At 63.2% G+C, this 57,671-nt stretch carries 46 protein-coding genes (1 of these 46 running past the window's edge); 36 read left to right on the top strand and 10 right to left on the bottom strand.

What is annotated here, in order from left to right; translation table 11 throughout:
* From sdhC to lpdA, 12 genes are all read left to right on the top strand, one after another.
* A protein-coding gene (gene sdhC, locus AC6A67_RS03910) for a succinate dehydrogenase, cytochrome b556 subunit (protein WP_498035248.1) crosses the window boundary here: on the top strand, nucleotides 1-260 show its 3' portion. 160 nt of this gene lie to the left of the window's left edge; the window shows 260 of its 420 coding nt (coding positions 161-420); the start codon falls outside the window, past its left edge; its stop codon occupies nucleotides 258-260.
* A gap of 11 nt (nucleotides 261-271) precedes the next feature.
* Complete coding sequence (gene sdhD, locus AC6A67_RS03905; protein WP_498035247.1) at nucleotides 272-673, top strand: succinate dehydrogenase, hydrophobic membrane anchor protein; 402 nt, start codon at nucleotides 272-274, stop codon at nucleotides 671-673.
* A 106-nt stretch (nucleotides 674-779) separates the two neighbouring features.
* Complete coding sequence (gene sdhA, locus AC6A67_RS03900; protein WP_498035246.1) at nucleotides 780-2,600, top strand: succinate dehydrogenase flavoprotein subunit; 1,821 nt, start codon at nucleotides 780-782, stop codon at nucleotides 2,598-2,600.
* 89 nt (nucleotides 2,601-2,689) lie between these two features.
* Nucleotides 2,690-3,475, top strand: a complete 786-nt coding sequence (locus AC6A67_RS03895; RefSeq protein WP_498035245.1) for a succinate dehydrogenase iron-sulfur subunit — start codon at nucleotides 2,690-2,692, stop codon at nucleotides 3,473-3,475.
* Nucleotides 3,476-3,823: 348 nt separating this feature from the next.
* Complete coding sequence (locus AC6A67_RS03890; protein ID WP_498035244.1) at nucleotides 3,824-4,285, top strand: AprI/Inh family metalloprotease inhibitor; 462 nt, start codon at nucleotides 3,824-3,826, stop codon at nucleotides 4,283-4,285.
* 125 nt (nucleotides 4,286-4,410) lie between these two features.
* On the top strand, nucleotides 4,411-5,607 hold the full coding sequence (gene zapE, locus AC6A67_RS03885) for a cell division protein ZapE (RefSeq protein WP_498035243.1): 1,197 nt from the start codon (nucleotides 4,411-4,413) through the stop codon (nucleotides 5,605-5,607).
* On the top strand, nucleotides 5,604-6,224 hold the full coding sequence (locus AC6A67_RS03880; protein ID WP_498035242.1) for a TetR/AcrR family transcriptional regulator: 621 nt from the start codon (nucleotides 5,604-5,606) through the stop codon (nucleotides 6,222-6,224). Before zapE ends, AC6A67_RS03880 begins: the two co-directional genes overlap by 4 nt.
* 878 nt (nucleotides 6,225-7,102) lie before the next feature.
* A complete protein-coding gene (sucC, locus tag AC6A67_RS03875) occupies nucleotides 7,103-8,302 on the top strand; it encodes an ADP-forming succinate--CoA ligase subunit beta (protein WP_498035241.1) in 1,200 nt (399 codons plus the stop codon).
* Complete coding sequence (gene sucD / locus AC6A67_RS03870) at nucleotides 8,302-9,186, top strand: succinate--CoA ligase subunit alpha (protein ID WP_498035240.1); 885 nt, start codon at nucleotides 8,302-8,304, stop codon at nucleotides 9,184-9,186. The genes sucC and sucD overlap by 1 nt, the downstream gene beginning before the upstream one ends.
* 218 nt (nucleotides 9,187-9,404) lie before the next feature.
* Entirely contained in the window at nucleotides 9,405-12,365 is a 2,961-nt protein-coding gene (locus AC6A67_RS03865) for a 2-oxoglutarate dehydrogenase E1 component (protein WP_498035239.1), read from the top strand.
* A gap of 220 nt (nucleotides 12,366-12,585) precedes the next feature.
* Nucleotides 12,586-13,800, top strand: coding sequence for a 2-oxoglutarate dehydrogenase complex dihydrolipoyllysine-residue succinyltransferase (gene odhB, locus AC6A67_RS03860; RefSeq protein WP_498035238.1), 1,215 nt, complete (start codon nucleotides 12,586-12,588; stop codon nucleotides 13,798-13,800).
* Nucleotides 13,801-13,875: 75 nt separating this feature from the next.
* On the top strand, nucleotides 13,876-15,276 hold the full coding sequence (gene lpdA / locus AC6A67_RS03855; RefSeq protein ID WP_498035237.1) for a dihydrolipoyl dehydrogenase: 1,401 nt from the start codon (nucleotides 13,876-13,878) through the stop codon (nucleotides 15,274-15,276).
* A gap of 59 nt (nucleotides 15,277-15,335) precedes the next feature.
* On the opposite strand, the gene AC6A67_RS03850 is transcribed toward lpdA, so the two are convergent.
* The gene (locus AC6A67_RS03850) at nucleotides 15,336-16,277 is read right to left on the bottom strand and encodes a tyrosine recombinase XerC (RefSeq protein WP_498035236.1); all 942 of its coding nucleotides are present in this window, start codon (nucleotides 16,275-16,277) and stop codon (nucleotides 15,336-15,338) included.
* Nucleotides 16,278-16,663: 386 nt separating this feature from the next.
* Here AC6A67_RS03850 and AC6A67_RS03845 point away from each other — a divergent pair, with 386 nt between their 5' ends.
* The 10 genes from AC6A67_RS03845 (at nucleotide 16,664) to AC6A67_RS03800 (ending at nucleotide 27,491) form a co-directional block, all read left to right on the top strand.
* Nucleotides 16,664-18,847, top strand: a complete 2,184-nt coding sequence (locus AC6A67_RS03845; protein WP_498035263.1) for a primosomal protein N' — start codon at nucleotides 16,664-16,666, stop codon at nucleotides 18,845-18,847.
* A gap of 437 nt (nucleotides 18,848-19,284) precedes the next feature.
* Nucleotides 19,285-19,860: a F0F1 ATP synthase subunit delta gene (locus tag AC6A67_RS03840; RefSeq protein WP_498035235.1), complete on the top strand. Its 576-nt coding sequence runs from the start codon at nucleotides 19,285-19,287 to the stop codon at nucleotides 19,858-19,860.
* The gene (gene atpA, locus AC6A67_RS03835; RefSeq protein WP_498035234.1) at nucleotides 19,860-21,389 is read left to right on the top strand and encodes a F0F1 ATP synthase subunit alpha; all 1,530 of its coding nucleotides are present in this window, start codon (nucleotides 19,860-19,862) and stop codon (nucleotides 21,387-21,389) included. The genes AC6A67_RS03840 and atpA overlap by 1 nt, the downstream gene beginning before the upstream one ends.
* Nucleotides 21,390-21,405: 16 nt before the next feature.
* Nucleotides 21,406-22,287, top strand: coding sequence for a F0F1 ATP synthase subunit gamma (locus AC6A67_RS03830; protein WP_498035233.1), 882 nt, complete (start codon nucleotides 21,406-21,408; stop codon nucleotides 22,285-22,287).
* 144 nt (nucleotides 22,288-22,431) lie between these two features.
* A complete protein-coding gene (atpD, locus tag AC6A67_RS03825) occupies nucleotides 22,432-23,871 on the top strand; it encodes a F0F1 ATP synthase subunit beta (RefSeq protein WP_498035232.1) in 1,440 nt (479 codons plus the stop codon).
* Between the two features lie 122 nt (nucleotides 23,872-23,993).
* On the top strand, nucleotides 23,994-24,395 hold the full coding sequence (locus tag AC6A67_RS03820) for a F0F1 ATP synthase subunit epsilon (RefSeq protein ID WP_498035231.1): 402 nt from the start codon (nucleotides 23,994-23,996) through the stop codon (nucleotides 24,393-24,395).
* Between the two features lie 168 nt (nucleotides 24,396-24,563).
* On the top strand, nucleotides 24,564-25,319 hold the full coding sequence (locus tag AC6A67_RS03815) for a heme ABC transporter permease (RefSeq protein WP_498035230.1): 756 nt from the start codon (nucleotides 24,564-24,566) through the stop codon (nucleotides 25,317-25,319).
* Complete coding sequence (gene ccmD / locus AC6A67_RS03810) at nucleotides 25,319-25,498, top strand: heme exporter protein CcmD (RefSeq protein ID WP_498035229.1); 180 nt, start codon at nucleotides 25,319-25,321, stop codon at nucleotides 25,496-25,498. Before AC6A67_RS03815 ends, ccmD begins: the two co-directional genes overlap by 1 nt.
* Nucleotides 25,488-26,078 (top strand): DsbE family thiol:disulfide interchange protein, encoded by a 591-nt coding sequence (locus AC6A67_RS03805; RefSeq protein ID WP_498035228.1) that lies wholly within the window; start codon nucleotides 25,488-25,490, stop codon nucleotides 26,076-26,078. Before ccmD ends, AC6A67_RS03805 begins: the two co-directional genes overlap by 11 nt.
* A 105-nt stretch (nucleotides 26,079-26,183) precedes the next feature.
* Nucleotides 26,184-27,491, top strand: a complete 1,308-nt coding sequence (locus AC6A67_RS03800) for an adenylate/guanylate cyclase domain-containing protein (protein ID WP_498035227.1) — start codon at nucleotides 26,184-26,186, stop codon at nucleotides 27,489-27,491.
* A 12-nt stretch (nucleotides 27,492-27,503) separates the two neighbouring features.
* On the opposite strand, the gene AC6A67_RS03795 is transcribed toward AC6A67_RS03800, so the two are convergent.
* Both AC6A67_RS03795 and AC6A67_RS03790 read right to left on the bottom strand, forming a co-directional pair.
* Complete coding sequence (locus AC6A67_RS03795; protein ID WP_498035226.1) at nucleotides 27,504-28,196, bottom strand: septation protein A; 693 nt, start codon at nucleotides 28,194-28,196, stop codon at nucleotides 27,504-27,506.
* Nucleotides 28,197-28,367: 171 nt separating this feature from the next.
* A complete protein-coding gene (locus AC6A67_RS03790) occupies nucleotides 28,368-28,604 on the bottom strand; it encodes a DUF1674 domain-containing protein (RefSeq protein ID WP_498035225.1) in 237 nt (78 codons plus the stop codon).
* Between the two features lie 262 nt (nucleotides 28,605-28,866).
* On the opposite strand from AC6A67_RS03790, the gene htpX reads away from it, so the two are divergent.
* The 7 genes from htpX (at nucleotide 28,867) to AC6A67_RS03755 (ending at nucleotide 37,746) form a co-directional block, all read left to right on the top strand.
* Nucleotides 28,867-29,808, top strand: a complete 942-nt coding sequence (htpX, locus tag AC6A67_RS03785) for a zinc metalloprotease HtpX (RefSeq protein WP_498035224.1) — start codon at nucleotides 28,867-28,869, stop codon at nucleotides 29,806-29,808.
* A complete protein-coding gene (gene rsmB / locus AC6A67_RS03780) occupies nucleotides 29,805-31,241 on the top strand; it encodes a 16S rRNA (cytosine(967)-C(5))-methyltransferase RsmB (protein WP_498035262.1) in 1,437 nt (478 codons plus the stop codon). Before htpX ends, rsmB begins: the two co-directional genes overlap by 4 nt.
* A 383-nt stretch (nucleotides 31,242-31,624) precedes the next feature.
* The gene (locus AC6A67_RS03775) at nucleotides 31,625-33,361 is read left to right on the top strand and encodes a heparinase II/III family protein (protein WP_498035261.1); all 1,737 of its coding nucleotides are present in this window, start codon (nucleotides 31,625-31,627) and stop codon (nucleotides 33,359-33,361) included.
* Between the two features lie 323 nt (nucleotides 33,362-33,684).
* A complete protein-coding gene (gene purH, locus AC6A67_RS03770) occupies nucleotides 33,685-35,277 on the top strand; it encodes a bifunctional phosphoribosylaminoimidazolecarboxamide formyltransferase/IMP cyclohydrolase (RefSeq protein ID WP_498035223.1) in 1,593 nt (530 codons plus the stop codon).
* Entirely contained in the window at nucleotides 35,277-35,837 is a 561-nt protein-coding gene (gene cobU, locus AC6A67_RS03765; RefSeq protein WP_498035222.1) for a bifunctional adenosylcobinamide kinase/adenosylcobinamide-phosphate guanylyltransferase, read from the top strand. The genes purH and cobU overlap by 1 nt, the downstream gene beginning before the upstream one ends.
* A gap of 317 nt (nucleotides 35,838-36,154) precedes the next feature.
* The gene (locus tag AC6A67_RS03760) at nucleotides 36,155-36,715 is read left to right on the top strand and encodes a peroxidase-related enzyme (protein WP_498035260.1); all 561 of its coding nucleotides are present in this window, start codon (nucleotides 36,155-36,157) and stop codon (nucleotides 36,713-36,715) included.
* Nucleotides 36,716-36,927: 212 nt separating this feature from the next.
* Nucleotides 36,928-37,746 (top strand): helix-turn-helix domain-containing protein, encoded by an 819-nt coding sequence (locus tag AC6A67_RS03755; protein WP_498035221.1) that lies wholly within the window; start codon nucleotides 36,928-36,930, stop codon nucleotides 37,744-37,746.
* A gap of 200 nt (nucleotides 37,747-37,946) precedes the next feature.
* Here AC6A67_RS03755 and htpG read toward each other — a convergent pair whose 3' ends face one another.
* The 5 genes from htpG to AC6A67_RS03730 all read right to left on the bottom strand — a co-directional run bounded on the left by htpG (nucleotide 37,947) and on the right by AC6A67_RS03730 (nucleotide 43,167).
* Nucleotides 37,947-39,908, bottom strand: a complete 1,962-nt coding sequence (gene htpG / locus AC6A67_RS03750; protein WP_498035220.1) for a molecular chaperone HtpG — start codon at nucleotides 39,906-39,908, stop codon at nucleotides 37,947-37,949.
* 386 nt (nucleotides 39,909-40,294) lie between these two features.
* The gene (locus tag AC6A67_RS03745; RefSeq protein WP_498035219.1) at nucleotides 40,295-40,846 is read right to left on the bottom strand and encodes an invasion associated locus B family protein; all 552 of its coding nucleotides are present in this window, start codon (nucleotides 40,844-40,846) and stop codon (nucleotides 40,295-40,297) included.
* Between the two features lie 151 nt (nucleotides 40,847-40,997).
* A complete protein-coding gene (locus tag AC6A67_RS03740; protein ID WP_498035218.1) occupies nucleotides 40,998-41,522 on the bottom strand; it encodes a YkvA family protein in 525 nt (174 codons plus the stop codon).
* Nucleotides 41,523-41,638: 116 nt separating this feature from the next.
* Nucleotides 41,639-42,217 (bottom strand): RNA 2',3'-cyclic phosphodiesterase, encoded by a 579-nt coding sequence (thpR, locus tag AC6A67_RS03735; protein WP_498035259.1) that lies wholly within the window; start codon nucleotides 42,215-42,217, stop codon nucleotides 41,639-41,641.
* Nucleotides 42,218-42,396: 179 nt separating this feature from the next.
* Nucleotides 42,397-43,167: an arylesterase gene (locus AC6A67_RS03730; protein ID WP_498035217.1), complete on the bottom strand. Its 771-nt coding sequence runs from the start codon at nucleotides 43,165-43,167 to the stop codon at nucleotides 42,397-42,399.
* A 183-nt stretch (nucleotides 43,168-43,350) separates the two neighbouring features.
* Here AC6A67_RS03730 and AC6A67_RS03725 point away from each other — a divergent pair, with 183 nt between their 5' ends.
* The 3 genes from AC6A67_RS03725 (at nucleotide 43,351) to AC6A67_RS03715 (ending at nucleotide 47,610) form a co-directional block, all read left to right on the top strand.
* A complete protein-coding gene (locus AC6A67_RS03725) occupies nucleotides 43,351-44,106 on the top strand; it encodes an ABC transporter ATP-binding protein (RefSeq protein ID WP_498035216.1) in 756 nt (251 codons plus the stop codon).
* Complete coding sequence (locus AC6A67_RS03720) at nucleotides 44,103-46,682, top strand: ABC transporter permease (protein WP_498035215.1); 2,580 nt, start codon at nucleotides 44,103-44,105, stop codon at nucleotides 46,680-46,682. Before AC6A67_RS03725 ends, AC6A67_RS03720 begins: the two co-directional genes overlap by 4 nt.
* Before the next feature lie 145 nt (nucleotides 46,683-46,827).
* On the top strand, nucleotides 46,828-47,610 hold the full coding sequence (locus AC6A67_RS03715; protein ID WP_498035214.1) for a Bax inhibitor-1/YccA family protein: 783 nt from the start codon (nucleotides 46,828-46,830) through the stop codon (nucleotides 47,608-47,610).
* A gap of 438 nt (nucleotides 47,611-48,048) precedes the next feature.
* Here the strand turns inward: AC6A67_RS03715 and AC6A67_RS03710 are convergent, their stop codons facing one another.
* Nucleotides 48,049-50,073: a protein meaA gene (locus AC6A67_RS03710; protein WP_498035213.1), complete on the bottom strand. Its 2,025-nt coding sequence runs from the start codon at nucleotides 50,071-50,073 to the stop codon at nucleotides 48,049-48,051.
* Nucleotides 50,074-50,381: 308 nt separating this feature from the next.
* Between AC6A67_RS03710 and ccrA the strand changes: the two genes are divergently transcribed.
* Nucleotides 50,382-51,659: a crotonyl-CoA carboxylase/reductase gene (gene ccrA / locus AC6A67_RS03705; RefSeq protein ID WP_498035212.1), complete on the top strand. Its 1,278-nt coding sequence runs from the start codon at nucleotides 50,382-50,384 to the stop codon at nucleotides 51,657-51,659.
* 70 nt (nucleotides 51,660-51,729) lie between these two features.
* On the opposite strand, the gene AC6A67_RS03700 is transcribed toward ccrA, so the two are convergent.
* Nucleotides 51,730-52,530: a YihY/virulence factor BrkB family protein gene (locus AC6A67_RS03700; protein ID WP_498035258.1), complete on the bottom strand. Its 801-nt coding sequence runs from the start codon at nucleotides 52,528-52,530 to the stop codon at nucleotides 51,730-51,732.
* 222 nt (nucleotides 52,531-52,752) lie between these two features.
* Here AC6A67_RS03700 and AC6A67_RS03695 point away from each other — a divergent pair, with 222 nt between their 5' ends.
* The 3 genes from AC6A67_RS03695 to leuB all read left to right on the top strand — a co-directional run bounded on the left by AC6A67_RS03695 (nucleotide 52,753) and on the right by leuB (nucleotide 57,438).
* Nucleotides 52,753-53,865, top strand: a complete 1,113-nt coding sequence (locus AC6A67_RS03695; protein ID WP_498035211.1) for a DMT family transporter — start codon at nucleotides 52,753-52,755, stop codon at nucleotides 53,863-53,865.
* Nucleotides 53,866-54,249: 384 nt separating this feature from the next.
* A complete protein-coding gene (locus tag AC6A67_RS03690; RefSeq protein WP_498035210.1) occupies nucleotides 54,250-55,944 on the top strand; it encodes an acyl-CoA dehydrogenase family protein in 1,695 nt (564 codons plus the stop codon).
* Nucleotides 55,945-56,328: 384 nt separating this feature from the next.
* A complete protein-coding gene (gene leuB / locus AC6A67_RS03685; RefSeq protein ID WP_498035209.1) occupies nucleotides 56,329-57,438 on the top strand; it encodes a 3-isopropylmalate dehydrogenase in 1,110 nt (369 codons plus the stop codon).
* The last annotated feature ends 233 nt before the right edge of the window (nucleotides 57,439-57,671 follow it).

Raw genomic sequence — 57,671 nt, 5'->3', positions numbered from 1 at the left:
GCTGGCTTGCCGCCCTCGCGGCGGGCCCAGGCCCCTATGAGTGCGCCCGCTGGTTGATGACATCAATCTTCGGCAAGCTCGTGCTGATCGCCTACACGTGGGCGCTCTTCCATCACATGCTTGGCGGCGTTCGTCACTTCATCTGGGACACCGGTGCGGGCTTCGAGCGCAATGCACGCATGACGCTGGCGAAGCTTACCCTGGTTGGCTCCGTTGTGCTCACCGTCGCCTTCTGGGCGATCGTCGCATTCGCGCGCTGAGAGGGACTGGGATGTCTTCTGAAAACCGCTCATTCCGTACGCCGCGCGCCAGCGTCACCGGCCTTGGCGCAGCCCACCATGGCACCGAGCATTTCTGGCGCCAGCGCCTCACGGCGATCGCCAATCTGCTGCTGATCGTTCCGTTCCTGATCGTACTGGCGCTGGCCTATGGCCAGGATTACGCATCCGCCGCAGCGGTGGTTTCGCACCCGGTCTCGGCAATCGTGCTGCTGTTGCTGGTGATCTCGGTGTCGATCCACATGCGCCTGGGCATGTCCATCGTCATTGAGGACTATTTGCCAGCCGCCGGCCAACGGGTCGCAGCTGTCATCGCCAACACCTTCTTTGCCGCTGCGATCGGCATTGTCGGCGTCTTTGCCATACTGAAGCTTGCGGTTGGTCGGCTGATCTGACGCAACCGGCGGTTCAGCCGCCAAGAGCCTCATTATATTGGATTTTTGCGTTTTCTGGTGTGTTGGACGTAGCGTTCCGCCCAGGATCTGCTCAACGGGGTGATCGATGTCAGCCTCTGCTACTTATACCATCAACGGCCGGGCCTACCCGATCACCGACCATACCTTCGACGTGGTGATTGTCGGTGGTGGCGGCGCTGGTTTGCGCGCAACGGTCGGTTGCTCCGAGGCAGGTCTTCGCACAGCCTGCATCACCAAGGTATTCCCCACGCGGTCGCACACCGTGGCTGCGCAGGGCGGCGTCGCCGCTTCGCTCGGCAATATGGGTGAGGACAACTGGAAGTGGCACATGTACGACACCGTGAAGGGGTCGGACTGGCTGGGCGACCAGGATTCTATCGAATATCTGGTGCGTAACGCGCCAGCAGCCGTCTACGAGCTGGAGCACTGGGGCGTCCCGTTCTCCCGTACGGAAGATGGCAAGATCTATCAGCGCCCGTTCGGCGGCATGACCACTGACTTCGGCAATGGCCCGCCAGCCCAGCGTACCTGCGCTGCGGCCGACCGTACCGGTCACGCCATGCTGCATACGCTGTATGGCCAGGCGCTGCGCAACTCGACCGAGTTCTTCATCGAGTATTTCGCCATTGATCTGATCATGGATAACGGCGCCTGCCGTGGCGTTATCGCGATCAAGATGGATGACGGCACCATTCACCGTTTCCGCTCGCATCTGACCATGCTGGCGACGGGTGGCTACGGTCGCGCCTACTTCTCCGCCACGTCGGCCCACACCTGCACAGGTGATGGCGGCGGCATGGTGCTGCGCGCCGGCCTGCCCCTGCAGGACATGGAGTTCGTTCAGTTCCACCCGACCGGCATTTATGGCGCAGGTTGCCTGATCACCGAAGGCGCGCGTGGTGAGGGCGGTTACCTGACCAACTCCGAAGGCGAGCGCTTCATGGAGCGTTACGCGCCGTCCGCCAAGGACCTCGCGTCGCGCGACGTGGTCTCCCGGTCGATGACGGTCGAGATCCGTGAAGGTCGCGGCGTCGGCAAGAACAAGGATCACATCTATCTGCATCTGGATCACCTTGATCCGGCGATCCTTCATGAGCGCCTGCCAGGCATCTCGGAGAGCGCCAAGATTTTCGCAGGCGTCGATGTAACCCGCGAGCCGATCCCGGTGTTGCCCACCGTCCACTACAACATGGGCGGCATCCCGACGAACTATCATGGCGAAGTGCTGACCAAGGTTGGCGGCGATCCGGATTCGGTCGTGCCGGGCCTGATGGCCATTGGCGAAGCAGCGTGCGTTTCGGTGCACGGCGCTAACCGCCTGGGCTCAAACTCGCTCATCGACCTGGTGGTGTTCGGCCGCGCCGCCGGCCTGCGCGCGGCTGAGCTGGTCAAGCCTGGCCAGAAGCATGCAGAGCTGCCGGCAGATTCGGCTGATCTGGCTCTCTCGCGGCTCGACAAGTTCCGCTACGCCAACGGCGGTACGCCAACCGCCGAACTGCGCCTCAACATGCAGAAGACCATGCAGTCCAACTGCGCGGTGTTCCGCACCGGCGAAGTGCTGGAAGAGGGCAAGAAGCTGATCCACGACGTGTGGCGGGCCGCAGCGGACGTGCGGGTCACCGACCGGTCGCTGGTCTGGAACTCGGACCTGCTTGAGACGCTCGAATTCGACAACCTCATCACCCAGGCTGTGGTGACCATGGAAGGCGCGGTCAACCGTAAGGAATCCCGCGGCGCCCATGCACGTGAAGACTTCCCCGATCGCAACGACGACGAGTGGATGAAGCACACGCTGACGTGGGTGGACGATCATGCCCGCACGGTCACGATCGACTACCGGCCCGTGCATACCTACACGATGACCGACGACATCGAGTACATCAAGCCGAAGGCGCGCGTGTACTGAGCATCCCTGTCCGGAGCCCGGACGTACGTTGAAACGGCCCTGGCGGCTTCGTCCGCCGGGCCTGTCACGAGATTGAGGCTGGACGCGAGATGGCCGAATTTTCCCTGCCCAAAAACTCCCGGATTTCCGAGGGTAAGACCTGGCCGAAGCCTGCATCGGCCGCCCGCACGACCACGTTCCGCGTTTACCGGTGGAATCCCGACGACGGCAAGAACCCGGTGATCGACACCTATTACGTGGATCGGGATGATTGCGGTCCGATGGTTTTGGACGCACTGTTGTGGATCAAGAACAATATTGATCCGACCCTGACTTTGCGTCGCTCCTGCCGCGAGGGTATCTGCGGATCGTGCTCGATGAACATCAATGGCGCCAATACGCTGGCGTGCACCATTGGCATCGACGAGTGCGCAGACAAGGGCGTGGTGCGCATTTATCCGCTGCCGCATATGCCAGTGGTCAAGGATCTGGTTCCCGATCTGAGCACCTTCTACGCGCAGCACGCGGCCATCGAGCCTTATCTCAAGACGGTGACCCCGGCTCCTGAGAAGGAGTGGCGGCAGTCGCCGGAAGACCGGCTGAAGCTGGATGGTCTGTACGAGTGCATCCTGTGCGCCTGCTGCAGCACCTCCTGCCCGAGCTATTGGTGGAACGGCCAGCGCTACATGGGCCCGGCGGCGCTCCTGCAGGCTTACCGCTGGCTGATTGACAGCCGCGACGAGGATACAGGCGGCCGGCTCGACAAGCTGGAGGATCCCTTCCGTCTGTACCGCTGCCACACCATCATGAACTGCGCCAACGTTTGCCCCAAGCATCTCAATCCGGCCAAGGCGATTGCCGAGATCAAGAAGATGATGGTGGTCCGCCAGGTCTGAGGCGCAGCACGGTCAAGCTTTACGCGGCGTCGGGCCTTGGTCCGGCGCCGTCTTGTTTTGGCGCCACAGTTACGTGATTATCCATTTGCGGCGTTTCGGGCGCGCTTTGTCCGGGATATTGATTGCGTTGCGTCCTCAGACTGGGGCGATCAAGAAGGTTCAGGAACGCAGATGCGGCTCATTTCGATTCGAACCACCGACACGCATCGCCTGATGCGGATTGGCGCGGCGCTTGTGCTGGCGGGGTCGCTGGCAGCGTGTCAGTCCAGCCGGTTTGACGGTGGCGGCGGCTATAGCAGGCCAGCGCCGCAACGTCCCGCGCCCGTGGACTCGGATATAGAGCCGGGATTGGGTGGCTCACAGCTGGGCCGGATCGAGAGCAGCCCGCTGCCGCCGGCGCCAGGCGCCGTTGTGGCTCCGGATCCAAACCTGCAAGGTGGGCTCACTCCTGGCGGAACCGAGGTTGCTGCTCTGCCTCCGGTCGGCGGCGCTCCGTCGACGGTCGCTCCGGCGCCGCCTGCGCCGCCTCCAGCTGCCTCGCGCTCCAGCGCAGTGGGGCGTTGGACAGCCAAGGAAGCCGCCGGCGCCTGCTCCGTCAATTTGTCCTCGACGCCGTCTCTGGATCTGTATCGCGCCAGCACGTCTGGTTGCGCCAACAAGGACCTGCAGAGCGTCAACGCGTGGGAATTTCGTGACGGTGAGGTCTATCTCTACGCGCGCGGCGGAGTGGTCGCGCGACTGCGGGATGGCGGCGGGCAGTTTAATGGTGTGATCGCCAAATCCGGCGCGCCACTGACGCTTAGTAAGTAGCGTGCGGGTATTTATGTACTGTTTCGGGAGCGGCGCCTGCGGGCGCCGTTTCATTGTGGGCGGCGCGGAGGCTGCAGGCGTCGCGGACGACAAGCCCGGCTTGGCGCCGGGGCGCAAGGTAGAAGATGGTGATCCCAGTGCAGGGTAAGGTCGCTGCCCGTTATAACGAACTCGTCCGCTCTGGGCAGATTGAGCGGGACCCGGCGCAGCAGGCTCTGGTGGCGCGCTTTGACCAGCTTGCGGGGGAACTTGAGCAGGGTGCGCGGCGAGGGGGCGGGGGGCTGCTGCGCAGTCTATTTAGGCGCAAGGATGCGCCTGCAGCGAGCAAGGGCCTGTACATTTGGGGGTTCGTCGGGCGCGGCAAGACGATGCTGATGGACCTGTTCTTCGAGGAAGTAGCCGTCAGCGCCAAACGGCGCGCCCATTTCCACGAATTCATGGCCGATGCGCATGAGCGCATCTTCGCCTTCCGGCAACTTGTCCGTGAGGGGAAAACCCGCGACGTTGATCCGATACCAGTTGTTGCGGCTGAGCTGGCGCGAGAGGCGCGTCTGTTGTGCTTTGACGAGTTCACCGTGACGGATATCGCAGACGCCATGATCCTGGGGCGGCTGTTTCGCGCGCTGCTCGACGAAGGGGTGGTGGTGGTCGCAACATCGAATGTTGAACCCCGGCGACTCTATGAGAATGGCCTGAATCGGGCGCTGTTTTTGCCTTTCATCGACATCATCGTCGCGCACATGGAGGTTGTACAGCTCGACTCACGCACGGATTTCAGACTCGAAAAGCTCGCAGGAGCCAGGGTATTCCACGTGCCCGCTGATGAGAACGCGCGAGCAGCATTGCGTGACGCCTTCCAGCGTCTGTCAGGGATGCAGCAAGGCAGACAGGCGACGCTTGTCGTGAAGGGGCATCGTGTTGAGGTGCCCGAGGCCGGGCCGGGCGTCGCCCGTTTCAGCTTCCGGGACCTGTGCGCCCGCGCCTATGGGGCGTCGGATTACCGCGCCGTAGCCGAGAATTTTCATACGGTCATCATCGAAGACATACCAGTGATGGAACTCGAACAGCGCAATGAGGCGAAGCGGTTTATCACGCTGATCGACACGCTGTATGAGCACCACGTCAAGTTGCTTGCCTCAGCTGAAGCCCTACCGGAACGGCTCTACCGCGCGTCCAGTGGTCGGGAGGCATTCGAGTTTGATCGCACAGTGTCGCGGCTTATCGAGATGCAATCCGAACCCTATCTGGCGTCGCCCTACGGCCGGCCCACAGACGCTGTGCCATTGGGTGAAGGCGAGGCCACGGTGGCGCAGGGACAATGACCTCGAACCGGCAGGCCCGCTCGCAATCCGGTGATCCGAAGGGCCGCCTGCTGGCTATCGCGGCGGAACATCTGAGGCGCGCGGGTCGGAACCGGGTTCGGCTGGTTGCCGTGGCGGAAGATGCTGGCATGACGCATGCCAATGTCTACCGGTATTTCGCATCACGTGAGGAGCTGCTTGATGGCGTCGTCGCGATCGCCCTGAGACCAGTGGAGCGCCACATTGGCGATATCTCCGGCGCGCCCGATCCTGCTGACGACAAGCTGGAACGCATGGTCTACGCCCTTGCACGCGGCTATCGGGATTTGCTCGATCGTGACCCTGAGGTGTTCCATCTCTTCTCGGACGCTGTCAGCCTGAATAGACCATTGGCGCGCCGTCATCTCGGGCGCATCCGCCGGGCCTTCGTCGACGCCATCGACGACGGTATCAGTGAAGAGCTGTTCACTGTGACCGATCGGGATGCTGCGCTAGCCTTTTTGATCGACGCCTTGCACCGGTTTACGCACCCCGTGTCGGTCGCGGCGGATGCGCAACGTCTGCGAAGCATGATCGAACACCGGCTCAATGTGTCCGTCGGAGTGGTAATGAGAGCGCTTCGCGCCGGCCTTGTGTGACGAATTACAAAAAATGAAACTTGTAGCAAGCGCTGTACTGTGAAGACTGCGGTCGTCGCCGTCTCCGCTGAACACAAATTTTACTTGTATTATCAATGCGTTGGGAAATTTTTGCCGCGTTGGATGAGCGGTCGCTTTCCGCCTCGGCCAGCCAGTAGGCTCTTGCGATTCCTTCGGAAACGGCCGAAACGCCCTGAACGCGACAATGTGATTTTGGAGCGGGCCGGCGCTGGGGCAGCGTCCACGCGTTTGACAGCCAGAGCGGGTAGTCGCGGGAGGTGCCGGTTTTGATAGCCGTCAGCCTCAGTTGGCGAATTCGTCCGCGCAATGAGGTCGGGAAATTGTTGTCGGCGATGACACGGTCCACGTCCTGCGCTATTCGAGCCGGGTCGGCGGGGGGCGGGCCAGTCGGTCTTTACCGGACCGAGCTGGACGGCAGCGGCCTCGCCCGACGATTTTGCGGCGCACGCGTCGCTGTGACGGAACGTGTACGACAGGGCTGGTGACGGCTCTGCGGGGCACGTGATCGTGGAACTTCTGGACCAGACCGTTCGGTCCGGGCCAGAGTTGCGCAGCAGTTCTCGGCGCTGTCTGCCATGACGATGTCGGCGCACAGGCGTCCGGCTGTCGGCAAGGCAGACGCTGTAACGAGAGGGCGTTTAACCGGACCGTTCCGGAAACGCGTTCACGGTTACAGATTGAATGCTGGCGCCCTGCTTTTGCAGGCACACAGTGAATTGTGTTGCGTGGATGGCTGTCAGCAGCTGTCCAGACCAGAACGGCGCCCTGCTGGGGCCTCATATATCGGACGACTGGCGCACGCACATCGCCAGTTCGATAGCAACTGAAGCCCCATCGGGCATAGAGGGACGCTTCGAATGAATATTCACGAGTACCAGGCCAAGGCCGTCATCAAGGAGTTCGGCGCGCCGGTCTCCCGCGGCAAGGCTATTTTTTCGGCTGACGAGGCCGAGGCCGCTGCGCGCGAGCTTGGCGGCCCGCTCTGGGTGGTGAAAAGCCAGATCCACGCGGGCGGCCGCGGCAAGGGCAAGTTCAAGGAAGCTTCGGCTGGCGAGAAGGGCGGCGTGCGCCTGGCCAAGTCGGTCGAGGAAGTCCGTGAATTCGCGCAGCAGATGCTTGGCGCGACCCTCGTGACCATCCAGACCGGCGAGGCTGGCAAGCAGGTCAACCGTCTTTACATCGAGGACGGCTCGGACATCGAGAAGGAATTCTACCTGTCGATGCTCGTGGACCGCGAGACTGGCCGCATCGCTTTCGTCGTCTCGACGGAAGGCGGCATGGACATCGAGCAGGTGGCCCACGACAGCCCCGAGAAGATCGTGTCGTTCTCGGTCGATCCGGCTACCGGCGTCATGCCACACCACGGTCGCGCTGTCGCCAAGGCTCTCGGCCTGACCGGTGACCTTGCCAAGCAGGCTGAGAAGCTCACCGCCATTCTCTATGCTGCCTTCGTCGGCAAGGACATGGAGATGCTGGAGATCAACCCGCTGATCGTCACGACCCAGGGCCAGCTCAAGTGCCTTGACGCCAAGATCAGCTTCGATGGCAACTCGCTCTACCGTCATCCCGACATCGTGGAGCTGCGCGACATCACCGAGGAAGATTCGAAGGAAATCGAAGCTTCAAAGCATGATCTCGCTTACATCGCGCTCGACGGCACCATTGGCTGCATGGTCAACGGCGCGGGTCTGGCGATGGCGACCCTCGACATCATCAAGCTGTATGGCGAAGAGCCGGCCAACTTCCTCGACGTCGGCGGCGGCGCCAGCGAAGAGAAGGTCACTGCGGCGTTCGAGATCATCACCTCTGATCCGAATGTGAAGGGCATCCTCGTCAACATTTTCGGCGGCATCATGAAGTGCGACGTCATCGCACGTGGCGTCATCGCCGCTGTGAAGACCGTTGGCCTCAAGGTTCCGCTGGTTGTCCGTCTCGAGGGCACCAATGTCGAAGAGGGCAAGCAGATCATTCGTGACTCGGGTCTCAACGTGATTCCCGCCGACGATCTCGATGACGCGGCCCAGAAAATCGTCAAGGCCGTGAAGGAGCAGGGCTGATGTCCATTCTGATTGACAAGAACACCCGGATCATCACCCAGGGCTTTACCGGCAAGACCGGGACCTTCCACTCCGAGCAGGCGATCGCTTATGGCGCGACTCTGGTTGGCGGCACCTCGCCAGGCAAGGGCGGTTCGACCCACCTCGGCCTGCCGGTGTTCGACACCGTGGCTGAAGCTGCCGAGCGCACTGGCGCCAACGCGACCGTGGTCTACGTGCCGCCGCCGGGCGCCGCTGACGCCATCTGCGAAGCCATCGATGCGGAAATCCCGCTGATCGTCTGCATCACCGAGGGCATTCCGGTGCTCGACATGGTGCGCGTCAAGCGTTCGCTGCAGGGTTCAAAATCGCGCCTCATCGGGCCGAACTGCCCGGGCGTCGTCACGGCTGGCGAATCGAAGATCGGCATTATGCCGGCCAACATCTTCAAGCCCGGTAATGTCGGCATCGTCTCGCGCTCCGGCACGCTGACCTATGAAGCCGTGTTCCAGACCACGAACGAAGGCCTCGGTCAGACCACCGCAGTCGGCATCGGCGGTGATCCGGTCAAGGGCACCGAGTTCATCGACATGCTCGAGATGTTCCTCGCGGACCCGAAGACCGAATCGATCGTCATGATCGGTGAGATCGGCGGCTCGGCCGAGGAAGACGCCGCCCAGTTCATCAAGGATGAGGCCAAGCGTGGCCGCAAGAAGCCGATGGTTGGCTTCATCGCTGGCCGCACCGCTCCCCCCGGTCGTCGTATGGGCCACGCTGGCGCCATCATCTCGGGCGGCAAGGGCGGCGCTGAGGACAAGATCGCGGCGATGGAAGCGGCTGGCATTCGCGTGTCGCCTTCGCCAGCTCGCCTTGGCAAGACCCTGGTCGAAGTTCTCAAGGGCTGAGCTGCGGCTGGATAAGTCTGGCGACGGTCACCATATCGTCGCCAGCTTTGGGGTTCAGTAACCTCCAGCAGACACTATCAATTTGGCGAACCGACCATCGAACGGCCGGTTCGCGTCTCCCCTTTCGCACCGGAGGAAGGGGGACTGGGGCCGCAAGGCCATGTGTGGCGCGCCACAAGGATGATGGCCGCAAACGCGTTCCGGCAGGGACAACAGTTATGGCGCGACAGGACGACAACGCTCTTTTTGCCGACACCGCATTCCTCTACGGGGGGAACGCCGCCTACCTTGAGCAGCTCCAGGCCAGGTTTGAGAATAACCCGGCTTCTGTCGACGCTGAATGGCGGGATTTCTTCGGCGGACTGAACGACGACGCGTCTTTGGTACGCAAGAATGCGGAAGGCGCATCCTGGCGCCGTGCGAACTGGCCCGTTCACGCCAATGGAGAACTGGTGTCGGCGATGGACGGCGACTGGCCAGCGGAGAAGGTCGTCGGCGACAAGCTGCGCAAGAAGGCGCAGGAGAAGGGCGTCGACCTGTCCGAGAGCGCTGTCGCCCAGGCGACCCGCGACAGCGTGCGCGCCATCATGATGATCCGCGCCTACCGCATGCGCGGTCATCTGCATGCCGATCTGGACCCGTTGCGCCTTGAGTCGCGTGGTGACCACATCGAGCTGCATCCGTCGTCCTACGGCTTCGAGGAAGCCGACTACGACCGGAAGATTTTCATCGACAACGTTCTGGGACTTGAGTTCGCCACCTTGCGCGAGATGCTCGAGATCCTGCGGCGCACCTATTGCCAGACCATCGGCTTCGAGTTCATGCACATCTCGGACCCGGTGGAGAAGGCCTGGATCCAGGAGCGCATTGAAGGTCCGGACAAGGAAGTAACCTTCACGCCGGAGGGCAAGCGCGCCATCCTCAACAAGCTGATCGAGGCTGAAGGCTTCGAGAAGTTTATTGATCTTAAGTACACCGGCACCAAGCGCTTTGGTCTGGATGGCGGCGAATCGATCATTCCCGCCCTTGAGCAGATCATCAAGCGTGGCGGCGCCCTTGGCGTGCGCGACATCTCATTGGGTATGGCCCACCGGGGCCGTCTGAACGTGCTGGCCCAGGTGATGGGCAAGCCGCACCGCGCAATCTTCAATGAGTTCAAGGGCGGCTCGTTCAAGCCGGACGACGTCGAAGGCTCGGGTGACGTCAAGTACCACCTCGGCGCTTCGTCAGACCGCGCCTTTGACAACAATCAGGTGCACCTGTCGCTCGCGGCCAATCCCTCGCACCTTGAGATTGTCGATCCCGTGGTGCTCGGCAAGGTTCGCGCCAAGCAGGATCAGCTGGACGATCGCATTGAGCGTTCGAAGGCGATGCCGCTGCTCATCCACGGCGACGCCGCCTTCGCTGGCCAGGGCGTGGTGGCTGAATGCTTCGGTCTCTCCGGTCTGAAGGGCCACCGGACCGGCGGTTCGCTGCATTTCATCATCAACAATCAGATTGGTTTCACCACCAATCCGCGCTTCTCGCGCTCGTCGCCTTATCCATCGGATGTGGCGAAGATGGTCGAGGCGCCTGTCTTCCACTGCAACGGCGACGATCCGGAAGCCGTGGTGTTCGCCGCCAAAGTGGCGACAGAGTTCCGCCAGCGTTTCCACAAGCCTGTCGTCATCGACATGTTCTGTTATCGCCGCTTTGGTCACAACGAGGGCGATGAGCCGGCGTTCACCCAGCCACTGATGTACAAGACCATCCGCAAGCATCTGACCACGCTGGACATCTACGCCAGCAAGCTGATCGCTGAGGGCGTCGTGACCCAGGCGCAGGTTGACGAGCGCAAGGCGGAGTGGCGGGCGCATCTCGACGCAGAGTTCGAGGCGGCGCAGACCTACAAGCCGAACAAGGCTGACTGGCTCGACGGTCGCTGGTCGGGCATGAAGGCCGTGCGCGAAGACGGTGACGACCCGCGTCGCGGTCACACGGGCGTGCCCATGGACCAGCTGAAGCAGATTGGCGCGCGCCTCACCGAGCTGCCCAAGGACTTCACCGCTCACCGCACCATCGCCCGTTTCATGGATACGCGGCGCAAGGCGATCGAAAGCGGCGAGGGCATCGACTGGGCGACCGCCGAAGCGCTGGCGTTCGGTTCGCTGCTGCTCGAAGGGCATCCGATCCGCCTGTCGGGCCAGGACGTCGAGCGTGGCACGTTCTCGCAGCGTCACTCGGTGGTGCACGATCAGGAGACGGATCGCCGCTACAAGCCCCTCAATCACCTTGCTGACGGCCAGGCCCGCTACGAGGTGGTCAACTCCATGCTGTCTGAGGAAGCTGTGCTCGGCTTTGAGTATGGCTTCTCGCTGGCCGAGCCCAACGCCCTGACGATGTGGGAAGCGCAGTTCGGCGACTTCGCCAACGGCGCACAGGTCGTGGTCGACCAGTTCATCTCGTCGGGCGAGCGCAAGTGGTTGCGCATGTCTGGCCTGGTCATGCTGCTGCCGCACGGATATGAAGGGCAGGGTCCGGAGCACTCCTCGGCGCGCCTTGAGCGCTATCTGCAGGCCTGCGCCGAAGACAACATGCAGGTGGCGAACTGCTCGACGCCCGCCAGCTACTTCCACATCCTGCGTCGTCAGCTGAAGCGCGACTTCCGTAAGCCGCTGGTGTTGATGACGCCGAAGTCGCTGCTGCGTCACAAGCGTTGCGTGTCGTCGCTGGCGGAGCTGGCGGAAGGTTCGACCTTCCATCGTATCCTGCACGACGACGCCGAGCGTTATCCGGAGACCAGCGCCATCAAGCTGGCCAAGGACGACCGTATCCGCAGGGTCATTCTCTGCACTGGCAAGGTCTATTATGACCTCCTCGAGGAACGCGAGAAGCGTGGCGTCGATGACGTCTATCTGCTCCGGGCCGAGCAGCTCTATCCGTTCCCGGTGAAGTCGCTGACCAATGTGATGAGCCGTTTCCCGAACGCCGACCTCGTGTGGTGTCAGGAAGAGCCGAAGAACATGGGCGCATGGACGTTCGTCCAGCCCTATCTGGAATGGGTGCTGGAGCACAGCAACGCCCAGGCTACGCGGCCGCGCTATGCAGGTCGCCCAGCCGCTGCCTCTCCTGCCGTTGGACAGATGTCGAAGCATCTGGCGCAGTTGCAGGCATTCCTCGACGACGCCTTCGCGGCCTGATCACAACCGGCTGCCCCGGCCTGTCGCCGGGGCAGTGCAAATTGTTTAATGATGTCAGCGGCGCCGTTGCGGGACCCGCTCTCTACAGGTGAATGTGACGGGCGAGCACATGACGGCGGCCCGTTCTCGCCTGATCTGTAATCTGACGTGCAGCATGCGCCTGTCGCCCACACGCAGGCCAGACTGCAAGCCCGTCACTGAAGGAAAGACCGACATAATCATGGCGACCGAAATTCGCGTTCCAACCCTTGGTGAATCGGTGACCGAAGCGACCGTCGGCCGCTGGTTCAAGAAGCCGGGCGACGCCGTGAAAGCGGACGAGGCGCTTTGCGAACTCGAAACCGACAAGGTCACGCTTGAAGTGAACGCGCCGGCGTCGGGCGTGCTGTCCGAGATCACCGCCCAGGAAGGCGAGACCGTCGGCGCCGGTGCGCTGCTCGGGTCCATCGCCGAAGGCGCAGCAGGCGCCGCGGCTCCAGCGCCACGCAAGGAGGAGCCGCAGGCCGCACAGCCGGCCTCGAGCCCCGCGGTGGCGAAGGCTGCCGACAACGGTCCGGCTGTGGCGCGCATCGCTGCAGAGAGCGGGGTCAATCCGGCCTCAGTCGCTGGGACCGGCAAGGACGGCCGCGTGACCAAGGGCGACATGCTGGGCGCCGTGGGTCGGCTCGCCAATGCGCCCGCCGTGCAGCCGGCAGAGCCAGTTTCGGTGCGCGCCCCCTCCGCTCCCGATGACGCCTCGCGTGAAGAGCGGGTGCGGATGACGCGTCTGCGCCAGACCATCGCGCGCCGTCTCAAGGACGCCCAGCAAACGGCTGCGATGCTGACCACGTTCAACGACGTGGATATGACCGCGGTGATGGAGCTGCGCGCCCAGTACAAGGATGCATTTGAAAAGAAGCATGGGGCCAAGCTCGGCTTTATGGGCTTCTTCGCCAAGGCTGCCGTGCAGGCGCTGAAGGACGTGCCCTCCGTCAACGCGGAGATCGATGGCGCTGATATCGTCTACAAGAACTATTATCACATTGGCGTCGCCGTCGGCACCGAGAAGGGTCTCGTGGTCCCTGTCGTGCGCGATGCAGACACGCTGTCGATCGCTGACATCGAGAAGCAGATTTCCGATTACGGCCGCAAGGCGCGTGACGGTCAGCTGAAGATCGAGGACATGCAGGGCGGCACCTTCACGATCTCCAATGGCGGCATTTACGGTTCGCTGATGTCGACGCCGATCCTGAACGCACCGCAGTCGGCGATTCTTGGCATGCACCGCATTGAGCAGCGCCCTGTCGTTTACAAGGGGCAGATTGTCGCCCGGCCGATGATGTATCTGGCGGTCAGCTACGATCACCGCATCATTGACGGGAAGGAAGCGGTCACCTTCCTCGTGCGCATCAAGGAAAATCTCGAGGATCCGACCCGCCTGGTCCTCGACCTCTGATCACGTCGAAAGCCCGCGCTCCGGCCGTTTAGGGTTTGGGGCGCCCCACATCCATGTGGTCCTGAGAGATATATTATGAGCTACGATCTCGTCGTCATCGGTTCCGGCCCAGCCGGCTACGTCTGCGCCATCCGGGCTGCCCAACTTGGGCTCAAGACGGCGGTGGTTGAGAAGCGCAAGACGTTTGGCGGCACGTGCCTGAACGTTGGTTGCATTCCGTCCAAAGCCCTGCTGCATGCCTCGGAGATGTTCGAAGAGGCAGGCCATGGGTTCAAGGCGCTCGGCATTGGCGTCGGTACGCCAGAGCTCGACCTTGCGGCCATGATGACGCACAAGACGGACACGGTGTCCGCAAACGTCAATGGCGTGTCTTTCCTGTTCAAGAAGAACAAGATTGACAGCTACATAGGCGCCGGCAAGGTTCTTGGAGCCGGCACGGTTGAGGTGACCGCTGAAGACGGCGCCAGCCAGGTTCTGGAAACCCGCAACATTGTCATCGCCACGGGTTCCGATGTGATGCCGCTGAAGGGCGTCGAGATTGACGAGACGCACATCGTTTCCTCGACTGGCGCGCTTGAGCTTGCACAGGTCCCTGGCAAGCTTGTGGTGATCGGCGCGGGCGTTATCGGCCTCGAGCTTGGTTCGGTCTGGCGTCGCCTTGGCGCGCAGGTTGAGGTGATCGAGTTCCTCGATCGCATCCTGCCTGGCATGGACGATGAAGTGGCCAGGCAGGCGCAGCGCCTGTTCCAAAAGCAGGGCATCTCATTCCGGCTTGGCGCAAAGGTTACGGGGGCAACGGCCTCGGACGCTGGCGTGTCGCTCACCGTAGAGCCGGCGGCAGGTGGCGAGGCAGAGACCGTCAGCGCCGATGTCGTGCTGGTCGCCATTGGTCGCAAGCCTTACACCGATGGCCTCGGCTTGCAGGAGGCGAGTGTGGCGTTGGATGAGCGTGGCCGCGTCGCCATCGATTCCCACTACCAGACAAATGTGCCGGGCATCTTTGCGGTCGGTGATGTGGTTGTCGGACCGATGCTGGCGCACAAGGGTGAAGATGAGGGCATCGCCGTTGCAGAGCTGATCGCTGGCAAGGCTGGCCACGTCAATTACGATGTCATCCCGGCAGTCGTTTACACCCAGCCGGAGATCGCCACGGTCGGCAAGACCGAGGAGGAGCTCAAGGCCGCTGGGGTCGCCTACAGCGTCGGCAAGTTCCCCTTCACCGCCAATGGCCGTGCGCGCGCTAACCGCGCCACCGATGGTTTTGTCAAAGTGCTCGCCGATAAGGCGACCGACAAGGTGCTGGGCGTGCATATCGTTGGCGCCAATGCCGGTGAAATGATCCACGAGGCGGTCGTCCTCATGGAGTTTGGCGGATCGGCGGAAGATCTGGCGCGTTCGACGCACGCGCATCCGACGATGTCAGAGGCGGTGCGGGAAGCGGCGCTGGCCGTTGATAAGCGCGCCATCCATATCTGAGCGGGACATTCCCGACGAGGGCAAAGATGAGGGCGGGCGGCCGGTAGGGCCGTCCGCCTTTATTGCTTGATTTCCGCTCGCGGATGCGCGGTCTGGTAGGCGTCGAGCAACCGGACGGAATCGATTTTTGTATAGCCTTGGGTCGTGGACAGAGATGCGTGCCCGAGCAGCTCCTGGATGCTGCGCAAATCGGCGCCGCCTCCGAGCAGATGCGTGGCGAACGAGTGGCGTAAGGCATGGGGTGTAGCGCTGTCGGGCAGGTTAAGCGCGCCCCGCAGCTGTTGCATCGCCAACTGGATGATACGCGGCGACAGTTTGCCGCCGCGTACACCGACAAACAGTGGGCCATCTGGCGGCAACGGCCAGGGGCATTGAGCGATATAGTCTGCGATCAGAGCAGCCACCTGTGGTAGGACAGGCGTCGACCTGGTTTTTCCGCCCTTGCCGACGACGGTGATTGAGTCAGTCCCTGGCAAGGGGGCATCCTGGCGCGTAATGGCAAGCGCTTCACTGATCCGCAGGCCACTTCCATAGAGCAGCGCCAGCACGGCGGCGTCCCTCGCCAGCACCCAGGCGGGCCTGTCGTCGCCCGCGCGTGTCGTTGCGTCAGTTACGGCGACCGCGGCGCTCGCCAGCAGCGGGCGTGGCAGATTGCGCGTCAATTTCGGGCCACGAACCGCTGCGATGGCGCTGAGGCTTGCCAATCCCTGACGCTCGGCAAATTTCGCGAAGGACCGCAGCGCCGCCAGCTGGCGCATGAGCGTACGGTTATCGACGCCGTCACGCCGTCTCTCGGACAGGAATGCCCTCAGATCGATGGGTCGAAGGTTGGCAAGCCCGTCCATGCTGGGACAGGCCCCAAGCCGGATTGTGAGAAAACCAAAGAACTGCCGCAGGTCGCGTCCATAGGCCTCCAACGTCAGCGGCGACAGGCGACGCACGCTTGCGAGGTGTTCGAGCCAACTCTGGAATACGTCATGAACGTCCGCCGTCATGATCATTCCGCGCACCTCTCGTTCACACCTTGTTCGCGAGACCGGCGATAGTCGACGGCCTCCTCGCTCTGTTTCATATCCTGCCCGCCCATCATGCTTGCAAATCGCGCATGGGCGGCGTGAACTGAGGGCAATGTTCGCCGGCAACGAGACCCACACTGACATTCCGCGCATCCCGGAACAGTGAGAATGTGTGCGCCGCGAGTCTGTGGTGGGCCTCCGGTTCAAAACAATCGCATGGTGGTCCTAACATCCAGTTGCGTTGCGGGGTGCTCATCGCGCGCCGCACGCTGCCCATCGCACCAGCCGCCGAATCGGTGCTATCTCGGCCCATGAGCCGCGCCAATCGAACGCCATTTACTCTGCCGCTGGCGGATGATCCTGAACATGCCATGGCTGTCGTCGACGTGCTGGCTCCGCTGGCGCTTGACGCCACCTGGTCCTATGCCGCGCCGGCCAGTCTGCAACTGCGCGCCGGCGATATCGTTCGTGTGCCGTTCGGGAATCGGGAGACCTTTGGTGTGGTGTGGCGCGTCTGGCCGTCCGACGCACCTCTCCCCGAGCGTAAGTTGAAGGCGGTGCTTGAGAGGGTGGAGGCGCCCGTCATCCCTGACGGCTTGCGAGCCCTGCTCGACTGGGTGGCGCGTTACACCCTTGCGACGCGCGGTCAGGTGCTCAAGCTCGCGCTCAGGCCGCCCAACAAGCTGCCGCCAGAGCCGCCACGGCTCTTATTGGCTGCTACCGGAAAGCAGCCAACGCGCATGACTGACGCAAGGCGTAAGGTTCTCGAGGCGCTTGCCGGCGGCGCTGTGCTCGGGCGCAAAGAGCTCATGGAGGCCGCAGGAGTGGGCGCGACCGTGCTCAACGGTCTGATCGACGATGGTTGCCTCGAGGTCCGCGTCGATCTCCCGCAGCCGGTTCCGGCGCCAGACCCCAGCTATTCGCCCTCCCAATTGTCTGATGCACAAAGTGAGGCGGCGACGGCGCTCGGACGCAGCGTCGCAGATGGCGGCTTCGGCGTCACCCTGCTGGAGGGGGTCACCGGTTCAGGCAAGACGGAGGTCTATTTCGAAGCCGTCGCAGAGGCGCTACGGCAGGGCCGCCAGGCCTTGGTGATGATGCCGGAGATTGCGCTCACGGCACAGTTTCTCGACCGTTTCGCCGCGCGCTTTGGCGTGCGACCGGCCCAATGGCATTCGGGCGTCAGCCCCAGGCAGCGTGAGCGAACGCTGGAGGGGGTCGCCAGCGGGGAGGTGCGGGTGGTGACTGGCGCCCGCTCCGCGCTGTTTCTGCCCTATTGCGACCTCGGCCTGATCATCGTCGATGAGGAGCACGAGACCGCGTACAAGCAGGAAGATGGCGTGCATTACCACGCCAGGGATATGGCGGTGGTGCGGGGCCAGATCGAAGGGTTTCCGGTGATACTCGCCTCAGCGACGCCGTCGCTCGAAAGTCGCGTCAATGCCGGGAGGGGACGTTACAGGCATGTGCGCCTGCCCGAGCGCTTCGGGCGCCGCCAGATGCCAGCGCTAGCGACGATTGATCTGCGCAAGCACCCGCCCGAACGAGGGCGCTGGCTATCGGCGCCGCTCGTCGAAACGGCCCACGAGACCCTGACGCGTGGTGAGCAGGTATTGTTCTACCTGAACCGTCGTGGCTATGCGCCGGTCACCATCTGTCGGTCCTGCGGCCACCGTGCGGCGTGCCCGAATTGCTCGACGACCCTCGTTGAACACCGTTTTCGTCGGGCCCTGGTTTGCCACCACTGCGGTCACACCGAGCGTCGCCCAGATGCGTGCCCTGCCTGTGGCGAGGTGGGGTCGCTTACGGCCGCAGGCCCCGGGGTGGAGCGCCTCGCCGAGGAGGTCGCAACCCATTTCCCGGAGGCGCGCTGCGTCACGCTCTCCAGTGATCTGGCGGGGGGGGCTGAGCGAATCCGACAGGAACTGGATGCTGTGGCCGCAGGCGACGTTGATATCATCATTGGAACCCAGCTCATCTCGAAAGGGCACAACTTTCCGAAACTCACGCTCGTAGGGGTGGTGGATGCTGACGTCGGCCTGTCTTCTGGCGATCCCCGCGGTTCTGAGCGGACCTTCCAGATGCTCCAGCAGGTGACGGGCCGCGCGGGACGCGGCGACAAGCCTGGCCGCGCGCTAATGCAAACCCATCAACCTGACCACCCGGTCATGCAGGCGCTGGTTTCTGGCGACACAGAGCGTTTCTATCGAGAGGAGATCGCCGCCCGCGAGGCGGCGGGCCTCGCTCCGTTCGGTCGCCTGGCGGCGATCATTGTTGCCGCGCCCGATCGCGACGAAGCCGAGCGCCACGCCCGCGCGCTGGCAGCCGCGGCCCATGGGGTTGCAAACACGCCTGGCGCGCCCGATGTCCTCGTTCTGGGTCCCGCGGAGGCACCGCTGGCCGTCATCCGCGGTCAGCACCGCTTTCGCCTGCTGTTCAAATCAAACAGGAATGTCGACGTGCAGGCCTATCTGCGTCAGGTAATCGCTTTGAGCCCGAGACCAGCCACGCGAGTCCGGGTAGTTGTCGACATCGATCCACAGTCCTTCCATTAAGCCGGCCCTGCGACGGCGCGCTTCCGCACAGGCGTCAACGTGAAGCAGGTTGCGCCAGACCAGCCAACTGCTCGCCATTGTTGGGCGGTCAGCCTGTCTCGTCAGGTCCGCGTCAACGGGAGAATCAGCCGAATTCAGAGCGGGGTGATGCAGTGTGGGTCATGGAAGCTGGCGGCGAGCGCTCTCCACAGCGTAATGTGCCGCTGCGTCCTGACGGCGTCGAAGGTCGCAACCCGTGCGATATGGGCGCAAACAAGCCTATCGTGCGACGTGGAAGTGTCCGCAAGCGGTTGCACGTCAATAATCACCATGATAGGGGACCTGCCAACGGGTCGCTGAAAAGGCCGCCCGCTCCCTGTCCATGTGCTCGCGCGACGGTGCGCGTCATGCCAATGACGCAGTGTGCACGAACGTGAGCCTGAAAGTGAGACGCCGACGTGGCCGAACAGCCTTCATTGACAGGTCCGATTTCAGGGGTCGCCGCCCGCTACGCTTCTGCATTGCTGGAAACGGCAGCTGAGGCAGGCGCCGCCGCGATTGATCAGGTTGAAAATGACCTCAACCGGTTCGACGCCCTGGTGAAGGAGAGCGCCGACCTGCAGCGCCTCGTCCGGAGTCCGGTATTTTCGGCGGATGAGCAATTTGCGGCTGTCACCGCGATCCTCGATCGGTCCGGAATTAGCGGCCTCGCCGCAAACTTTCTGAAACTCGTCGCATCCCGTCGCCGACTGTTCGCAGTTCAGCAGATGATTGCGGCGTACAAAGCGCTGGTGGCTGCCCGAAAGGGCGTGGTCCGCGCTGATGTGACGCTTGCAAGCCAGCCGTCCGATCAGGTCGTCGCCGACCTGAAGCAGGCGCTGCGTGATGTCGCCGGTGGCGATGTCGACCTGCACGTGAAAATCGACCCGTCGATCATCGGCGGCGTCATCGTCAAGCTGGGCAGTCGGATGCTCGACGCCAGCCTGCGAAATAAACTCAATTCGATCCGTCTCGCGATGAAAGAGGTCGGCTGATGGACATTCGGGCCGCAGAAATTTCCGCCATTTTGAAAGAGCAGATCAAGAACTTCGGCCAGGAGGCTGAGGTCTCCGAAGTCGGCCAGGTTCTTTCCGTCGGTGACGGTATTGCTCGTTGCTACGGTCTGGACAAGGTCCAGGCCGGCGAGATGGTCGAGTTTGAATCAGGTGTGCGCGGCATGGCGCTCAACCTGGAAAACGACAACGTCGGCGTGGTGGTGTTCGGTTCCGACCGCGACATCGCTGAAGGCCAGACCGTCAAGCGCACTGGCGACATCGTCAGCGTGCCGGTTGGCAAGGGCCTGCTCGGCCGCGTAGTCGACGCGCTGGGCAATCCGATCGACGGCAAGGGTCCCATCCAGGCGACCGAATTCCGTCAGGTCGACGTCAAGGCGCCGGGCATCATTCCGCGCAAGTCGGTGCATGAGCCGATGGCGACTGGTCTGAAGGCGATTGACGCCCTGATCCCGGTTGGTCGTGGCCAGCGCGAGCTGATCATTGGCGACCGTCAGACTGGCAAGACGGCTATCGCCCTCGACACCATTCTGAACCAGAAGCCGCTGAACCAGGGCAATGACGAATCGCAGAAGCTGTACTGCGTGTATGTCGCCGTGGGCCAGAAGCGCTCCACGGTCGCCCAGTTCGTGAAGGTGCTGGAAGAAAACGGCGCGCTCGAGTACTCGATCGTCGTCGCCGCCACCGCCTCTGATCCGGCGCCGATGCAGTTCCTTGCGCCCTTCGCCGGCTGCGCCATGGGCGAGTTCTTCCGTGATAACGGCATGCACGCCGTGATCACCTATGACGACCTGTCCAAGCAGGCCGTCGCCTACCGTCAGATGTCGCTCCTGCTTCGTCGTCCTCCGGGTCGTGAAGCCTATCCTGGCGACGTGTTCTATCTGCACTCCCGTCTGCTTGAGCGCGCCGCCAAGATGAACGAGGAGAGCGGCTCGGGCTCGCTGACCGCGCTGCCGGTCATTGAGACCCAGGCGAACGACGTGTCGGCCTACATCCCGACCAACGTGATCTCGATCACCGACGGTCAGATCTTCCTTGAGACGGATCTGTTCTTCCAGGGCATTCGTCCTGCCGTGAACGTCGGTCTGTCGGTGTCGCGCGTGGGCTCCTCGGCCCAGACGAAGGCCATGAAGAAGGTCGCCGGCAAGATCAAGGGCGAGCTGGCCCAGTACCGCGAGATGGCGGCCTTCGCCCAGTTCGGTTCTGACCTTGACGCCACCACCCAGCGCCTGCTGAACCGCGGCGCCCGTCTGACCGAGCTCCTGAAGCAGCCGCAGTTCTCGCCGCTGAAGATGGAAGAGCAGGTTGCGGTGATCTACGCTGGCGTGAACGGCTATCTGGACAATCTCCCGGTGTCGCGCGTTCGCGAGTTCGAAGACACGCTGCTTGGCGCCCTGCGTGGCCGTCACGCCGACATCCTCGAGTCGATCCGTGCATCGAAGGACCTGAGCGACGACGTCGCTGCGAAGCTTCAGGCCGTCGTCGCCGACGTCGCCAAGACCTTCGCCTGATTGAAGGGCGGCAAGCATGGCCTCGCTTAAGGATCTTCGCAATCGCATCGCCTCGGTGAAGGCGACGCAGAAAATCACCAAGGCCATGCAGATGGTCGCGGCGGCGAAACTCCGCCGCGCGCAGAGCGCGGCCGAGGCTGCGCGCCCATTTGCAGAGCGCATGGGTCAGGTGCTCGGTAACCTGGCCGCAGGCGTGGCTGGTCAGCCGGGCGCCCCCCGGCTGCTGGCTGGCACGGGTTCTGACAAGGTTCACCTGCTGGTGGTGTGCACCGGTGAACGTGGTCTGGCTGGCGCGTTCAATTCGTCGATCATCCGCATGGCCCGCGAACAGGCTATGTCGCTGATCGCCGAAGGCAAGACGGTCAAGATGCTCCTCGTCGGCAAGAAGGGCTATGATGGCCTTCGTCGCCAGTTCGAGGACAAGATCGTCGACTATATCGAGCTGCGCTCGGTCAAGAACCTGACCTGGGATGTGGCGGATGATATTGGTCGCAAGGTGCTCGCGCTTTACGAAGCCGGCGAGTTCGACGTGGCCACGCTGTTCTACTCGCGGTTCCAGTCGGTGATCTCGCAGGTGCCCACGGCGCAGCAAATCATTCCGGCCCAGATCCCTGCCGATGGCGTGGGTGATCGGCTGGGGGGCGCTGTCTACGATTACGAGCCGAGCGAGGAGGAGATTCTCGAATCGCTCCTGCCACGTAACGTTACGGTGCAGATTCTGCGCGCCCTGCTCGAGAACAACGCTTCCTTCTACGGCGCCCAGATGAGCGCCATGGATAACGCCACGCGCAATGCCGGTGAGATGATCCGCAAGCAGACGCTGATCTACAACCGCACCCGCCAGGCGATTATCACCAAGGAACTGATCGAGATCATCTCGGGTGCCGAAGCGCTCTGATCTGGCTGAACTCAGGCCGGCGCGCCGACCATCCATCTGGTTGACGGCGCCGGCCAACTCCAATTCCAGTGCGACGCGCGGTGATCCGCGGCGCTCGACAACTTCTAAAGGCGAGGCCCGTACGGGCTCGGACGGGAGCTTCCCATGGTTGCACAAACCTCCGCAGGACGCATCACGCAGGTCATTGGCGCTATCGTTGACGTGCAGTTCGATGGCCACCTGCCAGAAATTCTGAACGCGCTTGAGACCACCAACCAGGGTAACCGCCTGGTGCTCGAAGTCGCCGCCCAGCTCGGCGAAAGCACCGTGCGCTGCATCGCCATGGACACCTCCGAAGGTCTGGTACGCGGTCAGGCCGTAGTCGATACCGGCAAGCCGATCGAAGTTCCGGTTGGCGCCGGGACGCTCGGCCGCATCATGAACGTGATCGGCGAGCCGGTCGATGAGGCGGGCCCGGTGCAGGCTGAAGCCCGTCGTGGCATCCACCAGCCGGCCCCGAGCTACTCGGAGCAGTCGACCGAAGCGCAGATTCTCGTCACCGGCATCAAGGTTGTTGACCTGCTGGCGCCCTACGCACGTGGCGGCAAGATCGGCCTGTTCGGCGGCGCTGGCGTGGGCAAGACCGTGCTCATCCAGGAGCTGATCAACAACATCGCCAAGGCGCACGGTGGTTACTCCGTGTTCGCTGGCGTCGGTGAGCGTACGCGTGAAGGCAACGATCTCTATCACGAGATGATCGAGTCGGGCGTGAACGTCGACCCGCATGAGAACAACGGTTCGACCGCTGGCTCCAAGTGCGCTCTCGTGTTCGGTCAGATGAACGAGCCTCCGGGCGCCCGCGCCCGCGTTGCGCTGACTGGTCTTACCGTCGCTGAGCACTTCCGCGATCAGGGCCAGGACGTGCTGTTCTTCGTGGACAACATCTTCCGCTTCACCCAGGCGGGTTCGGAGATGTCGGCGCTGCTCGGCCGTATTCCTTCGGCCGTGGGCTATCAGCCGACGCTGGCGACGGACATGGGCGCTCTGCAGGAGCGCATCACCACCACCAATAAGGGTTCGATCACCTCGGTGCAGGCCATTTACGTGCCGGCCGACGACTTGACTGACCCTGCGCCGGCCGCCTCCTTCGCCCACCTGGACGCAACGACCGTGTTGTCGCGTACGATCGCCGAGAAGGGCATCTACCCGGCCGTGGACCCGCTCGACTCGACGTCGCGCATGCTGTCGCCGCTGGTTGTTGGCGAAGAGCACTACAACGTCGCCCGTAGGGTCCAGGAAGTGCTGCAGCGCTACAAGGCGCTTCAGGACATCATCGCCATTCTGGGCATGGACGAACTGTCCGAAGACGACAAGACGGCCGTGGCGCGCGCCCGCAAGATCGAGCGCTTCCTCAGCCAGCCGTTCCACGTCGCCGAGGTGTTCACGGGCGCTCCTGGCCAGCTGGTTTCTCTCGAAGACACCATCGCCGGCTTCAAGGGTCTGGTCGAGGGCAAGTACGACCACCTGCCGGAAGCCGCCTTCTACATGGTTGGCTCCATCGACCAGGCTGTCGAGAAGGCCCAGAAGCTGGCCGCTGAGGTCTGAGGTTGAGCGGCCCCGCTGGTGCGGGGCCGTCCACCCCGTCAGGCTCTTGCGCCTGACCGAAGCTTTGCAATCTGCTATGCCATCTGGCGTAACGGCCAGAAGCCATTTTGGAGCAGCGCCCCATGGCGGAAAACTTCCACTTTGAACTGGTCGCCCCGGAGCGTCTGCTGTTTTCCGGTGAGGTCGAGGCGGTGATCGTTCCGTCGATCGACGGCGATCTGACCGTTCTTGCAAAACATGCTCCGCTCATGGCCGTGCTCAAGCCTGGCGTCATCACCGTTGAGACTCCCGGCAAGGCGCAGGCCATCTTTGTTCGTGGCGGCTTTGCAGATGTCCGTCCCGACGGTTTGACCATCCTTGCCGAGCAGGCGGTGCCTGTCGAGGAGCTCACCGACGAGCTTATCGACGTTGTCATCAAGGACGCTGAGGGCGCCGTTGATGCTGCGACGGATGATGATCAGCGGCGCATCGCGCTCGAGCGTCTCGGCCAGTTGCAGCAAGTGCGCGGCTTGCTCAACAGCTGACCTGGGCCACAATGCCTCTGGCCCAGGCATGGGCGGCGCATTTTTGCCAGGATGAGTGTACAGAAGAACCCGGCCAGGCGCCGGGTTTTTCCTTTAGTGCCGTGCGTAGCGAACCGCGATGGCGTACTCGCAAGCACGCCGCTAGCAACGAAATGATGTGAGACCGCCATGGGTGTAATGGGGCTGGCCAATCCTGTGGTTTTCATGAAGTGGTCAGGCAGGCTGTTGCCTTATCTGGCGATCACTGGTGGCGTAAGCTTGGCCATCTCGACCTGGTTCGCCTTCATGGCGCCGGCGGATTATCAGCAGGGTGAAACCGTCCGCATCATGTTCATTCATGTGCCGGCAGCGTGGTTGGCGCTATTCCTGTACACGATGATGGCGGCCTCAGCTCTGGGGACCCTGGTCTGGCGTCATCCCCTGGCGGATGTGGCGCAGAAGGCGGCGGCCCCGGTGGGGTTGATTTTCACTTTGTTGTGTCTGGTCACTGGGTCCATCTGGGGCAAGCCGATGTGGGGAACCTGGTGGGTGTGGGATGCACGGCTGACATCAGTGCTTGTGCTGTTTCTGATGTATTGCGGTATCCTGGCCTTGTGGCAGGCGATCGATGATCCGCTTCGGGCGGCGCGGGCGGTGGCAATCCTTACCCTGGTCGGGTTTATCAATATCCCCATCATCAAGTTCTCGGTCGACTGGTGGAACACGCTGCACCAGCCGGCCTCAGTGCTGCGGCTCGATGGGCCCGCACTGCATCCGTCGATGTTGTGGCCTCTACTGTCGATGGCCGTATCGCTTTCCATCATCGCGATCGCGCTCCACGTCGCTGGCATGCGCACGGAGATCGTGCGGAGACGGACGCGCACCCGGCGCATTCAATTGCTGGATCGAGCGGCGCGGGGCGTCAACCGTGGGGAGATTGGCTGATGGCTGCCGGTGAGAACGCATACACGGCATATATCGTGGCCTCATATCTCGTCGCCATCGTGCTCGTTGGCGGGCTGACCGCCTGGACGATCTGGCAGGGCCGTGTCGCGCGCCGGGAGTTGCGACGGGTGGAGACGGAATTGGCCAAGTTCGCCGGGAAGAATGGTCATGCGGTCTGACACGATGAGGACTGGCTCGCGCCGTTATCTGCTCGCGGTTCCCCTGATTCTGTTTCTGCTTTTATCGGTGCTGTTTGCACATCGCCTGATTAAGGGCGGTGACCCTGCGATCGTGCCCTCCGCCCTGATCGATCGCGCCGCGCCTGAACTCGCTCTGGCCCCGCTGCCGGGGCTGACGCGCAACGGAAATCCGACGCCAGGTGTTTCCAGCGCGATGCTGAGGCAAGGGAAGGTCACCATCGTCAACTTCTGGGCTTCGTGGTGTGGCCCTTGCCGGGTGGAGCATCCAATCCTCATGCAACTGGCCTCCGTCGACGGGCTGCAGTTGGCCGGGGTCAACTACAAGGATGTGGCCGAGAACGCGCGCCGCTTCCTCGGCCAGTTAGGTGACCCCTTTGGCGCCGTGGGCGTTGACGCAGACGGGTCCACCGCCGTCAATTGGGGCGTCTACGGCGTGCCCGAAACCTTCATCGTCGATGGCGCAGGCATCATTCGCTACCGGCATGTTGGCCCGCTGACTGCAAACAGTCTTGCCGGTCCATTTGGTGAGGCGTTGCGACGCCTGGGGGTGCGGTTCTGATGAGGATCATTTCGGTCTGACAATTTCACATACTCAGCTGCACGGACGCGGTCGAAGGTCGTAGTACCTCGCCCTGATCGCGGCCAGCACGACAGGGAAGCCCACATGGCCCGCCCGGCCCCCAATGATGGCCTTGAATTGCTGCGCAAGGCGGACCTTGAGGCTGAGCGTCAGGTCAGCTACGTGCGCATCGCGACGGGCGGTGTGCTCTACGTCATCCTGTGGCTCCTCGCCGGACCGGAAGATTTCGCCGACAAGGCGTCCGCGGCCATGATTCACATCGCCCGCGCCAGCCTGTTCATCCTGTTCATTTCCGGCGTCCTCGCCCTGGCTCTGGTGATATTGGGTCGGTGGCGCAGCTGGATGGCCTATGTCACGGTGACCATCGACGTCGGCGTGGTGCTCGCCAACCTTGCGATGAACGCATGGTCAATGGATCTGAGCGGCGACTTTGTCAGCGCTTATCCCGCAGCGAGCGCCATTCCCCTCGTGCTGGTCACGTCCATCGTTCGAATGCGGCCACGGGTTCAGGCCTATACGGGCATATTGATCGTGACTGGCGCGCTGCTCATCGCCGTCGGCCAGGGGCACCTGGGCTATGAGCAGCGTTTGCCCCTGGTCGGGCCTCTCGCCCTCATGTTTGGCGAGAACGCGAACACCGCGCGCTTCCTTATCCTGGTCGGCATGGCGTTCATCACGTGGTTGGCGGCTGTACGTGGCCGTCGGCAGCTGCTGCGCGCGGTGGAAGAGACGAGGCGGCGGGTCAATCTGGGGCGCTATCTGCCGTCTGAGCTTTCACAGCTCCTCGCTGACAGGAGTATGAGCGAGCTGAAAAAGGGCAGTCGCAAGCGTGTTGGGCTGCTCTTCGTGGACATCAGAAATTCCACGAGTATGGAAGAAAGCCTTGAGGCTGCCGACCTGAGCCGGCTGATCAATGGCTTCCGCGATCGCCTGACCGGGATCGCAAGCCGGCATGATGTGATCATCGATAAATTCATTGGCGATGGCGCCTTTCTCGTGACGGGGATTCTGCAGTCAGAGAGCGATGACGCCGCGCGGATTATTGCCTGCGCTCAGGACATCGTAACGGCCATGGCAAACTGGTCAGCCGAGCGCGAGACGTTGGGTGAGCCGCCCGTCCGCATCGGCGCCGGCATACATTTCGGTGAGGCGTTCGTGGGCGCCATCGGCAACGATGACCGTCTTGAGTTCACCGTTCTGGGCGATGCGGTTAATGTGGCGGCGCGCCTTGAGCAATTGACCAAGACCGCCGGCACGCCGCTGCTCATCTCAGCTGATGCACTGACGGCGGCGGGGCTCACGGAGCCGCCAACGCAGGGCTACCGCTTCATCGGTCACGAGACTCTGCGCGGTCGCGCAGAACCCGTATCAATTTATGCTCCAGTAGACTGAGGAAGCGCGGCATCACTCAAAGAGCGAGTCCGGCCGCTCTTTCGTCGGCGCCTCGGTTTCCGGCGCCGCGTAGCGCAGCAACAGCGGCGTCTGGGCGAGCGCGAAGACCATGGTCAGCGGCATGATGCCGAACACTTTAAAATTCACCCAGACATCCGTGGACCAGTTGCGCCACACGATTTCATTGAGCGCCGCCAGCACGAAAAAGAAAATTGCCCAACGAAAGGTCAGTTTGCGCCACCCCTCATCGGTGAGGCTGATCATGCTGTCGAGCACGATGTGCAGCAGCGACCGTCCGAACGCGAGGCCGCCGAGCAGGGCCGCGCCAAACAGACAGTTCACAATGGTGGGTTTCAACTTGATGAAATGATCGTCACCGAGCGCCAGCGTGAGACCGCCAAAGATCAGCACGACGACCGCCGAGACCAGAGGCATGATCGGCAGTTTGCGGACCAGCGCATAGTGTATGGCGAGCGCGGCGATTGTCGCCGCCATAAAGGCCGCCGTAGCCGTAAAAATTCCCGCCTGCCCCGCCGCCACAGCGCCCGGGGGCGTCAGCGCGCCAAACAAGGGCGCAAACAGTTGCGGACGCGCGTTGGCGAGGAAAAACACGCCTAGGGGGCCGAGCTCAAGCGCAAATTTGACGAGCGGTGAGATCGTGCGTGATTGGGCAGACACTTGGGTGCGCTCCACATCCGGGGTCAATGGCAGACCAGTTGGTCTGGGCTGGGCGAGAAAGGGTTTCCGGCGTGCCAGTCGGACGGTCAGGCTGGCGCCAAATCAGAACTGACGTCAGCTTTGTTACCCGTGCGAAGGCCCACGCATTGTTCCCGCTGAACAGGCTGGCGCCAAAGTTCGGGGGCGCGGGAGCCCGCATTAGAAGTCAGAGGCAATCCCATTGTTTTCCCAATCCGCGTAGCGGACCGGGTCGGGGCCTTCGCGACCACCGAGTTCACGCTGGTCGGCGAGTTCCTGCTCGCGGCGCTGCATCGCTTCACGGCGCGCCTGCGCTTCGGCTAACGCGCGCCGCGCAGCGTCGGTCAACGGCTTGCGCGCTGCTTCTTGCGGGAAACTGGCGTCTACGGATGAGGGTGGTGCGTCCGATATCGTCATTGCGCGAGCCTCCAGGCGCGTCGTCCGGTGCGTCCCGCGCGTTTCAGGTTTCAGTGTAATCCCGCCAACAGCCTGTCGACATTCCTGTGCAGGAATTCCAGGTCGGGGTCTATAGCCCGAGCTGGCGGCGGCTGCACGCCATGCGCCACCGTTCGGCGCTTGCGAAGCTCCCTAAGCCCCAATTGCGGCCACACCGGAGCCGACTTGCGAAATGCGCGCTGGTGTTCCCACATAAGACGACAGGGTCGATTGGAGAACAGCCATGAATTACGCGAGGACCGCAGTGCTGCTGGCCGCGCTGACCGCGCTTTTCGGCGTGGTTGGTTATTTGCTGGGCGGGGCTACTGGCATGTTGGTGGCTCTGGTCGTCGCCGTTGCGATGAACCTGTTCACTTATTGGAATTCGGATCGCATGGCTCTGGCTGCCTACAACGCGAGGGAGGTGAACGCCCAGTCGGCGCCGGACCTGGTGCACATGACCCATGAGCTGGCGCGCCGGGCCAATATCCCGCCTCCGCGGGTCTATGTCATCGACAGTCCCCAGCCGAACGCATTCGCCACAGGCCGCAATCCGCAAAACGGCGCGGTGGCTGTGACGACCGGGCTGATGCACGCGCTGTCGCGCGAACAGCTCGCCGGCGTGGTCGCGCATGAGCTGGCCCATATCCGCAACCATGACACGTTGACGATGACCATCGCCGCAAGCATTGGCGGCGCTATTTCATCCCTGGCGCAATTTGGCATGCTGTTTGGCGGCAATCGCCAGAATGGCAATGGACCGGGCCCAATTGCCGGAATTTTGCTGGCTATACTGGCGCCGCTGGCCGCCATGGTCATCCAGATGGCTGTGAGCCGCTCGCGCGAGTATGAAGCCGATAGGCTTGGCGCCGAGATTTGTGGCGAACCGGTCTGGCTCGCGTCGGCTCTGGCGCGTATTGAACAGGGCGTCACGCAAATCACCGACGAACGCGCCGAGGCGCATCCGGCGACTGCGCCACTGTTCATCATCAATCCGCTGTCCGGGCGTGGCATGGACAATCTGTTTTCCACGCACCCGTCGACCAAGAACAGGATCACCGAGTTGCAAAAACTGGCCGCCGCCTGGGGCAAGAGTTGGGGCGTTCCCGTTAACGAACCATCACGGGGAGGCAGCGCCTTCACGTCGACCAAACCGTCGGCCGGCAGGAGAGGTCCGTGGGGATGAACACCGGTGACAGGCGGGGACGTCAGCATGCCCCGAAAGGCCAGTCCAACGGGGCCAGGACGCGTGGCGCGCGCAGCCCGCAGCAACAGGCGCTCGGTCCTGGCGGCGCCGCGCGGCGCGCTGCGGCCGCAGTGATTCGCAGCGTCATTGATCCCGCGGGGGAGGACCTGCAGATCGAGCGTCTGATTGCGGCGGAGACACGAGAGCTCGACGACCGCGATCGGGCGCTGGCCCGCGCCATCATCATGACCACCTTGCGGCGCCTCGGCTCCATCCAGCATCTGCTCGGGCAGTTGCTGGAGCGTGGCTATCCGCGGAAGTGCGGCTCGCTCGAGTCACTGCTGGTCACCGCGTCGGCGCAGATCCTGTTCATGGATATTCCCGATCACGCGGCGGTCGACACGGCTGTCAATCTTGCGCGCGCCGATCGTAACGCAGCCCCGTTTGCGGGCCTCGCCAATGCCGTGTTGCGTAACGTCACGGCCCGCAAGGCCGACGTCGGCGACCTGGATCCGCTCGACACGGATGTTCCGCGCTGGTTGGCGACGCGCTGGCGTGAGAATTGGGGCGAAGCCAACGCACGCGCTATCGCCGCTGCGCTGCGCCTGGAGCCAGGTCTGGACATCACCATACGAGACACCCCCGACGTATGGGCAGAGCGGCTCGACGGCGTCCAGCTGCAGCTTAGCGCCCCGACGTCGGCGACCCATACCATTCGGTTGCTGTCCTCGCAGGCGGTGGATGCGCTGCCTGGCTATGGGGAAGGCGCCTGGTGGGTGCAGGACGCGGCTGCCGCCATCCCGGCTCGTTTGCTTGCGGTGCGTGCAGGGGAGAAGGTCGCAGATTTGTGCGCCGCGCCTGGTGGCAAGACGGCGCAATTGCTGGCCGCTGGCGCTGAAGTGGCTGCCTTCGACCGCTCGGCCGAGCGAATGGAAAGGCTCGCAGCCAACATGCAGCGCCTTGGCCTGACGCCAACGACCCATGTCGTCAATCTGGCGACGGTCGATCCTGCCGCGATCAGGGGGGGGCCTTTTGACGCCATCCTGTTGGACGCTCCGTGCTCCGCAACTGGCACCATTCGCCGCCATCCCGACGTCGCCTGGACCAAACGTCCGGCTGACATTGCCTCCGTTGCGGCGGTTCAGGCCCGTCTCCTTGATTGCGCGGCGGCCCTGCTGAAGCCGGGTGGCCGGCTGGTCTATTCGACATGCTCGCTGGAACCGGAAGAGGGTGAGGCACAGATCGAGGCGCTGCTCGCCCGCAACCCGGATATGGTTCGCTCAATGGTTTCGGTCGATGAATTGCCAGGCCTGCCGCAGGCGATCAATGCACAGGGGGAAGTGCGCACGTTGCCGTCGATGCTGCCGTCGGATCAGCCGCGCCTGGCTGGGCTGGACGGGTTTTTTGCCGCGCGGCTGTCGCGGCGCGCCTGATCAGGCTCCTGGCGCTGCGAGAGAGGCGTCCTGCGGCGCGTTCTTGCGCAGCGGCGGACCCTCACAGTGGGCGCGCTGGACGCAGTGGTATTGCTGCAAGTGAATGTGGGCAAATGGATTTGTGCGAGAGATCGCGGCGGACGCCTGCTGATCTGTTGACCAGATTGGTCGGGATGCTGCCGCGTGATCCTGGTGCATCTCCCGTCAGGGAGGATGCACCGCAGGGGCATTTCATGATCTAACTGCGTTTCAGCAGTGGTGGTGAGGGCAATGTTCGGCGCCGCGACGCGCTGCCGACATGTTCATATGATTGCATACGGGCCCATGGGCTTGATGTTGCGGCGCCAGCGTTGGGTGCATGTGGGGGATAGTGCGTGGGGACAATGGGCGACAAATTGCAGCTTTATGCGCTGGTTGCGCGCGAAAGCTTGCTTGGCGCCCTTTCGCTCGCCGGGTCTCTCGCTCTCAGGGTGTTCCCGGCGGCGTCGCGCACGCCGGAACGGCTGTTAGTGGCGCCTCAGGACCTGCGCACCTCGGACCCCACAGTTGCGGCCGAATTTTATGCCGGAATTTTCTCGTTCGCCGGACGTATGGTCGAGACCCGGGGCAATTCGCCTTTCGGCGTGTCGCCACCGAGCCATCGATGGGATGAGGAGCTGTGCGGATTCGGTTGGTTGCGGCATTTGCGCGCGGCCAACACGGACATTGCCCGCGCGCATGCGCGCAGCCTTGTTGACGATTTCCTGGAGCACGATGGTGATCGTCTGGGCGCTGGCGCCCTGCCGCGCGTGGCGGCGCGTCGGCTGATCTCATTTTTGTCTCAAGCGCCCTTGCTGCTGGAGGGCGCCGACCGGACATTCTACTTGCGCTTCATGCGCACAATTGGCCGATCGCTCGGCCAGCTGCGTGTGGCGGCGGGACCAGATGTGTCGGCGGATGACCGCATGCTCATCGCTATCGCCCAGAGTTTCGCCAATCTTTGCGTCGCGCCGCCGCCCCGCGCCCAGTCGCGCGCCGATGCCCAACTCGCCGCGCTACTCAATCAGCACGTGCTGCAGGATGGCGGCCACATCAGCCGTAATCCGCGCCGTCTGCTGGAGTTGCTGACAGACCTTTTGCCTCTCCGTCAAACCTACACGGCAAGGGGGCTTGAGCCACCGTTAGCGCTGATCACCGCCATCGACCGGATGATGCCCATGTTGCGGCTGTTCCGTCACGAGGATGGCGCTATCGCCCAGTTTAACGGCATGGGCGCTTCAGCGGCCGATCTGCTGGCGACCGTGCTCGCCTATGACGACGCTCATGCCCGGCCCATGACCCATGCGCCATGGAGCGGCTACGAGCGGATCGTGGCCGATCGCGCCTTGCTGATCGTTGATGTAGGTGCGCCGCCGCCTCGCGCCTTTTCGACAGAGGCGCATGCCGGTTGCCTGTCGTTCGAGTTCTCAGTTTCAGGCGCGCTCATAGTGGTGAACTGCGGCGCAAGTCCCGTTGATCACGGGCCGACACGGCTCGCCGCGCGCTCTACTGCGGCGCATTCGACGCTGACCGTGGCGGACACCTCATCGTGCCGCTTCGCCGGCTCGCCTCCGGGAGACCGCATGGCGCGTATGGCGGAGCGCCTGTTGGGACCAGTCATCCTCTCTGGCCCCGAGCAGGTGCAGGCCGAGCGATCAAGCGATGCTGATGGTTTTCGTTTGCGGGCCAGCCACGATGGCTATTTGACGCGCCACGGCGTGGTGCACGAGCGGCAACTTTGGTTGCCCGCTGGCGGCGACCGCCTTGAAGGCGTCGACCGTCTGATCAGGTCCAGCGGCGACGCGGTTCAGGCCACCGTTCGTTTTCACTTGCATCCTGCCGTGGAAGCCATCGCAGAGAGTGAGAGCCATGCGGTGGCCCTGTCGCTGCCTGACGGCCAACGCTGGCGCTTCGAAGCGCCTGGCCAGACCGTGCACATAGAAGAGAGCGTGTGGTTTGCGGCGCCAGGAGGTGTGAAGGCGTCCCGCCAGCTGGTGATCGATCTGTCGGTCGAAGGGCAGAGCGCGTCAGCAGAGTGCGGCTGGCGCTTCATGCGCACTGGCTGGGAAGCGCCTGCCGGGCCATCGCCGGGCCGCATCTGACGCATAGCCGCGTTGCAAAGGCGCAGATATCGCTGAACTGGCAGGGCTATCACGACAATTCCGCGAAGGGGGCGTCGTCGCCAGAATTGGATCACCGGCGTATCCGTGTTATCTGCCGCGCTTCACGGCTAGCTCACGTGCAGTTGCAGGCGCGCCGTCAGCCAGGCTGGATGGCCTGGCGTGGGTTCGTAACAAATGCACACGTCTGGTGGATCAGCAGACGCGCAATACAATGAACGTTGAGATCGACCCGCTGCCGAACGCGCAGGTCGCTTGCTGATGTCACTGTGGCCGGATGCAATTGGACAATACACGGATCTCACATGTCGAACGAACTGCGTCGCGTCACTCGCGCACTTCTCTCCGTGTCGGACAAGACCGGCCTCATTGATTTCGCCCGGGCTCTCGTCGACCGTAACATTGCGCTGATTTCCACTGGCGGCACCCGCAAGGCGTTGGCCGAGGCCGGTTTGCCAGTTGCTGACGTCTCGGAAGTCACCGGCTTCCCGGAGATGATGGACGGACGCGTCAAGACCCTGCACCCCGCGGTGCATGGCGGCCTGCTGGCCATTCGCAACAATCCTGAGCACCAGGCGGCGATGCTGGCCAATGGCATTGGGCCAATCGATCTCCTCGTCGTCAATTTGTATCCGTTTGAGGCCACGGTGGCGTCAGGCGCAGGCTATGATGACTGCATCGAGAATATCGACATCGGCGGTCCGGCAATGATTCGCGCCGCGGCCAAGAACCATGGTGATGTGGCGGTGGTGGTCGAAGGCGCCGACTACCAGGCCGTGCTCGACGATCTCGCGGCCAATGAGGGCTCTACCTCGCTGGCCCTGCGGCGCAAGCTGGCGCAAAAGGCCTATGCGCGCACCGCCGCCTATGACGCGGCGATTTCCAATTGGTTCGCGGCGCAGCTGGGCGAAGCCAATCCGACGTTTCGCGCCATTGGCGGCGAGCTCGCCGAGGCCATGCGCTATGGTGAGAACCCGCACCAGAACGCTGGCTTCTACAAGGGACCGGACAGGCGTTTCGGCGTGGCCACCGCCCGGCAGCTCCAGGGCAAGCAATTGTCCTTCAACAATATCAATGACACGGACGCTGCCTTCGAATGCGTCGCTGAATTCGATCCGGCGCGCAGCGCTGCGGTTGCGATCATCAAGCACGCCAACCCGTGCGGCGTCGCCGAAGGCGCAACACTTGCAGAGGCCTATGAGCGGGCGCTGCGTTGCGATCCGGTCTCGGCTTTTGGCGGTATCGTGGCGCTCAATCAACGGCTGGACGCCGAGGCGGCGCGCAAGATCGTTGAGGTCTTCACCGAGGTGATTATTGCGCCAGACGCCAGCGACGAGGCCATTGCGATTGTCGCAGCGAAGAAAAACCTGCGGCTGCTGCTGACGGATGGTCTGCCCGACCCACGCGCGCCTGGCCTGTCGCTGCGCACCGTCGCCGGTGGTTTCCTCGTTCAGGGGCGTGACAACGCCGTGGTCGATGACATGGACCTGCGCGTCGTCACCAGGCGCCAGCCGACCGAGCGCGAGCTCGCCGACATGCGCTTTGCTTTCCGCGTGGCCAAGCACGTCAAGTCAAACGCCATCGTCTACGTCAAGGATGGGGCCACGGTGGGCGTGGGCGCTGGCCAGATGAGCCGCGTTGATTCCTCGCGCATCGCTGCCTGGAAGGCGGCAGAAGCGGCGAAGGCGGCAGGCCTGCCAGAGAGCCTGGCGGTTGGCTCCGTGGTCGCATCTGACGCGTTCTTCCCGTTTGCGGACGGTCTGCTGGCGGCCGCAGAGGCTGGCGCGACCGCTGTCATCCAGCCGGGCGGCTCGATGCGTGATGACGAGGTTATCAAGGCAGCTGATGAGGCGGGGCTGGCCATGGTCTTCACCGGCCACCGCCACTTCCGGCACTGATGCCCCTCGATTCCGGCAGCCCGGCAGTCGGCGCTGATGCGCCGGCGCCAGCCCCCGGTTTGACCTTGGTGCTCGGCGGCGCCCGCTCAGGAAAAAGTCGCCACGCCGAACAATTGATCGAAGCCTGCGCGGCGCCATGGCTGTATGTGGCCACCGCGCGGGCCTATGACGATGAGATGCGCGAGCGCATCGCGCATCACGTGGCGCGTCGCGGCGCCGGATGGCGAACGCTTGAGGCGCCCCTCGAACTCGCCCATGCCCTGAGCCATGCGCCGGAGGGCCAACCTGTGCTGATTGATTGCCTGACTCTCTGGCTCACAAATATTCTTCTGTCCGGGGCGGATGCGCCAGGAGAGGCGGAACGCCTGATCTCGACCCTCGCGCGCCCGCGTGGGCCGTGGGTGGTTGTGGCGAATGAAGTGGGGCTCGGCATCGTGCCCGATAACGCCCTCGCGCGCCGCTTTCGGGATGAGGCGGGGCGCCTCAATCAGGCTGTGGCGGCTGTCGCTGACCGGGTTCTGTTCATGGCCGCCGGGCTGCCGTTGCAGCTTAAGGGGTGAGCCCCGGGCGGCGGCCGATTGAACGGGACAATGGGCGGCGTGCTCAGGTTTAGGGCGGGCGGCGGCATCGCCACGCCTCTTACCGCCTCCGCCTTTCGTACGGGTTTGCATCCCTGCGCCGTTGACCCCACTCTAAACTCAAAATCCCGGCGTCTGGCCGCAGCGCCCTTTGGCGCCGCGGCCGGGAGCCGCAGTTTAGGGAAGGAAAGCCAATGGCTGGCAGCAAGAAAAAGTCCGAAGCAAAGACGAAAAAGCCAAAGGGCGGGGATAAGGCTGTCAGCGCCGCAGCGCCGCGCCGGCAACGGGATGCCGCCGTGATGGCGGTGTCGCTGCCGGCGGGCGAACTGTCCGAGGCCATGCAGGCCTATTTCCGCAAATGCGAGGACAAGCTGGGCTATGTGCCGAATGTGCTGCAGGCCTACGCGTTTGATGACGCCAAGCTGCAGGCGTTCTCAACTTTCTATAACGATCTGATGCTTGCGCCTTCCGGGTTGACCAAACTCGAGCGTGAAATGATTGCGGTGGTGGTCTCCAGCATCAATCGTTGCTTTTATTGCCTCACGGCGCATGGCGCCGCTGTCCGCCAATTGTCGGGCGATCCGGTCCTGGGCGAACTGCTGGTGATGAACTATCGCGCCGCGGATCTCGACCACCGGCATCGCGCGATGCTCGATTTCGCCGCCAGACTGACCGAAACGCCAGACAAGATCGTTGACGCCGACCGCGACGCCCTTCGCCAGGCCGGCTTCTCCGAGCGCGATATCTGGGACATTGGCGCCGTTGCGTCATTCTACAATATGAGCAACCGCATGGCCTCCGCTGTCGATATGCGGCCTAATCACGCCTATCACGCTGCGTTCCGCACCGATTCCGAATAAGGCCCCTGATTGTCCGCCCACTAGCCCCAGCATGGCCATGCCCTGGCGCAGCCTGAACGGCCACCCATGCGCCGTCGGCCCAGACATGGTCGTGCCTGACGGCGCCCCGGCAGTGGCGATCATTACGTTCGAGGTAATGGCGCAAGCGTCATGGCGATGCTTGGCTGTATCGTAGCGGGCGCAGCTCGCTTCAGACGAACAGGGGTAAGGTCATGGCCGGATCTGCACAGGATGTGGGCGCCCAAATCCGGGGGTGGCGGCAACGTCGCCGGATGAGCCAACTGGATCTGGCGTGCGAGGCAGGGATCTCGACGCGTCACCTCAGCTTCGTGGAAACCGGGCGCGCGCAGCCATCACGGGACATGGTGATGCTGCTGGCCGAGCGGCTGAACATACCGTTGCGCAACCGCAATGTGCTGATGGTCGCCGCTGGTTATGCCCCAGTCTACGAGGAGCGCAAGCTTGATGCGCCAGAGATGCGCAGCGCCAGACAGGCTGTTGAGCAAGTCCTGGCTGCACACGAACCCTGGCCTGCCCTCGCGATCGACCGTCACTGGAACCTGGTGTCCGCCAACGGGGCGGCGCCGCCGCTTTTCGCAGGAGCCTCGCCGGCATTGCTGACAGGCGAGATCAATGTGCTGCGGCTATCACTGCATCCAGATGGATTGGCCAGAAACATCCTCAACTATCATGAGTGGCGTGATCATCTGCTGCACAGGCTGCGGCAACAGATCGATCAGACGGCAGATAGCCAGCTCATGGCGCTCTACGACGAGCTGCAGGCCTATCCCGCGCCAACGCCCAGCACGCGTCGGAGCAAGCCTTCGGACATCGTTGCGCCGTTACGGATGGCGGTGGATGGCGCGGTGTTGTCGTTCATCAGCACGACGACGGTGTTTGGCACGCCTCTGGACATCACCCTCTCTGAACTGGCGCTTGAGACGTTCTTTCCAGTCGATGAAGACACCGCGAATGTCTTGCAGGCGCTCGCCGCAGGACGCCGCAGACAGATGGGGGAGGCATCGTCCTGATGTCATCGCAAGGCGTGTCCGACGCGGGCGAGAGGGCCTGTGGGGCGTTTGAGGCGCTCTAGCGCCGGAGGAGCCACCACCCTTGCGATCTGGCGTGGTAGCCAGAGCCACAACCTTGTCCCACTCAGATCCGGGCCTCAGATTGGAAGCCTCCCAGACACTCGTGCCTGGGAGCCTCCTTCGCGTCCCAAAACAGGGTGTCAGCCTGCCGGGAGGGCGCGCGTCAGCAAGCGCGTGAGCCGCGCCGAGAACGCATGGGCGTCGCTCACCTGGCCGCCATCCAGTATCGACGCCTCGTCGAGCAGCAGATGCGCGATGTCCGCCCTGAACTCAGCGTCAGTCACCGGCGCCGCAGCCATCGTCTGTATCAACGGGTGATGCGGGTTTACCTCCAGAATCGGCCTGGCGATCTGGTCGAGCCGACCGAAGCCGGTGAGCAGCCGCTCCATATGGCGGTCGTATCCACCGCCGGGCGCGACAAGGCAGACCAGGCTGTCTGTCAGACGGGTTGAGGCGCGCACATCGGTCACCGCCTCTCCCAGCTTCTCTTTTACGCTTTCCAGCAACGCCTTGACCGCGTCGCTGACCTCCGCATTGGGGGCCTTTTCGCCTTCAGCGAGCGGGATCAGATCGAGATCGGCGACGCCCTGGGTCACGGACCGCAGCGGCTTGCCGTCAAAGCCCGCGGCGCCCATGGTCCAGAAGCCGTCGACGGGATCGGTCAGCAGCAGCACCTCAACCCCGCGCGCCCGGAAACCTTCGAGGTGAGGCGAATTCTCGATTTTCGCCGCCGCATCGCCGGTCAGATAATAGATCGCAGTCTGGTTCTCGCGCATATCGGCGAGATATTGTTTCAGGGAGCGCAGCGCGCCGTTGCTTGTCGTCGTTCTGAAGCGGGCAAGGCCGAGCAACCGCTCCTGACGCGCAAAGTCCTCGTGTACGCCTTCCTTGATCACGGCGCCGAAATTGTCCCAGATCGCGCCATAGGCTTCCGGGTCGCTGTCGGCGAGCTTCTCCAGCTCCGTGAGCACGCGGCCAGTGACATTCTGGCTAATAGCCCGCAGAACCGGGCTGTTCTGGATCATCTCCCGGGACAGATTGAGCGGCAGGTCGGCGGAATCGACCACGCCGCGCACGAAGCGCAGGTAACGCGGCAGGATCTCCGCGTCATCGGTGATGAAAACCCGCTTCACATACAGCTTCACCCGGCCCTTGCGCTCCGGGTCCAGCAGGTCAAACGGACGTGATGAAGGCGTGAACAACAGCGCGTTGAACTCGTGCCGACCCTCAGCCCGATAGTGGATCGTCATGGCGGGGTCATCGAACATGCCGCCGACGGAACGATAAAATTCCTTGTATTCCTCGGCGGAGATGTCGTGTCTGGCACGGGTCCACAAGGCGCTGCCATCAACCACCTGTTCGTCGACCTGCTCAGGCGCGGCCACCTCGCCGTCCTTGTCCTCGCCATCGACCGGGCGGGCAAAATGTAGCGTCACCGGCACCGGCACGTGGCCTGACTGACTCTGGATGTGCCGCCGCAGGTTATCGGCGTCGAGCCACTCGTCGGCGCCGTCCGAAAGGTGCAGGACAATGCGCGAACCGCGCGCCGGCGCTGCGTCTGTGGCGACGTCGACGACGGTGAACTCGCCCTTGCCGTCGGATGACCACTGCGCTGCGGTATCTGCGCCCGCCTTGCGCGAGACGACGTCGGCGCGATCGGCGACCATGAAGGCGGCGTAGAAGCCCACGCCGAACTGGCCAATCAGGTGGGCATCGCCCCTGGCGCTCTCGGCGCCTTGGGGCGCTGTTTCGCCAAGCATCCCCTCGAGATAGGCGCGCGTCCCTGAGCGGGCGATGGTGCCAAGGGCCTCGACCATTTCGTCCGCAGTCATACCGATGCCATTGTCTTCAACGGTCAGCGTGCGGTTCGCCGGATCAATCCGGATGTCGATGCCCATGGCGGCAGGGGCGTCGCCCAGCAGCTCTGGGCGAGCGATCGCCTCATAGCGCAGCTTCTCGCACGCATCAGCGGCATTCGAAATCAGCTCCCGCAGAAATACGCTTTTGTCGGAATAGACCGAGTGCACCATCATGTGGAGCAAGCGTGCGACGTCAGCCTCAAAGGCGCGCGTCCTGACGCCGGTATCAGCATCCGTGGTCATGGTTATCCCCCAAAAATTGTTTGCAATGGCAGAATATTGTGTTGCTGAAGCCTCAGGCGCTCGCGGCGCCGGATGGCGCCGACATGGCGAATGGCGTGCAGATTTTCAAGTACGATCCCTGCCAGGCGCTGCCTGCCATGAATTGCGTGTCACGCCGTCCACCCGACCGGTGTCCCTGGTCTGGCGGCACAGGCGCAGGGCAAAATCACCCTTCTTCGCATGTCAGGCGCTGCAGCAATTGCGCGGCCGGAGCGGGATGCAACATTCATGTTCCCGAGGCGATCAACGCCGCGCTCGCCGTCCCGACAAAAAAGAGGCGGGCCGCTACAGCCCGCCTCGCTATTCCGTCATGCATGCGCCAGATTCCGGCGCTCCTTACATAAATCTCAAGGGCATTCCCTGCGAACCCGTTCCATGGCCTGGGTGAAGCCGCGGAGCGAATACTCATCCTTCAGGCTGTTGCCGCGCTGCGACTGTGTGCTGAGGACGAGTTTAGTTCCCCTGGTCATGGCCGCGACAGTCGGCACTTCCTGGCTCGCATCCTTCAACCAGGCGCTCGCTCCACGTGTGACGACGGGCTGGCTGGCATTGTCGACAGCAACCTGACCGTCGACGCCAGCCTTGGCGTTAAACCCAAGCACCCAGCTAATCTCGTTGCGCACGCCATCACCCGGGCGGGCTGACACGAAAAGATAGCCTGGATCGCGATTGAGCCCCTTTGGCAGGCGAACCTTTGGATGGGAGAGCGCGTAGCAGACCTTGCTCCTGCCGGTACGCGCAACATAAACGCCCCAGTCACCGTAGCTCCCGACGGAGTTACCGCCCGCTGGCCCGGATGCGGGCTTGGCGGAGCGTGTCTGAGCCAGCGCCTCGGATGCGGCGCCGGTGAAAACGTAAGTGGAGAGCAGCGCGCCAGCGCAAATGACAGCGCAGCGCAACAGTCGGTCCGGACGAATCATTGAATGATCAAGTCCCCTGCGGTGAGCCCGAAGGGCCTCATTAATTGAATGACACAAGCCTCGCTGCGGCGCGCGCCACAGCGATGCTGATACGAATGTCCCACTATAGAACGAGTTCCTTATCAGGGCGTTAGGAACTTCCAGCGGGCGTCTCTTTTTTTGTATCTGCGCCACGCTTCGTCTGGAAGATCCATCGCTTCCAGCGCGAGGGAGGCGGCTCATTGCCGTCGATAAATGGAGCCGATCGGGCCGGAGGCGGCTGGTCCGACAACGCCTGCGCCGCAAGGTCACGGTGCTCCGGCCTGATGGCCGAGCTAACTGTCGCGATCGCCAGCGTCAGCACAGCGATGTCATCGGTGAAGCCGACCAGAGGCAGCAGGTCGGAGACCGCGTCGAGCGGCAGGATAAAATAGCCCAGCGCGCCAAACAGGATCATGCGCACCTTCAATGGCGTGCGGGCATCGCGCGCGCAAAAGAACGCAGCGACAAGGTCCTGCGCGAAAGGCGTATTCCTGGCGATGCGTTTTAACGCCCCCCAGAAATGCTTGCGCACATGCGCTTCGTCAGCGTGGGCGCCTGCATCTTCTCCGCTCGCAGCCCGACGGATCGCCTGCATTTCTGCTTCGGTGAATGGCTCGGTGAGGGAACGGGACATGGTCGACTGGCGACTCCTTGAGGCCTAGCGTAGCCAAACGAAACTGTAAAGGCTCAGTTGCGGCGCACACGCCAATCATCGTCCGCAGCAAAAATCTGGCGATGCGCGCTGGAAATTCAAGGTGCAACGTCGCATTGATCGAGGGCGTCCACGCCGCCGTTGTCGCCAAGGTCATACGCCGCCTCAACGACATAGGGGCCGCCGCCCACTGAATCCCGCGATGAAAACAGCACGAACCTCTGGGCGGTGAAGCTGATGCGGGGCAAGGCGCCGCGCAAAGCCAGGTAGTCGGCGACATCAAGGGGCGATACGTCGCGTAAACGCGCCAGCGTCACGTGAGGCGTGAACTTACGGGTTTCGGGTGGTGCGCCAGCCTTACGCACGCGGCGCTCGATATCGGCCTGGAGCTCCATCAGCGCCCTGTCGGGCAAGACGCGTGCATGTACCGACCGCGGCCGCTTGCCGCCGAAGGCCTCTACGCCTTCCAGCGTGACGGTGACCGGGTCACGCCGGATTTCGGCCAATGATTCGTCGATGTCGCGCGCCGTCGCATGGTCGATATCGCCGATGAAACGCAACGTAATGTGATAGTCTTCTGGATCGATCCAACGTGCGCCATAGAGGCCGCCACGCGCGGCGGTGAGCGTTGCGCCAAGCGCTGGCGGCAGCTCCAGACCGATGAACAGCCTTGGCATCTTGCATCTCCTTAGGGCCGTTAGACGAAAGGGCCGATCAGCCGCATGGGCCGCGCGCAGCGGCATGCCATGGCGTATGCGCTGCAAGATCCCTGCGTGAGTGAGAGCGCGCATCGCAGACAGTGCGCGCCTGCACATCAATCTGGACGTTGCAGGCGGGGCGCACGATCGAGCACGTATTAGCCGCCGCTGGGTTTGTCCGTCTGAATGCGGCCGATGAAGCGTTCCACCGTGGGCAAAATATTGCGGACCATCACCGCGACGCCCTCCGGATTGGGATGCATCCCGTCAGGCAGCAACAGGTTGCGCTCGCCCGCCACTCCCTCAAGGAAGAACGGATAAAGCTCGAGGTCATGCCGTTGTGCAAGCTCGGCGTACATCGCCTTGAAATCCGCGGCATAACGCCCGCCCAGATTGGGCGCCGCCTGCATGCCCGCCAGCATGACCGGGATCTGCCTTGTCTTGAGCCGCGAGATAATGTCGTCCAGCGCCTTGCGTGGAATGGCGATATCGATGCCGCGCAGCATGTCATTGGCGCCAAGCTCCACAATGACCCCCGACGCGCTCTCCGGCACGGACCAGTCGAGACGCTCCTGACCGCCAGTCGTGGTGTCGCCGGAGACGCCTGCGTTAATCACGTTGACGGCGTGTCCACGCTGGCGCAGCTCGCGCTCAAGCACGGCCGGAAACGCCTTGTCGCCTGCGATGTTATAGCCGGCGCTCAGGCTGTCGCCGAGCACCACAAGCGTGAGCTCTTTCGCCTTTTGCTGCGCCTCGGCAGAAGTCGTCCCAGCCTGCGACGCACTGGCGGTCGGAAGGGGCGCCCCCGGCCCGGTGGCAGGCTGTTGCGCGAGCGCCGGCGACCCTTGGGCAAAAAGCCCTACAGCCAGGGTGATGGCAGCGCCAACCATCGCCAGCCGCCGCATGCCGGAGGACTCAAGGCCGGTCATTTTGGAGAATTGGTCGTGGCGCGCAAAACTTGGCATTGGCTCACACTCCGGAAGGGCGCTTGGGCCCGTCGGTGAATAGCTGGCTCCACCCTGGCGATCGGCGTGGCGCACCCCATATCAGGCCGGGTGCGCCGGCAGCCGTCAGGCGACATCACCCAGCTGACAAACAGGATTGGACCACCCATGACGCAGCCCGCAGATCGCTTGTCCTCCAGTGATATGGCGGTGGAGCTGACCGATTTGCAACTCTCGCTCGGCGCTGGGGCCGCGAGGGTGCACATCATCAAGGGCGTGTCATTGTCAGTGAAACGAGGGGAAGTCATTGGACTTACAGGCCCATCAGGATCAGGCAAATCCACGCTCCTGATGATGTTGGCAGGTCTCGAGCGGCCCGATAGCGGGCGCGTGCTGGTTGCGGGCCAGGAGCTGACCCGCTTGTCGGAGGACGAACTTGCGCGGTTCCGGGGACGGAATGTCGGCATCGTCTTCCAGTCCTTCCATCTGGCCCCGACCATGACGGCGCTCGAGAATGTGGCCCTGCCGCTGGAGCTGGCCGGCGCCGCGGATGCCTTTACCCGCGCCCGCGCGGAACTGGCGGCTGTCGGGTTGGCGGATCGCGCTGACCACTACCCGGCGCAACTCTCGGGTGGCGAGCAGCAACGCGTTGCGGTCGCAAGGGCGATTGTCGCCAATCCTGCCTTGCTGGTCGCCGATGAACCAACCGGCAACCTGGATGAGAAGACCGGCGCGGAAATTGTCGAGCTGTTGTTCGCCCTGCGGAGGGAGCGTGGTTCGACACTGGTGATCGTCACGCACGACAATAGCCTCGCCGCCCGCTGTGACCGCGTCGTGCGCATCCGCTCAGGGCTGATCGACCATGATAGCGCCATGGGTCGCGCCTCCTTGGTAGACGCCTCCTTGGCAGGCGCCGCCACATGAGCAGTGAAGTCGCCGTGGCCAACGTGTCCCGATCCATATTGCCCCTGAACCTCCGGCTGGCGCTGCGCGAGTTGCGCGGTGGTCTTCGCGGTTTCGGGGTGTTTCTCGGCTGCATCATTCTGGGCGTGGCCGCTATCGCAGCCGTGTCCAGCGTCTCCCGCTCGCTCACTGAGGGACTTGCCCGCGAGGGGCGCGCCATTCTCGGCGGAGATCTCACGGTGACGTTCGTGCAGCGTGAGCCTGAACCTGCTGAGCGCGACTATCTGGCCCGGCTAGGGCGCGGGACAGATACCGCAAATCTTCGCGCCATGGCCCGGGTCGATGGCGCGGATGAGGCCGCAGCGATGGTTGAGCTGAAGGCTGTCACTACCAATTACCCGCTGGTCGGGACGTTAGAGATTGATCCTCCCGCGCCACTGGAAGAGGCCCTGGCCGAGAGGGGAGGCGTGCGCGGCGCCGTCGCAGAACAGGCGCTGTTCTCGCGGCTTGGTCGCAAGATCGGCGACCAGATCCTGATCGGCGACCAGCTGGTTGAGCTTCGTGGCCGCCTTGTGAACGAGCCGGACAAGCTCGGCGGCGGTTACGGCTTTGGGCCACGGCTGATGGTGAGCCAGGAGACGCTTCGTCAAAGCGGCTTGATCCAGCCTGGCAGCCTCGTGCGGTGGAGCCGCCAGGTGGTGTTGCCGGCTGGTGGGGACGATGCACAACTGGCGGCCACCCTGGCGCAGATCGACAAGGACTGGTCCAAAGCGGGCTGGCAGGTCCGCTCGCGCCAGGCGGCAGCGCCGGAATTCGAGCGCAACATCGAACGTTTCGCCCAGTTCCTGTCGCTGGTTGGATTGACCGCGCTTCTGGTGGGCGGCGTCGGCGTCGCCAACGCCACCCGCGGCTTCGTTGACCGCCAGCGGCGCAGTATCGCCATCATGAAGAGCCTTGGCGCCTCCGGTGACCGCATCGTCGCCATTTACCTGACGCAGGTCATGCTGGTGGCGTTGGTGGGCGTGGCGATAGGGCTGACCGTTGGCGCTCTGGCGCCGTTCCTCACTGTCTGGCTCGCGGCTGATCTGCTGCCCGTCCCATTGGCGCCCGCCCTTGCATGGCGCGAACTGGCGCTGGCAGCAGTTTACGGACTGCTAACAGCGTTCGTATTCGCCATCGGTCCCCTGGGACGCGCGCGCGATGTGCCGGTGTCCGCGCTGTTTCGCGATCTGGTCGCCGGCGACAGACGGCGACCGCGCTTTATGTACGTAGCGGCGACGCTAGCTGGCCTGATTGCTTTGGGCGCCATCGCCATTGGCTTTTCATTTGACCGCCGCATCGCCGTGTCGTTCCTGGCGGCTGCGGTGCTGACTTTCCTGATGTTGCGTGGCGTCGCCGCGCTGCTCATGGCGATTGCACGTCGCGCGCCACGACCGAAGAATGCCACTGCGCGACTGGCTCTGGCCAACGTCCACCGCGCCGGCGCCTTGACGCCTTCGCTCGTGCTATCGGTTGGGCTCGGCGTGACGCTTCTGGTGGCGCTGGCGCTGGTGCAAACCAATATCCGGGATCAGTTGGCCCGCTCCACGGCCGGGGCCGCGCCAGACTTCTTTTTCGTAGACATTCCTTCGGCCCGCTCCCAGGAGTTTGAGGGGCTGGTCAGCAGGCTGGCGCCAGGCGGCCACTTCGATCGCGTGCCCATGATGCGAGGGCGCATTGTCTCCGTAAACGGCGTGCCCGCAGAGCAATTGGATGTCCCCCAGGACATTGCCTGGGTACTTGATGGCGACCGGGGCGTCACTTTCTCCGAAAAACCGCCCGAGAACGCCAGGATCACCGCAGGCGACTGGTGGCCAGCGGATTATAGCGGGCCGCCTCTGGTATCGCTTGATCAGCGCATCGCCCGCGGTCTGGGGGTGGATGTGGGCGGCGAGCTTGTCGTCAATGTGCTTGGACGCGAAATGCGCGCAAAGGTCGCCAGCCTGCGCACCATTGAGTGGCGTTCGCTTGGCATCAATTTCGTCATGGTGTTCTCGCCCAACACCTTCCGGGGCGCCCCGCACACCTCTCTGGCGACCCTGCGTCTGTCGCCAGAGGCGCCCGAAGGCGACGCAGATCTTATCGTGAAGGAAACCGCGCGCCTGTTCCCGATGGCGTCGTCCTTGCGGGTGAAAGAGGCCATCAACGCGGTGGACGACATCGTTGGCAAGCTTTCGCTGGCGGTGGGAGGCGCCAGCCTGATCTCGCTCGCCGCCAGCGTGCTGGTGCTGGCTGGGGCGTTGGCCGCCGGACAGCGCGCGCGCCTCTACGATGCGCTCATCCTCAAGACCCTTGGGGCCACCCGGGCCAGATTGCTGTTGGCTTACACGCTTGAGTATGGCGGTCTTGCGCTGGCTGCCAGCGCTTTTGGCTATATTGCGGGCATCGCCGTCGGCTGGTTCATTGTGACTAAGCCCATGCGGCTCGAATTTGTCATGAGCTGGCCGGAGCCCCTCATCGCCATTGCCATCGCGGTGGTGTTCACAACAATCCTCGGCCTCCTTGGTACATGGCGCATTCTTGGCCAGTCGCCAGCCCGCCGCTTGCGGACTGTCTGAAGTCGGGTGAATCGCAGAGCGGGCTGTTGCTTCCGGAAACGCAGCGTGCGGACTTGTATTGTGCGTCAGAAACAACCATGTTTTGCTTCTGGCGCATATGCGGTCGCCTGGGCGGCCGGCGCCTGAAGAGAGGTTAGAGGGTCAGATGTCAAACTGGAACCGTGGCGCTCCTGAGCTGAACCAGGGGTATGCCCAGACCGGGACTGTAGAGCTCGATCAGGGCCTGCGGTCCTACATGCTTGGTGTTTACAACCACATGGTTGTGGGCCTCGCCATCACAGGCCTCGTCGCCATCGGCGTTTACATGCTGTCGGTCACGACCGATCAGGCCCAGGCTGTAGGCAAAGCCGGGTCGCTGATGCTGACCAGCATCGGTTACACGCTGTTTGTCAGCCCGCTGAAGTGGGTTGTGATTCTGGCGCCGCTGGCGTTCGTGTTCTTCCTGAGCGCCCGTATGGACCGCATGCGGGTATCTACGGCGCGCGGCCTGTTTTATGCCTTTGCGGCGTTGATGGGTCTGTCGCTGTCGTCGATCTTCCTCGTTTACACGCATTCGTCGATCGCCCGGGTGTTCTTCATCACTGCGGCGGCGTTCGGTGGCCTGAGCCTCTATGGCTACACCACCAAGCGCGACCTTTCGGCCATGGGCACGTTCCTGGTCATGGGCCTGATCGGCGTCGTCATCGCTTCGCTGGTCAACCTGTTCCTGCAGTCGAGCGCTTTCCAGCTGGCGATCTCGGTGGTTGGCGTGCTGGTGTTCTCCGGCCTGACGGCCTGGGATACGCAGCGGATCAAGGAGATGTATTACGAGGCTGACAGCTATGAATCAGCCGCCAAGAAGTCTATTCTCGGCGCGTTGATGCTGTACCTCGACTTCATCAACCTGTTTACCATGCTGCTGCAGCTGTTTGGCTCGCGCAACGACTGACACCCGCACATTGGTGCGTGCACAAGGCTCCGGAATTCCGGGGCCTTTTTGCCATCAATAACCTCCGCCCCATGTGGGGGCGGGGGTATTTTTCTGGCTGCTCGATGAAGGGCGGCGGCATTTGGTTGTAACGGCGACCACGCCGTCACGGGCCGGCTCCTACATGGCGCCTTCTCGGATTTGAATCTCGCGCGCTGCGGAATTCATGCGGCGCTGCAGGGAGTGGCATGGCCGTACGGACCTGCGTTGCGCGGATCGGTCGGCGCCGCGCACCATTGACGCCTCAGCGTTGCGATCCATCGCCCTTGTCCCGCACTAACGCGCAAGTTCGTGGCGGTCGCTCTCCCGGCAGGCAATTTCCCAGCTTGGGACGAAATGTGGGCGCGCGCCTGATCTGCTGTTGGCTGAGCCAATCCTGCGTCTGCGCCCAAATGAATGTCAGTCGGCCGCGCTAGCGTCCAGGGACCGCTCAACAACGCGCACGATGCCCTTCATCACCTCGTCGAGAGCATAGTCTTTGGGGGTGTAGACGGCTGAGACGCCGATATTCTTCAGCACCAGCTCATCTTCAGGCGGCACAATGCCGCCAACCACGACGGGGATGTGATCCAGCCCTTCGGCGCGGAGGCGGGCCATGACGTCGCGAACCAGAGGCACATGTGAGCCGGACAGGATCGACAGGCCTATCACGTGCGCCTTGCTCTGACGGGCCTGATTGACAATCTCCGTCGGGGTCTGGCGGATGCCGTTATAGGTGACGTCCATGCCGACGTCGCGCGCACGCAGCGCAACCTGTTCCGCGCCATTGGAATGGCCGTCGAGCCCCGGCTTGCCCACGACAATGCGTGGCGCAGAGCCGATGCGATCGGTCAGATCGGCGACCAGCAAACGCACTTCACGTTCGACCTCCGGCGACTTCGTTTCGATCGATACGCCGGTCGGCGCACGGAATTCGCCGAAGATATCGCGGAGGGTCTGGCCCCATTCGCCGGTGGTGACGCCGACGCGGGCGCAGGAGATGGACGGCTCCATGACGTTGCGGCCTTCCCTTGCGGCAGAGGCCAGATCCGCCAGCGCCGCGTCGACGGCCGCCTGATCACGCGCCGCGCGCCAGGCGCGAATCTTGCTCACCGCTTCCATTTCAACTGTCTCTGGCACGGTGAGGATGGCGCCTTCGCCTGCTGTGAGCGGTGATGGCTCGCTCTCTGTCCAGCGGTTGACGCCGACAACCACCAGCGAGCCATCCTCGATATTGGTAAGGCGACGTGCATTGGATTCGACCAGCGCCCGCTTCATGGCGCCATTCTCAACTGCGACAATTGCGCCGCCCATGGCGTCGATACGGGCCAGCTCGGCCCGCGCCGCATCCTTGAGCGCCTCAACCTTGCGGGTCACTTCGATAGAGCCGTCGAAGATGTCGCCATACTCGAGCAGGTCAGTCTCATAGGCCATGATCTGCTGCATACGGATCGACCATTGCTGGTCCCAGGCGCGCGGCAGACCCAGCGCCTCATTCCACGCCGGCAATTGCACGGCGCGGGCGCGGGCGTTCTTGGATAGCACCACCGCCAGCATTTCGATCAGGATGCGATAGACGTTGTTCTCTGGCTGCGGCTCGGTCAGGCCAAGGGAGTTGACCTGAACGCCGTAGCGGAAGAGCTTCTGGCGTGGGTCAGTTATGCCGTAGCGTTCGGTGCAGATCTCGTCCCACAGCTCAACGAACGCGCGCATCTTGCACATTTCGGTGATGAAGCGCAGGCCGGCGTTCACGAAAAACGAGATGCGCCCCACGACCTTGGCGAAACCAGCCTCATCGACCTCGTCGGAAGCCTTGACCGTATCGAGCACCGCGATGGCAGTTGCGAGCGCGTAGGACAGCTCCTGCACCGGCGTCGCGCCCGCTTCCTGCAAGTGATAGGAGCAGACGTTCATCGGGTTCCACTTGGGAACCTCGCGGGTGGTGAACAGCGCCACGTCCTTGATCAGCCGCATCGATGGCGCTGGCGGGAACACATAGGTGCCGCGTGACAGATATTCTTTGATAATGTCGTTCTGCGTCGTGCCTGTCAGCGACGACCTTGGTGCGCCCTGCTCATCTGCAACGGCGATGTACAACGCCAGTAGCCAGGCGGCGGTAGCGTTGATGGTCATCGAGGTGTTCATGGATTCCAGCGGAATGCCATCGAACAGGGCCCGCATGTCGCCAATGTGCGACACGGGCACGCCGACCTTGCCGACTTCGCCACGCGCCAACTCATGGTCCGGGTCGTACCCAGTCTGGGTCGGCAGGTCGAAGGCCACGGACAGGCCGGTCTGACCCTTGGCCAGATTGCTGCGGTAGAGCAGGTTGGATTCCACTGCGGTCGAGTGGCCGGCATAGGTGCGGAAAATCCACGGCTTGTCTCGTGTCGCCGTCCCATTGGCGTCTGCGCCTTGCGGGGAGGTCCTGTTCTGCGCGCTCATACGGCTACTCGTCTGGCTGGTTCGCGGAATTGGCCGGGGCCGATGGTCAGCGAACATGTGCAACGCTTCAGCGATGGCTTAGGCGAATGGTATCCCGGCAATCTAGTCCGAAGCTGACCAAACGTCTGCCATTGGCGACAGGGGGTCGCATCAAACTTTTGGCCAACTTCCGGGTCCATGGCCACAGGTCTATATCTCAGGCAATGCCGCTGGGCTTCAGCCGCCAGCGTATCCCGGGTCGTCGTCACGCCCGGCGCCTGTCAGATGCTCCGGCGTATGCCCCGGGGCCATTGAGTGGAATCGCCATCATGACCGCCGTTCAGAAACCCGCCAGCGCAGAACAGAAGAATCTGTATCGCATGGGCGAAGTTCCGCCACTTGGCCATGTGCCGGCCGAGATGACGGCGTGGGTCGTGCGCAAGGAGCGGCATGGCGCCCCTGACAAGGCCATGCTGCTTGAAAACGTCCCCACCTGGACGGTCGGCGAGGATGAGGTGCTGATCTATGTCATGGCCGCCGGCGTCAATTACAATGGCGTCTGGGCTGCGCTGGGTGAGCCGATCTCTGTCCTCGATGCGCACAAGCATCCGTTTCACATTGCTGGCTCAGATGCATCGGGCGTGGTGTGGGCGGTTGGCAGCAAGGTCAAGCGCTGGAAGGTCGGCGACGAGGTCGTGGTGCACTGCAACCAGGACGATGGCGATGACGAGGAATGCAACGGCGGCGACCCGATGTTCTCCTCCTCCCAGCGCATTTGGGGCTATGAGACCCCTGACGGCTCCTTCGCGCAGTTCTGCCGCGTGCAATCGCGGCAGTTGATGGAGAAGCCCAGGCACCTCACATGGGAAGAGGCCGCCTGTTACACGCTGACTCTCGCCACCGCCTATCGCATGCTGTTTGGCCACGCGCCGCATACCATCAAGCCAGGTGACAACGTGCTGGTGTGGGGCGCCTCCGGTGGTCTCGGCGTGTTCGGCGTGCAACTGTGCGCGGCCTCTGGCGCCAACGCCATCGGCGTGATCTCAGACGAGTCCAAGCGCGACTACGTCATGCAGTTGGGCGCCAAGGGCGTCATCAACCGCAAGGATTTCGACTGCTGGGGCCAGATGCCCAAGGTCAATTCGCCCGAGTACAACACCTGGACAAAGAACGCGCGCGTCTTTGGCAAGGCGATCTGGGACATCACTGGCAAGAAGGACGTCGATATCGTCTTCGAGCATCCTGGAGAGGCGACGTTCCCGGTGTCGGCCCTGGTGGCGAAGCGGGGCGGCATGGTGGTGTTTTGTGCTGGCACCTCAGGGTTTAACCTGACGTTTGACGCCCGCTATGTGTGGATGCGGCAGAAGCGAATCCAGGGCTCGCACTTCGCGCATCTGAAGCAGGCTTCGGCGGCCAATCAGTTCGTGGTGGATCGCCGCATTGACCCCTGCATGTCAGAGGTGTTCACCTGGAGCGACATTCCGGACGCTCACATGAAGATGTGGCAGAACCGTCATGCGCCAGGCAATATGTCGGTGCTGGTCAATTCTCCACGTCCAGGGCTGCGTAACCTTGACGACGTCATTGAGGCCAGCCGCGGCGCCTGATGGCAGGCTAATGCTGAATACATTCAGGCCGGCGGCGCATCCGCCGGCCTTTCTGTTTGATCCTGATGATTTATTCGCCCTCCGACTCTTCGATCAGGGCCGCGTTAATCTCTCCGCCCAGCAGGAAGATCGCGCCGAGCACGTAGAGGAACACCAGGGCGATCGCCACTGAAGCCAAACCAGCATAGGTGGTGACATAGCCTTTCTGCCCGAAATCAGCGATATAGGCGCCGAAAATGGCGCCGCCGACGAACCAGGCGAGAATCGTTAGCAATACGCCGGGGAGCACCTGGCGGAAGCTGCGTCGCCCAGCGGCGACCAGCAAATGCGCCGCAACCAGCACCACGAAAATAACGGCGCCTGCCACGCCATAGCGAATGATGCTGACCATGAAGCGCAGGGGCTGCAACTGCTCGCGCACCGCCGGGGCCCATGCCATCAGGGCGTTCCAGAGCACCGGCCACAACACCACCAGCACTGCGAAGATGATCAGCGCAGCCGCCGCGACCAGCACAAACATGATCGACTCAAGCCGTGTCCAGTACCAGGCGCGCCATTCATAGGCGCCATAAGCGCGGTTCAGTCCGACGCGCAGGGCCTCAATGCCATTGGAGGCAAAATAAACCGCAAACAGGGCGCCGATGGTCAGCGTGCCGCTGCGGGTCTCGGTCAGGACCGTGCGGATCTCCGAAGACAGAGGCGCCGCAATGTCAGCAGGCCAGATTTCGAACAGCAGGCTTGCCGCGCGATCGCCGAGGTCAGACGCCCCAATCATACTGGCCAGCGATGCGATGACGATCATGAAGGGGAACAGCGCCATCAGGATCGACATGGCGATGTGACTGGCGAGCGCCCAGCCATCATGCTCCAGAAATCTTGTGAGCGTCGTTGAGGCTATTCTGAACAGTGCAGTGATGGTCAGTTCTCCCTAAACGCACGAGCACGACGACTGAGGATTCTCCAGCAAGGCCAACTTCCTCCGGGCTGCCGCGATGCGCATGCATGCGGCGCAGGACCAGTGGGCTGTCTGGCTATGGGGTGATCCTAGCATGTCATGTAACGCCGCATGAGACGACAGCACGCGCCAGCGTTAATGGCGGCGCATAATGGTTCGGTCGCGGCGCCTGGATTCCCTCGACAAAGCCTAAAGCGTGTGTGCGTGCGGGACGGGTCTAACCGGCCGCTCATGCATGGGGCATATCCAGCTACGTCGATTGCAATTCATGACAAAACGTCCGACCACAGGCGTGGCGCCCGTCAGACAGCGCCCAGAGAGAATTCGTCGGGAAACGTCCGCTCCATGTCCCAAGCCGCCATCGCGTCGCGTGTCGCCGCCGCCGCTGTCGTCCTCATCCTGGCCAGTGGCTATATCGTCGCGCGCTATGTCGCGCCCCATGCCGAGCCGTTAACTTTTCTCACAGTTCGCTTCGCCGCCACCGCCGCCGTGATGGCGCTGATCGCCTGGCTGGCAGGGGCTGAGTGGCCCCGTACGCTTCGCGCGTGGGTTGATATCTGCATCGCTGGCATTCTGTTGCAGGCCATCATGCTTGCCACGGTGTTCTGGAGCGTGCGCGAAGGACTGCCAGCCGGTGTGTGTTCGCTGATTCTCGCCCTGCAACCACTCCTGACGGGGCTGTTGGCTGGCCCGATTCTCGGCGAGCAGGTAAGCGCCCGCGCCTGGGGCGGACTAACTATTGGCATGCTTGGTGCGGCGATGGTGTTAGCGCCGCGGATTGTCGGCGATGACGCCTTGCCGCCAGCGCCGGTGATCGCGGCTCTATGTGGCCTTGTCGCTATCGCTCTTGGCACCGTGTGGCAAAAGCGGACAGGGCAGGTGGGCGACCTCCGGGTCAGCGTCGCCATCCAGTTTCTTGCAGCCTTCGTCTTTACGGCTCCCTTTGCATTTCTGCTGGAAGACATGCGTTTCGACGCGTCCCAGGAGTTGTGGATTGCGCTTGCCTGGTCGGTGCTCGGCACGTCGGCGGCAGGCATCATGCTGATGCTCTGGCTGTTGCGGCGTATGCCTGTGTCGACCATGTCGGCGTTGTTTTACCTCATCCCGGTGGTGGCTGCGGCCATGACCTGGCTGGCGTTTGACGAGCGGTTGTCGCTGATCCAGATCGCTGGCATGGCGATCGCAGTGCTTGGGGTGTGGCTGACAAACCGTCCGCCGTCGCCGTCGCGCGCGGCGCAGATGCAGGTGTGAAGCGGATCTGCGATTGCCTGTGCGTGTGCGTCGTTTAATGTGCGCTCAACAACAGGCAGAAGGCTGGGGGCGCCCATTTGACGCCGCTTTGACTTTCGCCGAATTGTCACTTGCATGGCAGGCGCGCAATGTGCCGCCGTCCTCCGCCGTGGATCATTTGCCGATCTGACGACGTGGACGCGCCCTCAGGCAATTGTGCCATCAGACGGCGACGACTGATGGTGCAACAATCGCCCTGAACCGCGACGCCCTGGAGCGAGAGCCAGTCTGCCTTGAGCAGGTGGCGCTCTGAGGGCGCCGCCGCGATACGGAACGATGTTCCGCCTGTTCCTGTGCTGACTGATCGCGCATTTGCGAATGTGCGCGCCAAGAGGAAATAGCGTTATGAGCCAAGTGGCGACCGCCACCCTTCCCGCCGCGTCAGACACCATCGCTCTGGCCACCCGCGTCGCCGGCGATCTGGAAACCCTGCTCGCTGCCGCCACCAGCGCCGTGCGCGCGCGCGTTTCCGAGAATGGCAAGCCGTCTGGCGCCCTGATCGACGCCGAGCAGCACGCGGCCCATGGCCTGTCATGGCTCGCCACTTATGTCACCGGCGTACGTGAAGCGGCGGGCTGGGCGCAGCGCCTCACCGATGAAGGCCGCTTCGGCGAGGTTGAGCAACTTCTCCTGCTCATCGCTGCCGGCGAATACACCGCACAGGTTTTCGGCGGCATTCCAATCAGCCAGAACGAGATTGTGCGTCTCGCCGAGCTGGGGCTCGACGCCAGCCAGGTCGCCGGACTTCGTACCGCGGCGCTGGACGAGATGATCGCCACAGGCAATACCCCGGCGACCCGTCTGCGCCTTGTCACGCTGATGAAGGACATGGACGGCGGCTCCAGCATCGGCGCCACCGGTCTTGATGAAACGCTTGAGGCGATCCGCTCCGAGATGAAGCGCTTCGCCGATGCAGAGGTCGTGCCGCACGCCCATCAGTGGCATCTCAAGAATGAGTACATTCCGCTGGATGTCGTCGCCGGCATGGCCCAGCTTGGCGTGTTCGGCCTGACCATTCCGGAGGAATACGGCGGCATGGGCCTGTCCAAGGTCTCCATGTGCGTGGTGTCGGAAGAGCTGTCGCGCGCCTATATCGGCGTCGGCTCGCTCGGCACCCGCTCCGAGATCGCCGCTGAACTTATCCTGGGCGGCGGCACAGAGGAGCAGAAGCAGCACTGGTTGCCGAAGATTGCCTCTGGCGAGATTCTTCCGACGGCGGTGTTCACCGAGCCGAACACTGGCTCCGACCTTGCTTCGCTGCGCACCCGCGCCGTCAAGGAAGGCGAGGGCGACGCTGCAGTGTGGAAGGTCTATGGCAACAAGACCTGGATCACCCACCCGGTTCGCGCCGATGTGATGACCATGCTGGTTCGCACCAAGACCGATGTGCCCGGCTATCGTGGCCTGTCGATCCTGCTGGCCGAGAAGCCGCGCGGCGACGACGCCAACCCATTCCCCGTCGACGGCCTGACCGGCGGTGAAATTGAGGTGCTCGGCTATCGCGGCATGAAAGAGTACGAGCTGGCGTTTGACGGCTTTGAGGTGAAGGGCGCCAATCTGCTCGGCGGTGTGGAAGGCGAAGGCTTCCGCCAGCTGATGCAGACCTTTGAGGCGGCCCGCATCCAGACGGCGGCGCGCGCCGTCGGCGTGGCCCAGGCTGCCCTTGAGGTCGGCCTGCGCTATGCCCAGGAGCGCATCCAGTTCGCCAAACCCCTCATCAGCTTCCCGCGCGTCTCTGACAAGCTGGCGATGATGGCGGCTGAGCTGATGATCGCCCGCCAGCTGACCTATTTCGCAGGTCGCGCCAAGGACGAAGGCAAGCGTTGCGACCTTGAGGCCGGTATGGCCAAGCTGCTGGCTGCCCGCATCGCATGGTCGAACGCCGACAATGCGTTGCAGATCCACGGCGGTAACGGCTTCGCACTTGAGTACACGGTCAGCCGGCTGCTCTGCGATGCGCGCATTCTGTCCATCTTTGAGGGCGCGGCCGAAATCCAGGCCCAGGTCATCGCCCGTCGCCTGATCGAGGGCGGCAACTGATACCAGCACCCGATGGGTATGACACATCGGGTGCTGGTTCAGCCCGTGCGGCGCCTGAGCATTTCAGGATGCGGATGCGTCAGCATCTTCGCAACCTAATATGACACGACGGCTGGCGTCTTTGACAGCCTAGCCCTGCGTGAATGAAGGCTCGCCAATGGCGGGCCTTTTTCACGCTCATGCGATTGCTGCCTCGGCATGTCGTCCGCCCTTCGCGAAGAAATGGGCAATCTCGCCTTTCCTCACGCCTTCTTTGTGCGCCTGACCGCGAAGACGGCTCCCGCCATGTCGTTCGGCCTGACATCAAGGAGTTGGCGCGACAGAAAACTTGTCAGGGGAAGACCCCAGGCCTAAACCCGGCGTGATCAATTCTGAGAGGCGTCCATGGCATCGTTCAACCTCCTCCTGCTTCCTGGCGACGGCATCGGTCCGGAAGTGAACATTGAAGTCGAGAAGCTGGTGCGCTGGCTCGACAAGGCTGGCGTCGCCAGCTTCGAGATCGAAAAGGATCTCGTCGGCGGCTCGGCCTACGACGCACACGGCGTTGCGATCACCGAAGACGCGATGGCGCGCGCCCAGGCGGCTGACGCCGTACTGTTCGGCGCTGTCGGCGGCCCCAAGTGGGACAAGGTTCCTTATGAGGCGCGCCCCGAGGCGGGCCTGCTGCGCCTGCGCAAGGACCTTGACCTGTTCGCCAATCTGCGCCCGGCGATCTGCTATCCGGCGCTGGCCGAGGCCTCCTCGCTCAAGCGCGAGCTGGTGGAAGGTCTCGACATCATGATCGTGCGCGAGCTGACCGGCGGCGTCTATTTCGGCGAGCCGAAGGAGATCGTCACGCTGGAGAATGGTGAAAAGCGCGCCGTCGACACCCAGCTCTACACCACGCACGAAGTCGAGCGCATCGCTCGCGTCGCCTTCGATCTGGCGGCGAAGCGGAACAATCGCGTCGCCTCCGCCGAAAAGCGCAATGTCATGCGCACTGGCGTGCTGTGGCACGAGGTCGTCAGCCGGATTCACCGTGAGGAATTTTCCGGCGCGTCGCTCGAGCACGTTCTGGCGGATAATTGCGCCATGCAGCTGGTGCGCAATCCGAAGCAGTATGACGTGATCGTCACGGACAATCTGTTCGGTGACATTCTTTCTGACGTGGCCGCCATGTTGACGGGCTCGCTCGGCATGCTGCCGTCTGCGTCCCTCGGCGCGGAAGACCCCGTCACTGGCAAGCGCAAGGCGCTGTACGAGCCCGTGCATGGCTCAGCTCCGGACATTGCTGGACAGGGCCTCGCCAATCCAATCGCCATGATCGGTTCGCTCGGCATGGCCCTGCGCTATTCGTTCGGCCTGGGCGAGGCGGCGGACAAGCTGGATCTGGCGATCGCCAACGTGCTGGGCGCCGGGTTGCGCACGCGCGACATCGCCGGGCAGGGCACCAACGTCGTCTCCACCTCGGGCATGGGCGACGCGATCATCGCTGAGCTGGAGCGACTGGCCTGAACGCATGCGACAAGGCGGCGCCAGCGTCCGGATGCATGATCTGGCGTTTAGCGCGAAGCTGACGCCTTGCCCTGCGCTCCCTGTTCCGCGTGACGGTTGCGTCCGCTGGGCGCTGACGCAGATGTCGCGCCCTCGCGATTGTTGCTGAAGCGGAGCAGGTTGGGGGATATGGAGCAGAACGCAAAAAGCAGGGCCAGCGACGCTGGCCCTGCTTTTTTATGTCGTCCGGCGAT

This window comes from Camelimonas sp. FR25 (assembly GCF_059740505.1).
The sequence above is the reverse complement of the archived record's forward strand: the minus strand, read 5'-3'. Positions and strand labels throughout refer to the sequence as shown.

Bases quoted from the DNA above. Each gene is read 5' to 3' on its own strand.
- AC6A67_RS03775 (WP_498035261.1), top strand. From the start codon at position 31,625: ATGGGCGACAAATTGCAGCTTTATGCGCTGGTTGCGCGCGAAAGCTTG.
- AC6A67_RS03845 (WP_498035263.1), top strand. From the start codon at position 16,664: ATGGCTGTCGTCGACGTGCTGGCTCCGCTGGCGCTTGACGCCACCTGG.
- ccmD (WP_498035229.1), top strand. From the start codon at position 25,319: ATGGCTGCCGGTGAGAACGCATACACGGCATATATCGTGGCCTCATAT.
- odhB (WP_498035238.1), top strand. From the start codon at position 12,586: ATGGCGACCGAAATTCGCGTTCCAACCCTTGGTGAATCGGTGACCGAA.
- atpA (WP_498035234.1), top strand. From the start codon at position 19,860: ATGGACATTCGGGCCGCAGAAATTTCCGCCATTTTGAAAGAGCAGATC.
- leuB (WP_498035209.1), top strand. From the start codon at position 56,329: ATGGCATCGTTCAACCTCCTCCTGCTTCCTGGCGACGGCATCGGTCCG.
- purH (WP_498035223.1), top strand. From the start codon at position 33,685: ATGTCGAACGAACTGCGTCGCGTCACTCGCGCACTTCTCTCCGTGTCG.
- thpR (WP_498035259.1), bottom strand. From the start codon at position 42,217: ATGCCAAGGCTGTTCATCGGTCTGGAGCTGCCGCCAGCGCTTGGCGCA.
- AC6A67_RS03760 (WP_498035260.1), top strand. From the start codon at position 36,155: ATGGCGGTGTCGCTGCCGGCGGGCGAACTGTCCGAGGCCATGCAGGCC.
- AC6A67_RS03895 (WP_498035245.1), top strand. From the start codon at position 2,690: ATGGCCGAATTTTCCCTGCCCAAAAACTCCCGGATTTCCGAGGGTAAG.
- lpdA (WP_498035237.1), top strand. From the start codon at position 13,876: ATGAGCTACGATCTCGTCGTCATCGGTTCCGGCCCAGCCGGCTACGTC.
- AC6A67_RS03740 (WP_498035218.1), bottom strand. From the start codon at position 41,522: ATGTCCCGTTCCCTCACCGAGCCATTCACCGAAGCAGAAATGCAGGCG.
- AC6A67_RS03880 (WP_498035242.1), top strand. From the start codon at position 5,604: ATGACCTCGAACCGGCAGGCCCGCTCGCAATCCGGTGATCCGAAGGGC.
- sdhA (WP_498035246.1), top strand. From the start codon at position 780: ATGTCAGCCTCTGCTACTTATACCATCAACGGCCGGGCCTACCCGATC.
- AC6A67_RS03710 (WP_498035213.1), bottom strand. From the start codon at position 50,073: ATGAGCGCGCAGAACAGGACCTCCCCGCAAGGCGCAGACGCCAATGGG.
- rsmB (WP_498035262.1), top strand. From the start codon at position 29,805: ATGAACACCGGTGACAGGCGGGGACGTCAGCATGCCCCGAAAGGCCAG.
- AC6A67_RS03690 (WP_498035210.1), top strand. From the start codon at position 54,250: ATGAGCCAAGTGGCGACCGCCACCCTTCCCGCCGCGTCAGACACCATC.
- htpG (WP_498035220.1), bottom strand. From the start codon at position 39,908: ATGACCACGGATGCTGATACCGGCGTCAGGACGCGCGCCTTTGAGGCT.
- AC6A67_RS03820 (WP_498035231.1), top strand. From the start codon at position 23,994: ATGGCGGAAAACTTCCACTTTGAACTGGTCGCCCCGGAGCGTCTGCTG.
- cobU (WP_498035222.1), top strand. From the start codon at position 35,277: ATGCCCCTCGATTCCGGCAGCCCGGCAGTCGGCGCTGATGCGCCGGCG.
- ccrA (WP_498035212.1), top strand. From the start codon at position 50,382: ATGACCGCCGTTCAGAAACCCGCCAGCGCAGAACAGAAGAATCTGTAT.
- sucC (WP_498035241.1), top strand. From the start codon at position 7,103: ATGAATATTCACGAGTACCAGGCCAAGGCCGTCATCAAGGAGTTCGGC.
- AC6A67_RS03865 (WP_498035239.1), top strand. From the start codon at position 9,405: ATGGCGCGACAGGACGACAACGCTCTTTTTGCCGACACCGCATTCCTC.
- zapE (WP_498035243.1), top strand. From the start codon at position 4,411: ATGGTGATCCCAGTGCAGGGTAAGGTCGCTGCCCGTTATAACGAACTC.
- AC6A67_RS03755 (WP_498035221.1), top strand. From the start codon at position 36,928: ATGGCCGGATCTGCACAGGATGTGGGCGCCCAAATCCGGGGGTGGCGG.
- sucD (WP_498035240.1), top strand. From the start codon at position 8,302: ATGTCCATTCTGATTGACAAGAACACCCGGATCATCACCCAGGGCTTT.
- AC6A67_RS03815 (WP_498035230.1), top strand. From the start codon at position 24,564: ATGGGTGTAATGGGGCTGGCCAATCCTGTGGTTTTCATGAAGTGGTCA.
- htpX (WP_498035224.1), top strand. From the start codon at position 28,867: ATGAATTACGCGAGGACCGCAGTGCTGCTGGCCGCGCTGACCGCGCTT.
- AC6A67_RS03830 (WP_498035233.1), top strand. From the start codon at position 21,406: ATGGCCTCGCTTAAGGATCTTCGCAATCGCATCGCCTCGGTGAAGGCG.
- AC6A67_RS03850 (WP_498035236.1), bottom strand. From the start codon at position 16,277: ATGATCATGACGGCGGACGTTCATGACGTATTCCAGAGTTGGCTCGAA.
- AC6A67_RS03715 (WP_498035214.1), top strand. From the start codon at position 46,828: ATGTCAAACTGGAACCGTGGCGCTCCTGAGCTGAACCAGGGGTATGCC.
- atpD (WP_498035232.1), top strand. From the start codon at position 22,432: ATGGTTGCACAAACCTCCGCAGGACGCATCACGCAGGTCATTGGCGCT.
- AC6A67_RS03790 (WP_498035225.1), bottom strand. From the start codon at position 28,604: ATGACGATATCGGACGCACCACCCTCATCCGTAGACGCCAGTTTCCCG.
- AC6A67_RS03720 (WP_498035215.1), top strand. From the start codon at position 44,103: ATGAGCAGTGAAGTCGCCGTGGCCAACGTGTCCCGATCCATATTGCCC.
- sdhD (WP_498035247.1), top strand. From the start codon at position 272: ATGTCTTCTGAAAACCGCTCATTCCGTACGCCGCGCGCCAGCGTCACC.
- AC6A67_RS03730 (WP_498035217.1), bottom strand. From the start codon at position 43,167: ATGACCGGCCTTGAGTCCTCCGGCATGCGGCGGCTGGCGATGGTTGGC.
- AC6A67_RS03725 (WP_498035216.1), top strand. From the start codon at position 43,351: ATGACGCAGCCCGCAGATCGCTTGTCCTCCAGTGATATGGCGGTGGAG.
- AC6A67_RS03695 (WP_498035211.1), top strand. From the start codon at position 52,753: ATGGCGGCGCATAATGGTTCGGTCGCGGCGCCTGGATTCCCTCGACAA.
- AC6A67_RS03805 (WP_498035228.1), top strand. From the start codon at position 25,488: ATGCGGTCTGACACGATGAGGACTGGCTCGCGCCGTTATCTGCTCGCG.
- AC6A67_RS03800 (WP_498035227.1), top strand. From the start codon at position 26,184: ATGGCCCGCCCGGCCCCCAATGATGGCCTTGAATTGCTGCGCAAGGCG.